This window comes from Peribacillus aracenensis (genome assembly GCF_025175645.1).
Lineage (GTDB): Bacteria > Bacillota > Bacilli > Bacillales > DSM-1321 > Peribacillus > Peribacillus aracenensis.
The window spans coordinates 57,672-115,342 of sequence record NZ_JANZMJ010000014.1 but is presented as its reverse complement, the minus strand read 5'-3'; the positions used below and the strand labels follow the sequence as shown (position 1 = coordinate 115,342).

General features: G+C 42.2%; 51 protein-coding genes, 1 pseudogene and 1 riboswitch (1 of these 53 only partly in view). Of the genes and pseudogenes, 20 read left to right on the top strand and 32 right to left on the bottom strand.

The features are described from left to right. The 3 genes in view from N0M92_RS15415 to N0M92_RS15405 are tightly spaced (at most 11 nt apart) and all read left to right on the top strand, a layout consistent with a single transcriptional unit that may run on beyond the window. Positions 1–708, top strand: the 3' portion of a protein-coding gene (locus tag N0M92_RS15415) for a molybdopterin molybdotransferase MoeA (protein WP_260286576.1). It extends 558 nt beyond the left edge of the window; the window shows 708 of its 1,266 coding nt (coding positions 559–1,266); the start codon falls outside the window, past its left edge; its stop codon occupies positions 706–708. After that, positions 696–1,211 (top strand): molybdopterin-guanine dinucleotide biosynthesis protein B, encoded by a 516-nt coding sequence (mobB, locus tag N0M92_RS15410; protein WP_260286575.1) that lies wholly within the window; start codon positions 696–698, stop codon positions 1,209–1,211. Before N0M92_RS15415 ends, mobB begins: the two co-directional genes overlap by 13 nt. A gap of 11 nt (positions 1,212–1,222) precedes the next feature. Next, complete coding sequence (locus N0M92_RS15405) at positions 1,223–1,465, top strand: DUF2164 domain-containing protein (RefSeq protein ID WP_260286574.1); 243 nt, start codon at positions 1,223–1,225, stop codon at positions 1,463–1,465. A gap of 39 nt (positions 1,466–1,504) precedes the next feature. Here the strand turns inward: N0M92_RS15405 and map are convergent, their stop codons facing one another. The 6 genes from map to N0M92_RS15375 all read right to left on the bottom strand — a co-directional run bounded on the left by map (position 1,505) and on the right by N0M92_RS15375 (position 6,379). Next, entirely contained in the window at positions 1,505–2,251 is a 747-nt protein-coding gene (gene map, locus N0M92_RS15400; protein WP_260286573.1) for a type I methionyl aminopeptidase, read from the bottom strand. Positions 2,252–2,357: 106 nt separating this feature from the next. After that, complete coding sequence (locus N0M92_RS15395) at positions 2,358–2,873, bottom strand: type 1 glutamine amidotransferase domain-containing protein (protein WP_192207762.1); 516 nt, start codon at positions 2,871–2,873, stop codon at positions 2,358–2,360. Positions 2,874–3,072: 199 nt separating this feature from the next. Next, positions 3,073–3,348: a late competence development ComFB family protein gene (locus tag N0M92_RS15390; RefSeq protein WP_228467608.1), complete on the bottom strand. Its 276-nt coding sequence runs from the start codon at positions 3,346–3,348 to the stop codon at positions 3,073–3,075. 45 nt (positions 3,349–3,393) lie between these two features. Further along, positions 3,394–4,149, bottom strand: coding sequence for a flagellar motor protein MotB (gene motB, locus N0M92_RS15385; protein ID WP_260286571.1), 756 nt, complete (start codon positions 4,147–4,149; stop codon positions 3,394–3,396). Next, positions 4,142–4,933 (bottom strand): flagellar motor stator protein MotA, encoded by a 792-nt coding sequence (motA, locus tag N0M92_RS15380; protein WP_260286570.1) that lies wholly within the window; start codon positions 4,931–4,933, stop codon positions 4,142–4,144. Before motA ends, motB begins: the two co-directional genes overlap by 8 nt. Before the next feature lie 348 nt (positions 4,934–5,281). Next, positions 5,282–6,379, bottom strand: coding sequence for an AbrB family transcriptional regulator (locus N0M92_RS15375; protein WP_260286569.1), 1,098 nt, complete (start codon positions 6,377–6,379; stop codon positions 5,282–5,284). Positions 6,380–6,772: 393 nt separating this feature from the next. Between N0M92_RS15375 and mreBH the strand changes: the two genes are divergently transcribed. The 5 genes from mreBH (at position 6,773) to N0M92_RS15350 (ending at position 11,711) form a co-directional block, all read left to right on the top strand. Beyond that, complete coding sequence (gene mreBH, locus N0M92_RS15370; RefSeq protein WP_260286568.1) at positions 6,773–7,780, top strand: rod-share determining protein MreBH; 1,008 nt, start codon at positions 6,773–6,775, stop codon at positions 7,778–7,780. Between the two features lie 263 nt (positions 7,781–8,043). Then, positions 8,044–8,607 carry a tyrosine-type recombinase/integrase gene (locus N0M92_RS15365; protein ID WP_063234693.1) on the top strand — a complete coding sequence of 188 codons (564 nt, stop codon included), beginning with the start codon at positions 8,044–8,046 and terminating at the stop codon, positions 8,605–8,607. A gap of 52 nt (positions 8,608–8,659) precedes the next feature. Then, a complete protein-coding gene (locus N0M92_RS15360; protein WP_260286567.1) occupies positions 8,660–9,157 on the top strand; it encodes a cation:proton antiporter regulatory subunit in 498 nt (165 codons plus the stop codon). A gap of 6 nt (positions 9,158–9,163) precedes the next feature. Further along, a complete protein-coding gene (locus tag N0M92_RS15355; protein WP_260286566.1) occupies positions 9,164–10,390 on the top strand; it encodes a cation:proton antiporter in 1,227 nt (408 codons plus the stop codon). A 454-nt stretch (positions 10,391–10,844) separates the two neighbouring features. After that, the gene (locus N0M92_RS15350; RefSeq protein ID WP_260286565.1) at positions 10,845–11,711 is read left to right on the top strand and encodes a YihY/virulence factor BrkB family protein; all 867 of its coding nucleotides are present in this window, start codon (positions 10,845–10,847) and stop codon (positions 11,709–11,711) included. A 61-nt stretch (positions 11,712–11,772) separates the two neighbouring features. Here the strand turns inward: N0M92_RS15350 and N0M92_RS15345 are convergent, their stop codons facing one another. The 4 genes and pseudogenes from N0M92_RS15345 to ribE form a co-directional block, all read right to left on the bottom strand. After that, positions 11,773–12,939 (bottom strand): DHH family phosphoesterase, encoded by a 1,167-nt coding sequence (locus N0M92_RS15345; RefSeq protein WP_260286564.1) that lies wholly within the window; start codon positions 12,937–12,939, stop codon positions 11,773–11,775. A gap of 275 nt (positions 12,940–13,214) precedes the next feature. Then, a complete protein-coding gene (gene ribH / locus N0M92_RS15340) occupies positions 13,215–13,685 on the bottom strand; it encodes a 6,7-dimethyl-8-ribityllumazine synthase (protein ID WP_048685088.1) in 471 nt (156 codons plus the stop codon). 79 nt (positions 13,686–13,764) lie between these two features. Continuing rightward, positions 13,765–14,403 (bottom strand): annotated as a pseudogene (gene ribB / locus N0M92_RS15335) (3,4-dihydroxy-2-butanone-4-phosphate synthase); the annotation flags it as partial. Positions 14,404–14,421: 18 nt separating this feature from the next. Continuing rightward, on the bottom strand, positions 14,422–15,060 hold the full coding sequence (gene ribE, locus N0M92_RS15330) for a riboflavin synthase (protein WP_260286563.1): 639 nt from the start codon (positions 15,058–15,060) through the stop codon (positions 14,422–14,424). Positions 15,061–15,206: 146 nt separating this feature from the next. Further along, positions 15,207–15,337: riboswitch (FMN riboswitch) on the bottom strand. 203 nt (positions 15,338–15,540) lie between these two features. Here ribE and N0M92_RS15325 point away from each other — a divergent pair. Next, positions 15,541–16,272 carry a TspO/MBR family protein gene (locus tag N0M92_RS15325; RefSeq protein WP_260286562.1) on the top strand — a complete coding sequence of 244 codons (732 nt, stop codon included), beginning with the start codon at positions 15,541–15,543 and terminating at the stop codon, positions 16,270–16,272. A gap of 13 nt (positions 16,273–16,285) precedes the next feature. Here the strand turns inward: N0M92_RS15325 and megL are convergent, their stop codons facing one another. The 4 genes from megL to putP form a co-directional block, all read right to left on the bottom strand. Beyond that, a complete protein-coding gene (gene megL, locus N0M92_RS15320; RefSeq protein WP_260286561.1) occupies positions 16,286–17,461 on the bottom strand; it encodes a methionine gamma-lyase in 1,176 nt (391 codons plus the stop codon). Positions 17,462–17,809: 348 nt separating this feature from the next. Continuing rightward, on the bottom strand, positions 17,810–18,946 hold the full coding sequence (locus tag N0M92_RS15315) for a DEAD/DEAH box helicase (protein ID WP_260286560.1): 1,137 nt from the start codon (positions 18,944–18,946) through the stop codon (positions 17,810–17,812). 47 nt (positions 18,947–18,993) lie between these two features. Further along, positions 18,994–20,181, bottom strand: coding sequence for an ATP-binding protein (locus tag N0M92_RS15310; protein ID WP_260286559.1), 1,188 nt, complete (start codon positions 20,179–20,181; stop codon positions 18,994–18,996). Positions 20,182–20,432: 251 nt separating this feature from the next. Further along, a complete protein-coding gene (gene putP / locus N0M92_RS15305) occupies positions 20,433–21,902 on the bottom strand; it encodes a sodium/proline symporter PutP (protein ID WP_260286558.1) in 1,470 nt (489 codons plus the stop codon). A 158-nt stretch (positions 21,903–22,060) separates the two neighbouring features. Here putP and N0M92_RS15300 point away from each other — a divergent pair, with 158 nt between their 5' ends. Further along, positions 22,061–24,109 (top strand): molybdopterin oxidoreductase family protein, encoded by a 2,049-nt coding sequence (locus N0M92_RS15300; protein ID WP_260286557.1) that lies wholly within the window; start codon positions 22,061–22,063, stop codon positions 24,107–24,109. Positions 24,110–24,336: 227 nt separating this feature from the next. Here N0M92_RS15300 and N0M92_RS15295 read toward each other — a convergent pair whose 3' ends face one another. The 3 genes from N0M92_RS15295 to N0M92_RS15285 form a co-directional block, all read right to left on the bottom strand. Continuing rightward, positions 24,337–25,857 (bottom strand): aldehyde dehydrogenase family protein, encoded by a 1,521-nt coding sequence (locus N0M92_RS15295; protein ID WP_192207745.1) that lies wholly within the window; start codon positions 25,855–25,857, stop codon positions 24,337–24,339. Between the two features lie 247 nt (positions 25,858–26,104). Next, positions 26,105–27,538: an aldehyde dehydrogenase family protein gene (locus N0M92_RS15290; RefSeq protein WP_311202564.1), complete on the bottom strand. Its 1,434-nt coding sequence runs from the start codon at positions 27,536–27,538 to the stop codon at positions 26,105–26,107. A gap of 18 nt (positions 27,539–27,556) precedes the next feature. Next, positions 27,557–28,882 carry an aminotransferase family protein gene (locus tag N0M92_RS15285; RefSeq protein ID WP_192207744.1) on the bottom strand — a complete coding sequence of 442 codons (1,326 nt, stop codon included), beginning with the start codon at positions 28,880–28,882 and terminating at the stop codon, positions 27,557–27,559. A 364-nt stretch (positions 28,883–29,246) separates the two neighbouring features. On the opposite strand from N0M92_RS15285, the gene rpoN reads away from it, so the two are divergent. Continuing rightward, entirely contained in the window at positions 29,247–30,608 is a 1,362-nt protein-coding gene (gene rpoN / locus N0M92_RS15280; RefSeq protein ID WP_260286554.1) for an RNA polymerase factor sigma-54, read from the top strand. 180 nt (positions 30,609–30,788) lie between these two features. Here the strand turns inward: rpoN and bluB are convergent, their stop codons facing one another. Together bluB and N0M92_RS15270 are read right to left on the bottom strand one after the other, a co-directional pair. Further along, complete coding sequence (gene bluB / locus N0M92_RS15275; protein ID WP_260286553.1) at positions 30,789–31,430, bottom strand: 5,6-dimethylbenzimidazole synthase; 642 nt, start codon at positions 31,428–31,430, stop codon at positions 30,789–30,791. Positions 31,431–31,524: 94 nt separating this feature from the next. Further along, positions 31,525–32,130, bottom strand: a complete 606-nt coding sequence (locus tag N0M92_RS15270; protein ID WP_260286552.1) for a uridine kinase family protein — start codon at positions 32,128–32,130, stop codon at positions 31,525–31,527. Between the two features lie 67 nt (positions 32,131–32,197). Here N0M92_RS15270 and N0M92_RS15265 point away from each other — a divergent pair, with 67 nt between their 5' ends. Continuing rightward, positions 32,198–32,350: a hypothetical protein gene (locus N0M92_RS15265; RefSeq protein WP_260286549.1), complete on the top strand. Its 153-nt coding sequence runs from the start codon at positions 32,198–32,200 to the stop codon at positions 32,348–32,350. 47 nt (positions 32,351–32,397) lie between these two features. On the opposite strand, the gene dacB is transcribed toward N0M92_RS15265, so the two are convergent. Beyond that, the gene (dacB, locus tag N0M92_RS15260) at positions 32,398–33,819 is read right to left on the bottom strand and encodes a D-alanyl-D-alanine carboxypeptidase/D-alanyl-D-alanine endopeptidase (protein ID WP_449581541.1); all 1,422 of its coding nucleotides are present in this window, start codon (positions 33,817–33,819) and stop codon (positions 32,398–32,400) included. A 313-nt stretch (positions 33,820–34,132) separates the two neighbouring features. Here dacB and N0M92_RS15255 point away from each other — a divergent pair, with 313 nt between their 5' ends. The 3 genes from N0M92_RS15255 (at position 34,133) to N0M92_RS15245 (ending at position 38,290) form a co-directional block, all read left to right on the top strand. Continuing rightward, a complete protein-coding gene (locus tag N0M92_RS15255; RefSeq protein WP_260286547.1) occupies positions 34,133–34,627 on the top strand; it encodes a PH domain-containing protein in 495 nt (164 codons plus the stop codon). Continuing rightward, a complete protein-coding gene (locus N0M92_RS15250; RefSeq protein ID WP_260286546.1) occupies positions 34,627–36,090 on the top strand; it encodes a PH domain-containing protein in 1,464 nt (487 codons plus the stop codon). Before N0M92_RS15255 ends, N0M92_RS15250 begins: the two co-directional genes overlap by 1 nt. 205 nt (positions 36,091–36,295) lie before the next feature. After that, a complete protein-coding gene (locus N0M92_RS15245; RefSeq protein WP_260286545.1) occupies positions 36,296–38,290 on the top strand; it encodes a methyl-accepting chemotaxis protein in 1,995 nt (664 codons plus the stop codon). A 50-nt stretch (positions 38,291–38,340) separates the two neighbouring features. On the opposite strand, the gene N0M92_RS15240 is transcribed toward N0M92_RS15245, so the two are convergent. Then, positions 38,341–38,847 (bottom strand): general stress protein, encoded by a 507-nt coding sequence (locus N0M92_RS15240; RefSeq protein WP_260286544.1) that lies wholly within the window; start codon positions 38,845–38,847, stop codon positions 38,341–38,343. A gap of 161 nt (positions 38,848–39,008) precedes the next feature. On the opposite strand from N0M92_RS15240, the gene N0M92_RS15235 reads away from it, so the two are divergent. The 5 genes from N0M92_RS15235 to N0M92_RS15215 all read left to right on the top strand — a co-directional run bounded on the left by N0M92_RS15235 (position 39,009) and on the right by N0M92_RS15215 (position 45,180). Further along, positions 39,009–40,073 (top strand): M20 family metallopeptidase, encoded by a 1,065-nt coding sequence (locus N0M92_RS15235; RefSeq protein ID WP_260286543.1) that lies wholly within the window; start codon positions 39,009–39,011, stop codon positions 40,071–40,073. 400 nt (positions 40,074–40,473) lie between these two features. Next, a complete protein-coding gene (locus N0M92_RS15230) occupies positions 40,474–41,028 on the top strand; it encodes a LysM peptidoglycan-binding and 3D domain-containing protein (RefSeq protein ID WP_260286542.1) in 555 nt (184 codons plus the stop codon). 147 nt (positions 41,029–41,175) lie between these two features. Next, positions 41,176–42,096 carry a ketopantoate reductase family protein gene (locus tag N0M92_RS15225; RefSeq protein WP_311202560.1) on the top strand — a complete coding sequence of 307 codons (921 nt, stop codon included), beginning with the start codon at positions 41,176–41,178 and terminating at the stop codon, positions 42,094–42,096. 187 nt (positions 42,097–42,283) lie between these two features. After that, positions 42,284–43,552 carry a dicarboxylate/amino acid:cation symporter gene (locus N0M92_RS15220; RefSeq protein WP_260286540.1) on the top strand — a complete coding sequence of 423 codons (1,269 nt, stop codon included), beginning with the start codon at positions 42,284–42,286 and terminating at the stop codon, positions 43,550–43,552. Positions 43,553–43,761: 209 nt separating this feature from the next. Beyond that, positions 43,762–45,180: an NAD-dependent succinate-semialdehyde dehydrogenase gene (locus tag N0M92_RS15215; RefSeq protein ID WP_260286539.1), complete on the top strand. Its 1,419-nt coding sequence runs from the start codon at positions 43,762–43,764 to the stop codon at positions 45,178–45,180. A gap of 68 nt (positions 45,181–45,248) precedes the next feature. Here N0M92_RS15215 and N0M92_RS15210 read toward each other — a convergent pair whose 3' ends face one another. From N0M92_RS15210 to N0M92_RS15160, 11 genes are all read right to left on the bottom strand, one after another. Next, entirely contained in the window at positions 45,249–46,355 is a 1,107-nt protein-coding gene (locus N0M92_RS15210; RefSeq protein WP_260286538.1) for an AI-2E family transporter, read from the bottom strand. Positions 46,356–46,673: 318 nt separating this feature from the next. Next, positions 46,674–48,200, bottom strand: a complete 1,527-nt coding sequence (locus N0M92_RS15205) for an acetyl-CoA hydrolase/transferase family protein (protein ID WP_260286537.1) — start codon at positions 48,198–48,200, stop codon at positions 46,674–46,676. A gap of 131 nt (positions 48,201–48,331) precedes the next feature. Beyond that, entirely contained in the window at positions 48,332–48,982 is a 651-nt protein-coding gene (locus tag N0M92_RS15200) for a LytTR family DNA-binding domain-containing protein (protein WP_260286535.1), read from the bottom strand. Between the two features lie 340 nt (positions 48,983–49,322). Then, positions 49,323–49,505, bottom strand: coding sequence for a hypothetical protein (locus tag N0M92_RS15195; protein WP_260286534.1), 183 nt, complete (start codon positions 49,503–49,505; stop codon positions 49,323–49,325). Positions 49,506–49,565: 60 nt separating this feature from the next. Next, positions 49,566–49,928, bottom strand: coding sequence for a P-II family nitrogen regulator (locus N0M92_RS15190; protein WP_063235326.1), 363 nt, complete (start codon positions 49,926–49,928; stop codon positions 49,566–49,568). A 13-nt stretch (positions 49,929–49,941) separates the two neighbouring features. Then, on the bottom strand, positions 49,942–51,156 hold the full coding sequence (locus tag N0M92_RS15185; RefSeq protein ID WP_260286533.1) for an ammonium transporter: 1,215 nt from the start codon (positions 51,154–51,156) through the stop codon (positions 49,942–49,944). A 308-nt stretch (positions 51,157–51,464) separates the two neighbouring features. Beyond that, the gene (locus N0M92_RS15180; protein WP_076370801.1) at positions 51,465–51,668 is read right to left on the bottom strand and encodes a YbdD/YjiX family protein; all 204 of its coding nucleotides are present in this window, start codon (positions 51,666–51,668) and stop codon (positions 51,465–51,467) included. A 13-nt stretch (positions 51,669–51,681) separates the two neighbouring features. After that, positions 51,682–53,736, bottom strand: a complete 2,055-nt coding sequence (locus N0M92_RS15175; RefSeq protein WP_260286532.1) for a carbon starvation CstA family protein — start codon at positions 53,734–53,736, stop codon at positions 51,682–51,684. A gap of 185 nt (positions 53,737–53,921) precedes the next feature. Next, entirely contained in the window at positions 53,922–54,092 is a 171-nt protein-coding gene (locus N0M92_RS15170) for a hypothetical protein (protein ID WP_260286531.1), read from the bottom strand. Continuing rightward, the gene (locus N0M92_RS15165) at positions 54,085–55,875 is read right to left on the bottom strand and encodes an ABC transporter ATP-binding protein (RefSeq protein WP_260286530.1); all 1,791 of its coding nucleotides are present in this window, start codon (positions 55,873–55,875) and stop codon (positions 54,085–54,087) included. The genes N0M92_RS15170 and N0M92_RS15165 overlap by 8 nt, the downstream gene beginning before the upstream one ends. Next, positions 55,850–57,598 carry an ABC transporter ATP-binding protein gene (locus N0M92_RS15160; RefSeq protein WP_260286529.1) on the bottom strand — a complete coding sequence of 583 codons (1,749 nt, stop codon included), beginning with the start codon at positions 57,596–57,598 and terminating at the stop codon, positions 55,850–55,852. Before N0M92_RS15160 ends, N0M92_RS15165 begins: the two co-directional genes overlap by 26 nt. Between the last annotated feature and the right edge of the window lie 73 nt (positions 57,599–57,671).

Genomic DNA, 57,671 nt, shown 5'->3' with positions numbered 1-57,671 from the left:
GTCGTTGGATTATTCGCTACGGGGTCTGAACTTCTTGATGTTAATGAACCGTTGCAGCCCGGCAAAATTCGCAACAGCAATTCACATGCGATCTCCGCCCAAATTCGGAGGGCAGGAGGAGAAGTCCGTTTCTATGGAAAGCTTAAGGACGAATTCGAATTAAGCTACGAAGCCATTTCCAATGCCTTGGAGGAAGTGGATCTGCTCATTACTACAGGAGGAGTTTCTGTCGGTGATTTTGATCTTCTCCCGGATATTTATCAAAAAATTGGCGCTGATGTCTTATTCAACAAAGTGGCTATGCGCCCCGGGAGCGTGACGACCGTAGCCGTATATAATAACAAATATTTATTCGGTTTATCCGGCAATCCATCCGCCAGTTATGTCGGCTTTGAACTATTTGCAAGACCGATCATCCGCACCATGCTGTTTTCGGAGCATCCGCATTTACGAAAAGAGACGGCACAATTGGCAGAAGACTTCTTAAAACCCAATCCATTCTCACGTCTGCTTCGGACCCGATTATTTTACGAATCCGGCCAGCTGAAGGTAATTCCTAGCGGTGTGGATAAATCCAATATTACAACAAGCTTGGCAGGTGCCAATTCACTGACAGTCTTACCTGGGGGGACACGTGGTTTCCAAACTGGGGATTTTGTGGACATCCTGCTTCTCGATGACCAAGAAGGATGCCAATGGCCTTGGTAAATCCATTTATTTTCCAGGTTGTTGGTTACCAAAATAGAGGAAAAACGACCTTTATAACGAATATAATCAAACAGCTTCGCGAAGCAAAATTAGAGACAGCCGTTTTAAAACATCATGGACATGGCGGAAAACCAGATGTCACAGCCACGAAGGATTCTAATAAACACTTTCATGCAGGCGCGGCCGCATCACTTGTTGAAGGAGATGGTACAATCGAGCTGCTCGGCAATTTCAAGGGTAAAGCCCCCATCACTGAGCTCGTTCAATTACTGTGCCTTTTTCTCCCTGATGTGATTTTAATTGAAGGTTATAAGCAAGAGGACTTTCCTAAGGTCATTTTAATCAAAGAAGAAAGTGACCTCCTGTTATTGGAACGGCTTACTAATGTCAAAGCAGCTGTGGCTTGGCCCGAATGTCTGGAACGAACAAGGAATCATGCTTCAGTACCCGTCTTCCCTTTGGATTCGGATCAATTCATTACATGGTTTTTAGAACAAATATGAAGGAGGGCACAATGTTCATACAATTTCCCATAGAAAAACGCCGCAAGATGCTCGAAAGCATCCAAGAATATGTGTATCAGGAACATGGCAAGGAAATCGGTGAAATCGCTGCTGAAAATCATTTGCAGTTCATTTTCGAAAATATTGCTCCCTTTATTTATAATGAAGGTATTAAAGATGCTCAAAAAGTCATTGAGGACAGATTAGGAAATATTGAAGAAGATTTGTATTCATTGGAACGTCCAATCGATTAAAATGAAAAAACAGCATCATGATCGATGCTGTTTTTTTGTTCATTGTTCGGTCAAAATAAGCGGACCGTTTTTCGTAATGGCAATCGTATGCTCATATTGTGCCGAGTATTTCCCATCTGCAGTGGATGCCGTCCATCCATTCGGATCTCGGCTTGCTTTATATGTACCTACGTTTACCATTGGCTCGATGGTGAATACCATGCCTTCCTTAAGACGCGGACCTTTATTCGGCAGTCCATAATGCGGAACCTGCGGCTCTTCATGAATGACATTTCCTATCCCGTGTCCGATGAAATCACGAACGACAGAGAAGCCTTCCGCTTCGACATAAGATTGTATGGCATGACCTATATCTCCAATCCGATTGCCTTCCACACATACTTCAATCGCCTTATATAAAGATTCCTTCGTCACATTCACTAAATGTTCGGTTTCCTTTGAAACCTTACCGACCGTATACGTCCAGGCAGAGTCAGCAAGGGCCCCGTTATAATTGACAACCATATCAATCGTTACGATATCTCCGTTTTTCAAAGGGGTCTTACGAGGGAAACCATGACAAATTTCTTCATTTATGCTGGCACATGTCGCATACTCATACCCTTTGTAACCCTTTTGTTCCGGCTTCGCACCATGTTTTTTTAAGAATCCTTCAACAAATTCTTCTATTTCCCATGTTGTCACCCCAGGAACAATCATCTTTGCAATCTCCCTATGACAAGCTGCCAAAATTTTTCCCGATTCATGCATCGCTTGAATTTCACGTGCAGATTTTAATACGATCAATCGTGACACTTCCTTTTTAATTGGTCTCTCCTTTTATTTTACTGCAAAGATTGAAGTATATGAATCCTTTAAAATGAAAAATCCCGGCAGCTGCCGGGATTTTTCATTATTTCAATAGATTGAGCGATTCCCGGTTAAATGCCGGAAGGTCTTCAGGTGTCCTGCTGGTTACAAGCTGGTTGCCGCAAACCACAACCTCTTTGTCCAAATATGTGGCACCTGCATACTCCATATCGACTTTAATGGATGTATATCCTGTTGCGTGGCGTCCTTCAAGTGTTTTGGCCGTAATCAGCAACTGTGGTCCATGACAGATTGCAAATACTGGTTTTTTATCATCCATGAACGATTTGGCGAAAGTTACGAAGCGTTCGTCAGCACGCAGTTGATCAGGGGAAAAACCGCCGGGGATGAATAGTGCATCGAAATTTTCCGGTTTCACCGAGTCGATGCTTTCATCAATCTCCACTTCTACCTCCCCTTGTTTCCCTTTAACCGTTTTCCCTTTTACCATTTCAATCGTCGTTACCGTATGGCCTGCTTCCTCGAATGCTTTTGCCGGTTCACTATACTCCGAGTCCTCAAACATATTCGTTACAACACATGCGATATTTTTACCCATAATCATTCATCTCCTCAATTTTTATCGAATGAACCTACTTTGTACTTTATTTATGTTCCCTCTGCCACCATAAATAAAACACATAATTAATGGTTGTCCCTTTTGTTTATGAGTAATATTCCGAGGTATTTCCGCCATCCCTTCGGCGGTCGCTGTCCACCTTTTTTAATATCAGAAAAAAGAAATGGCAGCCTTTTGATCAATGTTTAGGATACTGGCCAACTACATGTATCGCATTGATGATTCTTTTATTGATCCATTTCCTGTTTTCTTCTGTATTCAAATTTCCAAATATCCTTTTCCGCCCTTCTTCCGTGGTTACATAATAATTAGGCAGGTTATTCAATGATAATGTGATGATGTCATTCTTACATTTCCTGCACGAACAAAATGTTTGGTATTCCATACCAGACATTAATACATGCACCCATGTCACAACGATTTCTTCCATCACATTCTTATATTCTCTTTCCATATATTCTCCTTCAAAAAGAAAAACCCGTCCATTCCTGACAGGTTTTCACTCATTTATCGCTGTCCGTGGAACAATTAGAATTTCAACCCTCCGGTTTTTCGCCCTACCTTTTTTCGTTTCATTAGAAGCAACCGGCTTGAATTCCCCATGTCCTTTAGCACTGAACATTTCGGGATCCAACTTTTTATTTTCCAGGAGAAGTTTCATAAAATTCACGGATCGCATCACGCTCAAATCCCAGTTGGATTCATAATGGTAATTTTTAATCGGAATATTATCGGTATGCCCGCTTACGATAATGTTTCTGGGTAAGTCCATGACCAATAAATCCGAGATTTCCTTAGCGATTTTTCGGTTTTCACGTCTCACCTCAGCCACCCCCGATTCGAACAGCACGTTTTCCCTAATTGAAATCAACATTCCTTCATCAGTAAGGTTCGTTCCCAATTTATCCGTTAAATCATTCTTTTTTATGTAGGCATTCACACGCTCCTGAACCTCCATAAGTTCTTCTTGTTCGTTTTTCCCAAGCTTCTCAAGTTCTTCTGCACCTGTTCTCTGTTCTGGTGACGTCGGCTCATTGCTGGGGGAATCACTTGGGAAATCCATAAAACCCGTTCCGCTTGTAAAAACCTGATTAAATACATTGGACAATTGCTGGAACCTTATTGCATCAACCGAACTTGAAGCGAACAAGACGATAAAAAGCGCGAGAAGCAACGTTAAGATATCGGCGTAGGGAACCAGCCATGATTCATCGATATGCTCCTCATGCCTTTGTTTCTTTTTGCGCCTAGCCATCTTCTCTCACATCGCCTTCCAACCACTTCTTACGATCTCCAGCAGGCAAATAGGATGTTAATTTCTGTTCAATCGTTCTTGGCGCTTCCCCTTCGATGATCGATAAAATACCTTCGATCATCATTTCTTTGATTCGGACTTCCTGCTGCGATTTCCGTTTGAGCTTATTGGCAAATGGATGCCATAACACATACCCCGTGTAAATCCCCATCAAGGTTGCGACGAAAGCGGCTGATATGGCATGTCCCAATGCCTCCGTGTCAGCCATATTCCCCAAGGCAGCAATCAGCCCGATTACCGCACCCAATACGCCAAGAGTCGGTGCGTATGTACCGGCTTGACTGAAAATCGCTGCCGCGCTTAAATGACGTTCTTCCATCGCGTCTATTTCCTCCGCTAAAATATCACGAATATAATCGGCACTCTGACCTTCGACTGCAAGATTCAAGCCATTTTTCAAAAAGGCATTATCCACTTGATCCGAAATGCTTTCCAATGCCAATAAGCCTTCTTTCCTGGCAATGACTGCCCATTCCGAAAAGGTTTTTATTAATTCTTCAGGCTTTGTTATTTTTTGTTCAAAGAATAAAATCTTGAATATTTTTGGTAGTCTTTTTAATTCCGACAAAGGGAAAGCCGTTACGACAGCAGCTACCGTCCCTACAATAATGATCAAAATAGCTGCTGGGTTAATCAACGCCGTTACACTAACGCCTTTCAACACCATTCCGACCAAGATGGCCACAATACCGAGAACTACGCCCAAAACTGATGTTATATCCATAATACTCACCCATTCATTTAAAGTCTCATCTCCTTCTTATATCGGATGAAGTTCAAAAAAAGTGAGGACTATTTTATTATTCGGATTCAATTTTCAATATATCATCACAAAAGCTACCAGCTTTGGCGCCTACATGAGCTTATTCAACAGCACATTTCAATGGTTCGGGTACAATATTCTTACGAGAATGGAATTTCAAGCATGTTCCGTTCGTACTTTTCTCATAACGTCCGGAATATGCGCTTTTACTCGTGAGTTTCAGCGGTTTACTCGTGAATTCCGCATAACGCCTGGCATTTATTCTTTTCACACTTCAGTATTTCCGAAAAGAAAAAGGGACAAAGCCTGTTAACTTTGTCCCTGTTCTTGTTTTCCCTTGCTTCTTCCAACCAGCCATTTTATGATGGGTGACAGGAAAAATAAAATGAATAAAATCCTGAATAAATGAAAGCTTGTTACAACGGATAAATCTACATGCACAGACATGGCTGTGACTGCCATTTCGGCGACGCCGCCTGGCGCCATGCTCAAAAATAATTCGTTCGCCTGTAATGATAGGATCGGGGCAAACTGAATGGAAAGATAATAGCAAAATCCAATCAATAGGACATTACTGACGAATACGGCTCCGAACATCTTTCTGAAAAGTCGAGGATTATCAACCTTCAGTGTGTAGCCTAAATGTGCGCCGATCAACAATTGTGACAAATTCAACCAAAAGTCAGGAATCTGCGGGGCACCTGGGCCTGCTAAATTGAAAAGTGCTGCGGCCATGAGAGGTCCCAGCAAAAAAGGCAGCGGAAAATTCGCCTTCTTTGTGATGAAGATAAATAATAGCAAGGTTAACAACATCATGATGGCTAATTTCCCATCATATTCAAATAAGAAAAACGGCCGCTCCGATACGGCCATTACCGCACCTGATTCAACTGACATTACATGAGTCACAATCCAAGGAACAATGGATATCACCAGGATGACCCGCAGTGTTTGCATGAAACCCACTACCGTTTCATCACTATCCTTCATTTCCTCACTTAAGACCACCATCTGCGAAAGACCTCCAGGAAAACTTCCAAGCATGGATGTGCCCAAGGATAAGTTCATCCGTTTTCCGACAAACCAGCCAGTCAACACTGTAAATGAAATGATTGCGATTGTCGTAAAAAACATAACAGGCAGATATTCAATCATCTCATTCAACGATTGTTTCGTGAATGAACTGCCCAATTGTAAACCTAGAATGACCAATCCAGTACTTCTAAAGGTTTTAGACCAAAACAAGTACTTCCTTAACTTCACTTTCGCGATCATCACGACGAATAATGGTCCAAGCATCCATGGCAGGTATATTCCAAGGCTATCAAACGCATAACCACCCAGGAAGGCTAGAAAGGCTGTAAAGATGACTCTAAAACTCTTACTCTCGATTAAATTTGCACTCACAAAATTACCTTCTTTATCTAAGCGGATTTTTCATCTATATCTTAACATAAAATAAGCTGATTCAAAGCAGCCACCCATGCTTGTTTTCGACTGAAGCGAGTGCACTATGTGAAATATATTAAAAACGGTACAAATGAGGGGTCACTATTACAATAGCAGAATGTTGGCGCCATCAGCCTTTCCGATATCAGTGGATTGGTTACAATTGGACATTTGCCGTTATCCGCTCGCTTGCCATCGCCAGTGCATTTTTATATTTAGATCATTTTTTCGCTCTCTGAAAAGAAACGGAATGGCAATTCCACCATTTACTAGATTTCCCACCCCCACAAACTCGCAATAAAAGGTAGAATGAGTATATAGGGGGTCAAACTCTTATGGAGGGGTGACTAAATGTTATCAAATACAGAAATAGGCATTGACTTAGGGACTGCAAATACGCTAGTTTACAGTAAGAATAAAGGAATCGTATTTAATGAGCCATCTGTGGTGGCCATTGATATAGAGACTAATAAAGTATTGGCAGTCGGTGTGGATGCAAAAAACATGATCGGGAAAACACCCGGAAATATCGTGGCAATCCGTCCGCTTAAGGATGGTGTCATTGCGGATTTTAATGTAACCGCGCAAATGCTTCGGGAAATCATGAAAAAAGCAAGTAAGGCCCTAGGTTTATCGATTCGCAAACCTAGTGTAGTGGTCTGTACACCATCAGGTTCCACATCAGTTGAGAGAAGGGCCATTCAGGATGCAGTCAAAAGCTGCGGAGCGAAACAGGTCCACCTGATCGAGGAACCAGTAGCAGCTGCAATAGGTGCGGGCCTGCCTGTCGAAGAGCCTATTGCCAATGTCATCGTTGATATCGGCGGCGGAACTACTGAGGTCGCGATTATCTCTTATGGCGGCGTCGTTTCTTGCAATTCAATCAGAATTGGCGGAGATCAATTGGATGAAGATATCAGCCAATATGTTAGAAAAAAACATAATGTACTGATTGGGGAAAGAACAGCCGAGGAAATAAAAAAAGAAATCGGCTACGCACTCGTTAAACATTCCGCGATCAGCATGGAAGTCAGGGGCCGCGATCTTGTAACGGGTCTTCCAAAGCCGATTACAATATCATCCACTGACGTCCAGGAAGCCATTCAGGAATCGCTTCTTCATATACTAGAAGCAATCAGGGCCACTTTGGAAGATTGTCCTCCTGAATTGAGCGGGGATATCGTCGATCAAGGTGTCATCTTATCCGGCGGGGGTGCACTTCTCAACGGGATACAAGAATGGCTGACGAATGAAATTGTCGTCCCAGTCCGACTTGCAGATAACCCTCTTGAATCAGTTGCCATCGGAACCGGGCTTTCACTTGAGGTCATTCACAAACTACAAAAAGCCGTGTACTAAAAAGATGAGGAAACCCCAACTTGGGGTTTCTTTTTTTTATCTTTCCAGGCTGATATCCTCGGTGATGCAAACAGTAATCTCCACATAAAATACTTCCCTGAAATAATTTACCTCGTTTGAGCAGAGAATAAGGAAAAGGTTTTTTTACGTTCGATAGCATGCATTACTGTTTGGATAGAAATCACCTCAAGACTAAATGTATGCAATGTTACATAACCTGTGTTATAATGTAATTATGTTACATTAGCAAGAGGAGAAGATTTATGGAATATGTAGAAGCCTTTAAGGATATCAATCAAATCAGCAAAATAAAAACATACCTACGCGCTCACTCCAGCCGGGATTATTTATTGTTTGTACTCGGCATCAATACAGGTATGAAGATAAATGAAATGCTTGAAATCACCGTGGCCAGTGTTCTGGATGAAACGGGCAAAATCAAGGAGTTCTATGAACAACGGACGGAAAATGACGAAGTCAATCAAATTTATTTGAACCTTAAAGTCCGTACCGCGTTACAAGAATACCTTAAAGGCTCTAAGGTTATCGAAGGTCAATTTTTATTTCTTTCCCCTAAGACAAAAAAGCCGATAACACGTCAACAGGCGCACCGAATCATCCATGATGCTGTGGAAGGTGCAGGACTGACAGGAAAATTCGGAGCAAGTTCGATGCGTAAAACTTTTGGGTACCATGCCTATAAACAAGGAGTTTCACTGGCCTTGATACAGAAGCATTACCATCATTCCAGTCCATCGGAGACATTAAAGTACATCGGCATATCCAAGGAGAAGAAATTCAAGACGAATATTGACGTTAACTTATAAACATCCTGCTATCTTCTATTAACTCTAACCAACATTTTAAGGAGGAATTCCAGTGAGAATTAGAGAAAGTGAACTTCCTGGTATTGGCCAAAAATTCGAAATCATAACGAGAAATGATGAAAAGTTAGTAATCGTCATTCACGATGACGGCCGTCGGGAATTATACCATTTTGATAATGAACATGAGGACGTCATATCTAGCATCACCCTTAACGATCAGGAATCCCGGCAAATGGCTTCCATCATAGGCGGCATGGTTTATAAACCACAAGCACTTGAAACAATTGAAATGTCTTTGGGTGACTTGGTGATTGAATGGTTCAAAGTCGAACCAGGTTCAAAGGCCATCAATCAAACGATCGGTTCGATTGATATAAGGAGTAATTATAACGTGACCGTCATCGCCCATTCTAAAAATGGAAAAAAACAATTGAGTAATCCTGGTCCTGACTCCATCATTGAAACAGGCGACACTCTTGTGATATCTGGTGAAAGAAAAGATATCCGTAACCTGATAAGAGAATTATTGACTGACGAAAGGAGTGACTAAGCTCATATGGACCATTTAGTCTTTGAAGTGGGTACTGCCCTACTTCTAGTGGCATTAGCCGCTCTCGTAGCAGGTAAATTCAAAATATCAAATGTTCCACTATTAATTATCATCGGGATGCTCGTTGGCCCCCATGCCCCTCACGTCGGATTAATTGACCTGCGTTTCATTGAAAGTGATGAAATCATAGCCTTCCTCGGTCGTGTTGGTATTTTATTCCTTCTGTTTTACCTAGGGCTTGAATTTTCCGTGAAAAAGCTCATGAAGTCCGGGAAAAATATCGTGACAGGCGGAACCTATTACATTTTAATTAACGTGGGAATGGCCTTGCTGTACGGTTTCCTGCTCGGACTCCCATTAAAAGAGGTGCTGATACTAACAGGGATTATCAGCTTTTCATCAAGTGCCATTGTGGCAAAGGTACTTGTGGACCTTAAAAGGACCGGTAATAATGAAACGGAGCTAATCCTTGGTATTATCATGTTTGAAGATATCTTCCTCGCTGTTTATTTATCAGTCGTATCCGGATTGGTATTAAGCTCTTCTGGTTCCGTTTGGGGAACATTACTTTCTACATTTATCGCAATTGGGTATATGCTGATATTCTTCGTTATTGCCCGGAAGGCTTCTGGGGTATTGAATAAATTGTTCAATATAACCTCAGATGAGATATTTATCATTGTCGTGTTCGCGTTACTATTCTTCATTGCAGGTTTCTCGGAGACGATTCATGTTGCAGAAGCCATTGGTGCATTATTGCTCGGCCTAGTCTTTTCGGAAACGGAACATAGCGACAGGATTGAAAAACTTGTCATTCCCTTTAGAGACTTCTTCGGGGCCATATTCTTCTTCAGCTTTGGCTTGAGCATCGATCCGACGACCCTTGGGGGAGCAGTCTGGATGGTTCTTGGAGCAGTCATCATCACCATAATCGGTAACTTTGCAGCTGGTATGATTGCCGGACGCAAATCCGGTTTATCTCACAGAGCTTCCGCAAACATCGGTTTAACAATCGTTTCACGCGGCGAATTCTCCATCATTTTAGCCAACTTAGGCATTGCAGGCGGTTTAATGCCTATACTCACCCCGTTTGCTGCATTATATGTGTTGACCTTAGCGATTCTTGGACCTATCCTGACCAAGGAATCCAAACACATTTATAATATCCTAAATAAAGTCTTCAAATGGACCCCTCCGAAGGTTCAAAAGGAACAGGGAAAAGAAGTGCAATAGAGAAAAAAGGCCAGACATTGATGTCTGGCCTTTTTTCTGTTTACCTTCCATAACTTGCTATCATAATTATTATACTTGTTATAAAAAAGGCATAAAATCACCTAGTAGTAGTGTTTGGCCATATTATTCATAGGCTTGAAGTATCAACAGCACCTATTTACAGTTAATTGTAAAATCCCCCAAAAAAGAGTGTCATAAAAATAGGCTAAGGTTGATCATCATTGGATTGCCATTTCTTCAGCTCCAACATTCCGATTTGACTTTACTGGTGCATTTAAAATAGATTTTCCTCTCCCCAAATTTGTTTTTGGTTATTATGAGGTTATGTCATTATCACAAGCTTCCACAAGCGCGCCGATTAGAACTTTCAATTTCTTTTGTTTTGAGGATTAACTTACATGACCAGAGGGAAAAGAAGAGATAACCTAAGTAACTATTCAGGAGTGATGCCCCGATGAATAAGTCGATAAAATTTTCAAAGAAACTGATTAAAGAAATAAAGGAAGATCGAGTAACCGGTCTGGCGGCAGAACAAGCTTATTACTATTTACTGGCACTATTCCCTTTGCTCATTTTACTTCTGTCCATATTACCTTATCTGAACATCGATATTCAGACAGCCCTTGACACGATAAAAACCTTCATGCCTGCGGAAACGATGGATATCATCGAGAAAAATATCATCAACATATTATCTGAACGGAACGGCGGCTTACTGACTTTTGGTTTCCTTGGGACCATTTGGTCAGCTTCCAACGGAATGAATGCGTTCATCCATTCCATGAATATCGCCTATGATGTAGAAGAAACAAGGAATTTCATCAAAGCCCGCATCATTTCCATTGTATTGACATTAGGCCTGGTTGTAGCATTCATCGTCATGTTGGGTCTTCCCGTCTTCGGAAAAGTCATCATCGATTTATTACAGCAGGTCATTCCCATCCCTGAAGAAACGCAAATATTATTCAGCTTATTACGGTGGGTCATCGCGGTTGTGGTCATCTCACTTGTCCTGGCCTTTTTATATCGCTTTGCACCAAATAAAAGTTTTCCCATTAAACATGTCATCCCAGGGGCAGTGACCGCAACTGTACTTTGGCTGGGAATATCACTTGGATTTTCATTCTATGTCAGTAACTTTGCCAACTACTCTTCCACTTACGGCAGTTTGGGAGGCGTGATCATCTTGATGCTATGGCTGTATTTGAGTGGTCTGATTTTTGTGATTGGCGGAGAAATCAATGCAATTCTACATCGCCAAAATTCCATTCCGAAAAAACAGTCCCGCACGATCGTTCATCCTGTCCCGCTTAAAAGGTAAAGCATGAATGACAATGGAAGATTGAAAAGCGGCTGTCCCATTCGGATAGCCGCTTTCTTATTCAACCTTTATTGACGAACTCTTCATACCTTTCATCATGGGCCAGCCATGCAGCGTGTTTCCGCTTCATGTATTTTTCCGCTTCCGCAAAAGTATCGAATGTTTTTTTCTGTTGTTTTCCGTTTATTTCAACAATCCATTCCTCTTCTTCATCTTCATAGATGAATATGTCCTGTTTGTCTCTCGTTGAATATAGGCAACCCTCTGGGGACTCCTTTACATTCAATTGATTCTTATGTGCGTCTCGTTTAAGGGGCTCGGCATGGAAGGTCTTTTCGACATATTGGCTATATGCCTTTTCGGACATGGTGCAACCGGCGGCTTTTTGGTGACCGCCCCCATCGTACTTGCCGGCAACCTCAGAAACATCTATATCATCGTGGATTGTCCGGAAGCTGATTCTCTTACTTCCTACCATCAGAATGGCTATATAATCCAGATGCGAGAACTCTTTCGACAGTTCATTACCCAATTCCGAGTGGTATGACTCTGCATGGACCACACCAGCTGTATGGGGACCGACCGTAGCCTGATAGACTTCTCTTTTTTTCCTGTTTATGTACCGATCTACTCGACTCTCTTCAACATTAAGAAGGGTTTGCTCCACTTCGTCAAAAGTAAAGCTTTCAGCCGTGGACAGCTTATTTGCGATTTTCATTTCGAATTCCTCTATCGGAATCATGAAAAACAGGTCATTCAATCGTTTTGCCGTTGTATTTTTATTGACTTCCCATTCCCAAGTATCGTATTGACGAACCAATTCAACGAATTCAGCGACAATGCTTGAAGGTTCCAGCAATTTATTCTCAACTGCGTACTGATAGAATAGAGATGTCGCTGCCGTCTGTTTACCATCTTCTTGTTCGACAGTTACAGATGCCCAATCATGTTCGTTCAAATGCAGTGCCGACTTATGATGATCAATCAGCAGTGCCTTGCCTCCATCTTCCACAAACTGAGTAATCATTTTTTCGTTATCTTCATCAACCGATAGATCAGTAACAATCAATGTATCTTCAATCTTAGCCTGCTCAAGAAATGCTCCTACATTCTGGTTAAGGCGCCCAATTGAATTATAACTAACCACTACTTCTTCTCCGAATGCCAGCTTAGCTACAATGCCGCAGCCGACTCCATCTAAATCATTATGTGTAAAGAGATGGTACACACAAACCCCTCCTAATAACTAATAAAATTACTTTTCCCTAAAGTCATGAATTTCAATTGCAATCTTTACAATTGTAGCATAATCATATCCGCATATTTTATCATGCTTCCATTACGTGATGCTTTTGTTCGTTTTTTTTTTTGAAATTTCCTAATGGTTCTTTATTTTCCATGATTTATACCTAAAAATGCATTACTCTGAAATCGAGGTATTTCCAACTGGACAATTAAAAAAAGCCACAGGAATGTTTTTCCCTGCGGCTTCCTTATGTGAAATCATTGTTCTATTAATTTTCCAAGGTTGGCCATTTCAATGGCACTAACCGCAGCTTCATATCCTTTGTTACCTGATTTTGTTCCTGCACGTTCAATGGCTTGTTCAATATTCTCAGTTGTCAGCAAACCGAAGATAACCGGTACACCTGTTTCCAATGAAACGGAAGCCATGCCTTTAGCTGCTTCGTTGCAGACATAATCATAATGTGAAGTGGCACCCCTGATTACCGTTCCAAGACCGATTACAGCATCATATTTACCTGTATTCACAAGTTTCTTAGCTATTAACGGAAGTTCAAAAGCACCCGGGACCCACGCGATGTCAACATCATTCTCATCAACGCCATGACGCTTAAGGCCATCCAATGCCCCTCCTAAAAGCTTGCTAGTGATAAACTCATTAAATCTTCCTACCACGATTCCGACTTTCAATCCTGATCCGATTAATTGTGCTTCAATAGTTTTCCCCATGTCCAATTCCTCCTAATTTTAAAAAACAATATCATTTTTTTCACGTTAAGATTTAATTTCTAATAATCATTCAAGCTTTAGGAATGTTCAGTTCAAGTTCCTGTTTCCCAATTGAATCATTTTGTTCAAGATACCGAATCAAATCGGCTATCGTAATGAATTTCAGGTTAAATTTATCAGCGATGACTTCTAAATCGGATACGCGGGCCATTGATCCATCTTCATTCATGATTTCACAAATGACACCAGCTGGAGCGGCACCGCATAACTTCGCCAAGTCCACCGATGCCTCCGTATGTCCTGCCCTTCTTAATACGCCGCCTTCTTTAGCGACTATCGGAAAAGTGTGACCAGGCCTTTGGAAATCTTCAGCGACAGAATCTTCATTTAGAAGTTCAAGGATGGTCAAGGACCGTTCAAAAGCACTGATTCCTGTAGAGGTGCTTTTATGATCGACACTTACCGTAAAAGCAGTGCCATGATGATCGGTATTTTCACCTACCATAGGATGCAGCTTCAATTTCGCTGCCAATTCTTCAGTGATGGTGGTACAAATCAAACCACGCCCATGGGTCGCCATGAAATTAATCGCTTCCGGTGTCGCCCTTTCGGCCAACACTACAAAATCCCCTTCATTTTCACGGTCTTCATCATCGGATACGATTACTACCTTGCCAGCCTTCAAATCTTCTATTGCCTCTTCTATTGTATGGAACATCATTACACCGCCCTTTTATTAGAATCCATGCTCTGCCAAAAACTCTAAATTCAGTCCTGGTTTCGGATTGCCATTTTTCATTTGATGTATTATATATTTCCCTATCATGTCGTTTTCGATGTTAACGATATCGCCAGCCGCTTTTTGTCCCAATATGGTGTCCTGATGAGTCAATGGAATCAGTGATACAGTCAAAAGGTTCCTTTCGATCCCAAATATCGTCAAGCTTGTTCCATCAATGGCCACGGAACCTTTTGGAATACAGAAGGTACTAAGCCCTTCTTCCAATTGAATTACATAATATACGGCATTTTCTTTCCGTTCTTTTTTTATGATCGTTCCGGTTCCGTCGATATGACCTGAAACAAAATGACCACCAAACCTCCCCTGCGCACTCATTGCTCGTTCGAGATTAACAGGTGATCCCAATTTCAATGTCCGGATCGTGGAAGCTTTGACCGTTTCCGGCATCACGTCGACCGTAAACAAACTTTTCGTGAAGGATGTTACCGTTAAGCAGACCCCGTTGACTGAAATACTATCCCCCAGTTGCACATCTTCAAGGACTTTTTCAGAACGAATCGATAACTCCATACTGCTTTTTCCTTTTTTTAAGGAATGCACGGTACCGATATCCTCAATGATTCCCGTAAACATGTTTTTCCCCCTTTTATAAAATATAAAAAACCCCTTAGGATGACCTAAGGAGTTAGCAGGAGAAATGAGTGAAAAAAATTGTATACCTAAAAAGCCTAATATTTTCATTTTCAAAAAATTAGGCATACGTATACACTTGGGTTCCACACGTCCTTCTCCCATCCAGACTGTACTGTCGGCTTTGGAATCTCACCAAATCCTGCCTTTATCAGGCTCGCGGGCTTAGAATTTCTTCATCACCGCCGGTTGGGATTTTCACCCGACCCCGAAGGACTAAAATAATATGAATCTTTGAACATTTTATCACCATAAAGTGAAGATGTAAAATTTCTAACCTTAAATGGTTCCATTGTTACAGGAACTTCCTCTTTTTATGGAAAAATGTCTCCAAGTACCCCCGATGTGCTCCGAAAAGGTTAGCCAGGCTGAATATGTGGAATAAGGTTAGAAGGATCTCAATTCACACAAGGAGGAAGGCCGATGATTATTACCATCATTAACTTGATTTTCTATCTATTCGTCGTCACGATGAATTTTTTAGCCAATTTCTTGCCATTGAACGGCCAAACATCAGGAGAGATTTCCGATAAACTTGATGTCCTTTTCACTCCTGCCGGTTATGTATTTTCCATATGGGGCTTGATCTATTTCCTGCTCGCCATCTGGGTATTCAGGCAGTTTTTAAGTAAACATCAAAACAGCCCTGCATATAAGGCATCCTATCCTTGGTTTGCTTTAAGCTGTATCTTGAATGGCGCTTGGCTTTTGGCTTGGCACTATGAACGCTTTTTGTTATCCGTATTCATTATCATTGCTTTATTGGCTACTTTAATGGTCATTTATACAAGAATGAAAAAAGTCGAGCATGTTGCTTTTGACCTATTTCCGTTTTCCGTATATACAGGCTGGGTAAGTGTTGCAACCATAGCTGACATTTCTTATTACCTCACCTATATCAAATGGGACGGTTTTGGGGCTTCCCGTATAACCTGGACGATCGTCCTGCTGATTGCAGCAACAGCCTTGGCCTTTTTCTTTGCAGGTAAAAACCGGGATTGGTGCTATCCTCTCGTATTCGTTTGGGCATTCATAGGCATCGGGATACGAAATAGCGGCGCCTATCCGATAATCACAGACATTTCTTATATCCTGGCTGCCATCACTTTTATCGTATCCATCACCATCTTCATTCAAAATAGGAGGAACAAATAAGATATACGTTAGCCTAAAATGCTTGCTGAAGATCTTGCCAGATATCCTCCCAAGCCTCAAGGCCAACTGAGAGACGGACCAGCTGGTCACTGATGCCCATTTGTTCCCGTGAATCTTCAGGAACGGCAGAGTGCGTCATGGTAGCGGGATGCTGGATCAATGTTTCGGCATCACCTAGACTTACGGCAATTTTGATAAGTTTCAATTTATTGAGGAATTCCTGTGCATCCTGTTTTGTGCCATGCAGTTCGAAAGAGATAAGGCCGCCGCCATGTTTCATTTGTTTTTGCATTATATAATAATCCGGTGAAGCTACATCACCTGGATAATATACCTTTTTCACCTTTGAATGTTTCTTAAGTTCTTGAAAGATTGCCATTGCATTGGCCGAATGACGGTCCATCCTGACAGGCAAGGTCTTCAGCCCCCGTAATAGTAACCAGGCATCGAATGGTGAAATGATTCCACCGATATCCTTCTGTGTAGTCCCGGCTACTTGATTCATGAATTCCTTCTTACCGACGACAAGGCCTGCAACGACATCACCATGCCCGCAAAGATATTTCGTAGCGCTATGAAGGACGATATCGCAGCCATATTCAAGCGGTCTCTGTAGGTAGGGAGTCGCAAACGTATTATCGACAACGACCGTCACATTATATTCCTTCGCAACTCTCACCACCATCTGTAAGTCAATCATTTTCATCGTCGGATTGATAGGGGTTTCCACATATATGCAGGTCGTTTCCGGCCGGATCATTTTCCTTACCTGTTCTTCTGAATCCATTTCACAAAAATCATGTGTGATGCGGTATTTATTTTTCATTAGCTGCAGGAGGCCAAATGTACAACCATATAGCCCCTGTGAGCACAGGATGTGGTCATCTGTTTTTGTTAACGCAAAAAGCACTGCTGAAACGGCAGCCATGCCTGAACCGAAAGCAAGGCCAGCTTCCCCTCCTTCCAAAGCGGCAATCTTTTCTTCAAGTACTTGTACCGTTGGATTTCCAAGGCGAGAATAAATATATCCATCTTCCTTACCGGCAAAACGTCTTTCCCCTTGCTCGGCATTTTCGAAAGTGAATGTTGAGGTTTGGAATAAGGGTGTTGCCAAGCTTCCTAAATGCTTCTTCGAGTCATATCCTTCATGGATGACTGCCGTTTCAAACTGTTTATACTTTCCTGTCATACCGTCTCCTCCTAACCTATGTCTATTGCTATCATATGTCAAAAAACCATATAAAGGAAGCGTTTTCATTCATGTTTATCCCCCATTAATGAACTCCTGAATTTAGAATCATTTCCCAACCCAATTTTTATAGTATCAAATGCTTTGAGGTGAAAATATTCTGATCTTTATTGGATCATTTCTTTTTGAACGGCCCATTTGCCGAGGCACCCATCGTTCAATTTGATTCAGCAATAACAGGCACTTTTCTACAGGGAATCCTGCACAATGAGCAACTTTTAAATTTTTATATCTTAACGGGCATTTGCGAAAAAAAAGACAGCCGCCATGGCTGTCCCTTTTTTTGTATCATTCATCGACTACGATGTTTCCACCATAGAAGGTTACTCTCGTTAATGGAATCTCCAGTTCACGGGCCATTTTTTTCAACTCTCGCTCTTCTCTTTCCGTTACGATTGAAATGACAGTGCCATCTGCACCTGCACGACCAGTTCTCCCAGATCTATGGATATATTGTTCGATATTGTCGGCCATATCAATATGAACGACCGCAGTAAGACCTTTAATATCAAGCCCCCTTGCCGCTACATCCGTTGCTATCAGCATTGGGGATTTTCCCGAACGAAGCTTCCGCAACGCTTTCTCCCTGTCGACTTTATTGGATTCACCATGAAGCACGCCCATTTCAATACCTTTATAGCTCAGCTTTTCATGTAGGACGCTCAGCTCTGCTATATCATTAAGGAATGCAAGGGCCTTCACATCTTTAATTCTTGTGATTTTCTCGAGAATCTTGGACTTTTCCCGTCTCTCAACAACAAAGTAAAGATGGTCCACCTTGGATTCCATTTTTTCATGCTTATCGACCTTGATCAATTCGGGTTCATTCATGAATCCCCTGGCCGCTTTTTCCGTTTCCTCCGGCAAGGTCGCTGAAAATACCATGATCTGTCGATCTTTTAGCGTTGTTTTGATAATATTATTGATCGTTCCCATATGCTCTGGAGTGATCAATTGGTCACCTTCATCAAGTACTATCGTCTTAACTTCATGCATCTTCAATTTCTTTTGGGCAATCAATTCGTAAATACGCCCCGGTGTTCCAGCAATCACCTGGGGACGCTTCTTCAGTTTGTCCAACTGTCTTTTCACATTAGCACCGCCGATGAATGCTGCACCCGTAATGCCGCTTCCCTCTGACCAAATGCGGATCTCTTCATTGATTTGCATGACCAGTTCTCGTGATGATGCCAAAATCAAAGCTTGGGGCGATTTCTTTTCAGGGTCTACCTTTTCTAGCAATGGCAGTAAATATGCTAATGTTTTTCCCGTACCAGTCGGTGATTCGGCCAAGATGTCTTTTCCTTCGACAATCACCGGAATCGCTTTCGTTTGAATCGGGGTAAGTTGCCCGAATCCGGACTTTTTCCAGACCTCTTGTATATATGCTTTTCTATCGTTCACTAATTCAGGTAATTCGCTCATATCTTTCTCCTTTAAAATATAACTTTTCCTATCTTTCATAGTACCATTTATTCTTGTCCAGTAGCTAATGGAATACGAATTGTAACCGTCGTCCCTATGTTTACCTCACTTTCAAAATGCATTTCCCCGTGAAGCCGATGAACGATTTTCCGGCAAATTGCTAGCCCGATCCCCGTACCCTTTTCTTTCGTCGAATAAAAAGGCTCACCAATCCGTTCAAGACGCTCGGGCACCATTCCCATGCCATTATCACTCACACTGACCATTGCTTGTCCATCGACGGTTTGCAGCGATATATCAATTTTCCCATTATCCTCAATCGCTTCAATGCTGTTCTTGACGATATTGATTATCAACTGTTTAATTTCAATTGGATCAGCCATAATATAAATCGGTTCGGCGGTTTTAACCCTGAACCCCAATTCGATATTATTCAAATTCGTTTCCGCTTTCATCAACGTGAATACCTGTTGTAAACTGTCGGCAAGATCGATCCTGCGGAATGCTACATCCTGTTTCTTCCCAAGAATCAAAAGTTCACTTGAGATAATATTAATACGGTCAATTTCCTTCAACATGATATCAGAATGCAGCGGGTTCACCTCCTGCGTCATATCCATTAACTGTACGAATCCTTTTAACGATGTCAGGGGATTCCGTATCTCATGTGCGACCGCTGCAGCCAGATGCCCGATTACAGATAGCTTTTCAGACATGATCATCAATTCCTCTTCGCGCCGTAATTCAGTAATATCCCGAACGATTGCATATACTCCAAGCATTTCCGCGTTAACGATGATCGGTAAAAAGGTTACACGGATTATCCGCTCTTCATCACTGCCATCCTGGATGGTCGTTTCGAATTTTACAGCCTCCCCTTGAAGGGACCGTTTAAAGAATACAGATACTTTATCACTTTCATTCCAGTTGAGGAGATGATTCGCATTCTTGCCTTTCAAGTTGTCACTGTTATGACCTAATAGTTTTTCAGCTTCAGGGTTTATCGAAACGACATTTCCTTCGAGATCCAGCTCAAGGACACAATCCGGGTTATGCTTGAACAGCGACCGATACTGTTCATCCTTCAGAACGAATTCTTGTTGGGACCTCAACACTTTTCCCGTCCAATACCTGATAATGAAGTATAGGAAAAGCCCGGTTATGAAAATGAACATCCACCCTTTTGAATGTTGAAACATTGCATATCTCTGAACATCTGCCTTTGACTGTGTCATAGAGATGTAATCCGTAACGAAAATCCATAAGACCCCAATGATTATATATATAAAAGCCACTTTACATGCAATTTTATGAGATTGGTTCATATTTTTTCCTTTGTATTGTTTTTTGGTTTATTATTCCCAAATCACTCAAAAAAAGCCCTCATGTTTTCAACATAAGGACTCTATCGGTATTGTACCATATATATTACATTCATTGTTTTATATAGCTAAAAAAACAGCACCATTTTAACGACCTTCAATGATCAAGAGAGGTTCTTAATGGCTTGATTGAATTCTTCTTCTATATCTTTTGTAGGCTTGGCCGATAATAAGCTGAAAACGACTACCGCTATTGAACCAGCGATGAAACCAGGAATGATTTCGTATACTTCAGCGAACTTATCGATCATATCCCAGATGATCACGGTTGCCGTACCGACAATCATTCCCGCCAGGGCTCCCCATTTCGTCATCCGTTTCCAGTACAGGCTTAACAGAATGACAGGACCGAAGGCCGCTCCAAAGCCAGCCCATGCATACCCCACCAATTTAAGGATCGTGCCGCTTGGATTAAAAGCCAATAATAGGGCAATGGCGGAAATCGCCAACACGCCAAACCGGCCTACCAGCACTAATTCCTTATCAGATGCATTCGGACGAATGAACTGCTTATAGAAATCATCGGTCAGAGCACTTGCCGATACTAACAGCTGTGATGCAATCGTACTCATGACCGCTGCTAAAATAGCAGCCAACAAGAAGCCTGTAATTAAAGAAGGAAACAGTTCTTTAGATAAAATGATGAAGACGGACTCAGCATTTTTTTCCCCTAAAGGGCTATTTGCCAGGTTAAAATAAGCTATCCCCACCAATCCGGTGAACATCGCTCCGACGATAGCAAAAATCATCCAGCCCATACCGATCCGGCGTGCATTTTTCAATTCTTTAACAGATGAAACCGCCATGAATCGAACGATAATATGAGGCTGCCCGAAATAACCAAGCCCCCATGCCAGAAGAGATATGATTCCAATGGTTGATGTTCCTTCAAAGACATGCAATAAATTCGGGTTGATCGATTTTATTTCATTGAAGGTAGGGTCCCAGCCACCAATATTTACAATCGCGACAACTGGTACTAGAATTAAGGCAATGAACATGATTGTACCTTGTACGAAGTCGGTCCAGCTAACAGCCAGGAATCCGCCAAATAATGTATAAAGAATGACAACGCTCGCCGTCAGCCAGATGCCCCACCGATAATCCAAATTGAAAGCGGAGCGGAAAAGCTCACCGCCCGCTACCATGCCTGAAGATGTGTAAAAGGTGAAGAAAATTAAAATGACCGATGCTGATACCACTTTTAAGACCCTGGAGCCATCTTTAAACCGATTTCCCAAAAAGTCCGGAATCGTAATCGAATTGCCGGCCACTTCCGTGTATGTCCGAAGTCTTGGTGCCACGAATAACCAGTTTAAATAAGATCCCGTACACAGGCCGATGACAATCCAGCCAGCACTTAACCCGCTTATGTACATAGCACCGGGAAGCCCCATCAACAGCCAGCCGCTCATATCGGAAGCCCCTGCACTCAATGCAGTTACAGCCGGGCCCAAGTTCCGGCCGCCAAGCATGTAATCGGTTAAGTTGGCCGTTTTCCGATAAGCAAAATAACCAATTAACAGCATGCCTGCCATGTATATTCCAATTGATATTATAATTCCATAATCCAAAAATGAATCCTCCTATTTATAGGTTATAATTTTCATCTTGTAAGCTTATCAGAAAAAAAAACATATGTTAAGAAGTTCTTGCACCTTTGAACGATTTCACTTTCAATATAATTAAGAAAATTCATTTTATTAGATTAAATTATTAGGAGGAATACGCCATGCAATCCTATATCAATCAGCCAGATGGAGTCTTTCCCTCTGTTTGCTCTCTAGACTGTCCTGATCAATGCGGTTTACTGTTGCACAAGAAAGACGGGAAAATCATTAAAGTTCAAGGAGATCCTGATCATCCAGTCACAAAAGGGAATATCTGCAACAAAGTCCGAAACATGACTGCCCGCCTATATGACCCCAATCGCTTAAAACAGCCATTAAAGCGCATCGGTCCGAAAGGAGAAGGGAATTTTGCTCCAATCAGCTGGGAAGAGGCCATTGACACAATCACTTCCAAATGGAAAGACCTGATTGAAATGCACGGACCGGAAAGCATACTTCCCTACAGCTTTTACGGAAACATGGGCAACCTCAGCGCTGAGGGGATGGATCGCCGTTTTTTCCACAAACTCGGTGCAAGCATGCTCGAGCGTTCCATTTGTAACGCGGCAGGCTCAGTCGGATACAACTATACAATGGGTGGTTCATTCGGCGTCGATCCAGAAGAAACGATTCATGCAAAGCTTTTCATCATGTGGGGCATTAACGCTGTGAGCACAAATATGCACCAAGTAACGCTTGCCCAGCAAGCCCGAAAAAACGGGGCCAAAGTAGTTGTCATTGACGTACATAAAAACCAAACCGGCAAGTGGGCAGATTGGTTCATTCCGATTCTGCCTGGCACCGATAGTGCGCTCGCCCTCGGATTGATGCATATACTATATGCCGAGAATCTAGTCGACCAGCCCTTTCTCGATGAATACACAGTGGGTGCTGCTGAATTGCGGGAACACGTCCGCCAATATGACCCTGCGACCGTCTCCGCGATCACTGGCGTTCCAATTGAAGACTTATATGAATTAGCCAGGATGTATGGCATCACAAGTCCATCATTCGTTCGGATAGGCAATGGCCTGCAGCACCATGACAATGGCGGCATGGCGGTACGTACCATTGCCTGCCTGCCTGCACTTACCGGCCAATGGATTGCCGAAGGCGGCGGAGCCATCAAAGGGAATTCTGGATATCTGGCTTTTAATACAAATGCCTTGAGACGTCCTGATTTATTGCATAATAAAGCTACCCGGACCATTAATATGAACCAAATCGGTCAAGCACTTCTGAAAAAGGAAAACCCGATTCGCTCCATGTTTGTATACGGATCCAACCCAGCACTTGTCGCTCCGAATGCTAATAAGGTGCAGGAAGGCCTAATGCGGGAAGATCTATTTACAGTTGTCCATGATCTATTCTTAACCGAAACTGCCATGTTTGCCGACCTCGTCCTCCCTGCCACATCATCTTATGAAACGGAGGATTTTTATAATTCATACTGGCATAATTACGTGCAAATACAAAAACCTGTAGTCGAAAAATATGGCGAGTCGAAATCTAATGTTGAGCTGTTCAAACTTTTAGCTGCTGGAATGGGATTTGGGGAACAAGCATTTAAAGATTCAGAGGAAGATATGATACGTCAGGCGCTGGATTTTTCCGAAAACCCTCATTTAGAAGGCATCACCTATGACTCCCTTTCAAGGAATCAATTTGTCAAAGCCAAGATGCAGCCGATGTTCCCAGGAAAACTCCCGACACCAAGCGGTAAAATCGAACTTTATTCCGAACGGATGAAGCAGGATGGATACGAGCCTTTGCCAACATATACGCCAATCATAAAAGACAGCGACCTGCCATTTTTATTCATTCCGGCACCTAATCACAATTTCTTGAATTCGACCTTTTCAAATAATGCCAAACATATCTCCTTGGAAAAGGAGCCGAAGCTGCACATGAATGCCGCCGATGCCAAAACAATGGGAATATCCTCTGGAGATATGGTTAAAATCTGGAACGGTCGTGGTGAATGTTTGCTTACCGCTGCTCCCGGTGAAAATGTGTTACCCGGCGTTCTTGTCAGCCAAGGCTTGTGGCAGAATACACCTGAAACAAAACAGCACATCAATTCCCTTACCCCAGATCGCCTCTCAGATATGGGTAATGGCGCCGTTTTCTTTTCAGGACGGGTTGATCTTGAAAAAGTCCACCAAAAGTAAATCAATGTATAGCAATCTTTGAATATATCTGCGATTTTCGGAGTTATATCTCCGATTCTTGAAATATATCTGCGATTCCGGCATTTTATCTGCGTTTTCCGGAGTTATATCTGCACTTTCTGATATTTATCTGCACTTTCCGGAGTTATATCTCCGATTTTTGATATTTATCTGCGATTCCACAAAAAAAGGCTGTTCCACAAGGAACAGCCTTTTCGTCAAGCCATTTATTCTTCATCAAACCAGCCTGTTGGCTGGATATCCAAGTTGTTATTGATTTGCTTCACTTCAGTGTAAGCTTCGTAACCGAAGGTTCCCAGTTCGCGTCCATTTCCGCTTTGCTTGAATCCTCCCCACGGAGCTTCGTTATAAGTCGGATGATATGAATTTATCCACGTGATGCCGGCACGCACTTTTTTAATGACACGGTACGCTTTTGCGATATCATTCGTGAACACCGCTCCCGCTAAACCATATTTCGTATCATTTGCCAGTCGAAGTGCTTCCGCTTCATCCTTGAACTTTTGAACGACAAGCACCGGTCCAAAAATTTCTTCCTGCACAATCCGCATGTCCGGTGTCGTATCAACAAAAATAGTAGGTTCGACAAAGTAACCTTTATCCAAGCCTTCTTCTTTCATTCGATTTCCACCGACGATTATTTTGGCACCTTCTTCTTTTCCGATTTGGATATACGATAATATTTTGTTCATATGGGCTTCTGAAACGATAGGTCCCATCTGGCTGCTTTCATCAGAACCTGAACCTACTTTGATCTTTTTCGCCTTCGCAGTAAGACTTGCAATGAACTGATCGTAAATGGACTCTTCCAATAGCAAACGAGAACCTGCTGAACACACTTGTCCTTGATTACAGAATATCCCGTATAGAGCATAATCAACGGCCGTCTCAAAGTCAGAGTCCGCAAATACGATATTAGGCGATTTCCCGCCGAGCTCCAATGTCACTTTCTTTAGGTTACCCAGTGAAGCCTCCATGATCTTACGTCCTGTTGCCGTTCCTCCTGTAAAGGCCACTTTATCGATTTCCTCATGTTCGGCAATGGCTTGTCCGACAACTGGGCCCGCTCCTAACACAAGGTTTGCGACACCTTTTGGCAATCCGACTTCATCCATGATTTCGAATAGTTTGACCGCTGTCACAGGGGTGATCTCAGATGGTTTGAACACAACGGAATTTCCTGCAGCAAGCGCCGGGGCGAGTTTCCACGCTGACATCATTAGCGGAAAATTCCATGGTACGATCTGCCCGCATACACCGATCGGTTCCCTTACGACCATCGCTTGCTGACCGTCAGGAACTTCAAAGGTTTGACCAGTCGGTTTAGTAGCCAATCCTGCATAATATCTAAAACAGGCTGCTGAGTCTGCTATATCATAACGAGCCTCACGCAATGGTTTCCCATTATCCAATGTTTCCAACGCAGCTAATTCTTCAGCTTTTTCTTCTATTTTGTCGGCTATTTTGAATAAAATGCGAGCTCTTTCCACTGCTGGAGTTCCCCACCAACCACCTTCATAGAAAGCATATTTTGCTGCCTCAACCGCTGCATCCACATCTTCCTGTGTTCCTTCCGCAGCTTTGGCAATAATTTCCCCCGTAGCCGGATTCAATACGTCCCTCTTCTCCCCTGAAGTCGAATTCACCCATTCCCCATTGATGAACATCTTTAAGTCCAGTGCTCCCGTTCCTTCTTTTTTTGTGTTATTTTGCAAAGTTTCCTGCATGTAAATTCCTCCTCGGTTTTAAGTTATCTACCTATATATAAGTAAGAGCAAGATTCATGCCAGCTTGAAATAATAGGTAACACACGTTTTTTTACTCTTTCCTGTCTCATTTAAATTCAATCGTGAATTACCTATTCATTTTTGCATAACATATGAGCACTCCTTCATCTTAACCTCTTTCAAGATTCATAGAAAAATAAGCCTCAGCTCAAAAAAAGAGATGAGCAGCTGCTCACCTCTTTTCTGATTAATTTCGGTTAATAATGATCAGTTTCATTTCCGTCATTTCTTCAATGGCATATTTTAACCCTTCGCGGCCCGTCCCGCTTTTTTTGACTCCGCCATACGGCATGTTGTCGACACGGTAAGTTGGGATATCGTTAATAATAACACCGCCTACTTCCAATTTTTCTGCGGCAGAAAGAGCCAGATTGATATTTTCCGTGTAAATCCCGGCCTGCAATCCGAACTCGGAATCGTTGACCAAGTCAATCGCTTCTTCAACAGAAGAAACTTTATTGATCAAAACAATGGGAGCGAAGACTTCCTGGCAAGATACCTTAAGCATTGCATCCACTTCCAGCAGCACAGTCGGATGCAGGATATTCCCTTCAGATTTACCTCCTGCAGCAACGATCGCACCGTGTTGTTTAGCTTCACCAATCCAATCCAGGCTTCGCTGTACATCACCAGCACTGATTAATGCCGAAATATCCACAGATGGGTCCAAAGAATCTCCCAGTTTCAAGCCATTCGTTGCTTCTATGAATTTTTTGACGAACTCATCATATACCTCTTCATGAACATATGCGCGCTGTAAGGAAATACAGACCTGCCCTTGAAAAGCGAATGCTGCCGATACACAGCGTTGGATGATTTTATCGATATCGATCCCTTTATCAACGATGACAGCCGCATTCGAACCTAGTTCAAGACTCACTTTCTTTAATCCTGCCTTATTTCGGATTCCGATTCCGACGGCCGGACTTCCAGTAAATGAAATGCTCTTCACCCGTGAATCGGTGACTAATTTATCACCAATAACCGAACCGCTTCCGGTAACTAAATTAAACGCACCTGCCGGCAAATCCGTTTCGGCTAATAGTTCAGCAAGAAATAGCGAAGATAGCGGTGTTTGGCTCGCAGGTTTCAGGACAAGTGTATTTCCGGCAGCTATGGCCGGGCCTACTTTATGGGCAACCAGGTTCATCGGAAAATTAAAAGGGGTAATCGCACCCACAACGCCTAGAGGCTCACGGACTGTGTATCCAATCCTTCCTTCTCCGTCAGCTGTAGCATCCATCGTCAATGTTTCCCCATGAATCCTTTTTGCTTCCTCTGCTGCAAATTTATATGTGGCAATCGTCCGGGATACTTCAACCATTGCCGTTTTGATCGGTTTTGCTGCCTCTTTAGCAATAATTTCAGCTGCCTCATCTTTGCGGCTCTCTAAAAGGCTCGCAAGTTTTTCAAGTATTGCAGCGCGTTTATGACTAGGTAAAGCTGCCATTGTTTTTCTAGCTTGATAGGCTGATTCTATTGCCAACTCTACTTCCTCAAGGCTAGCAGAAGGAATCTCCGCCAGAACTTCCCCGCTATAGGGAGACTTTAGTGTCGTGAACTTTTCAGCTTCTTGCCATTTACCATTAATGAATAATTTCTTTTTCAGCGTTTCCGTCATGACCATCACTTTCACCTCTTATAAAATTTCTTTTTCGACAGCAGTAAATGTCTCATCAAGGATTTCAATTATTCTTTCGACTTCCGATTTAGTAATGATTAAAGGCGGTGCGAATACGAGTGTATCTTGGTCAAACGTAACAGACCGGCAAATCAAACCATTCTTCGCCGCTTCAGCAACCAGTCTTGGAGCAAGCTGTGTCTCAAAACCTTCGCCTGTTTGTTTGTCCTTTACGATGGAGATGCCTCCAATTAATCCAAGTGCCCTGACATCACCAATAATCGGGTGTTTGCTTTGAAGCTTCTTAAAGCCGGCAAGCAACTCTTCACCACGCTGTTTCGAGTTTTCTATCAAGTTTTCACGTTCAATTATTTCAATATTTTTCAAAGCAACCGCACATGCCATAGGATGGCCACTGTATGTGTAGCCATGTAAAAGCGTACCTTTTGAAAGGGCAATGAAATCCTGATGCATCTTATCATTCAGGACGACCCCTCCTAACTGTGCATATCCGCTTGTCACACCTTTTGCGAAGCACATCATATCAGGTACAACACCAAAGTGTTCAATCCCAAAATAAGTCCCTGTTCTTCCGAAACCTGTAATGACTTCATCCGTCACCATTAAAATGCCGTATTCATTACAAATCTCCCTTACTTCCTTAAAATAGCCTTCTGGAGGAAGGTTCACGCCACCAGCACCTTGAATCGGTTCAGCAATAAATGCTGCAATCGTTTCCGGCCCTTCCTGTTCTATGACCTTACGCAACTCCTCAATGGAAGAACCGTCCACATGGTAAAAATCCGGTGCGATTGAATTCGTGAAGTCTCGGAACGGCTTCAGGCCAGTCGCACTTGTAGCTCCCATTGCCACTCCATGATAGGATTTCGAGCGGGAAATGATTTTTTGACGATTAGGCTGCCCTTTCAAAAGCCAGTAATGACGAGCAAGTTTAATGGCCGTATCATTCGACTCCGATCCACCTGAAGTGAAGAAAACCGCATTCAGATCCCCAGGAGCAATGGAAGCGATCTTGGCCGCCAACCGGATTGCCGGCTCATTGCTGAAAGTGGCGAAACTTGAGGTGAAAGCTAGCTTCGTCATTTGTTCCTTCGCGACTTCAGCCAACTCTTCTTGTCCATGTCCAATATTCACATTCCAAAGTGAAGCCATGCCATCAATGACAGTCCTGCCCGTGACATCCGTAAGATATATTCCCTTCCCTTCCTTAAAGATGAAACTTGGACCATCTGCCTGCTGCTGCTCGATTGCCGTAGTCGGATGAATAAAATGCTTTTTATCCAAATCGATTAATTCCTGAATACCCGTCGTTTCTTTTATCATGTAAAAAACACCCTTCTCTTGTAGTGGATTTTTTCAAACTAGTTTATTTTTTATTTATATATTTAGATATAGCAAGATGCATGCCAAATTATATGTGCCTTATATGAAAGGTATTCAAGTTAAAACGATTCATATATAAATCATTAGGAGATTGCTTTGATTCATATATAAATCATTTGATTCGTATTCGAATTACCTAACGCCCATTCATTAGCATAAATACTAAATTACAACTCCCCCAGTTGATGTTATAAAACCTGACACAAAATGTTGAATTTTCGGAAGATTTGTATTATTATCATGTTAATATTTTTCCATCCCTCTTGAGCCGCCATTTTAATCTAAACGAAAGAAGTTGATATATATGCAGGTAGGATTTGAACTGTACCAAAAACAAACCTTGAAATTGTCATTAACCCCTGAATTACAGCAATCGATAAAGATCCTTCAATATTCGACCAATGACCTAATAGATTTCCTAAACCGGCAGGCTTACGAAAATCCCGTTCTCGAAATAAGATTTGAAGACCCCCTCGCATCACTTTCTGAATCCAGCATTCGTATACCTAAAATAAATTCTCTGAAACGGTCCTCTAAAAGTAAAAGTTTCAACGGAGACAATGATTACAACCCTATCAACAATTATTCAATCAACACAGAAACACTGGAAAGCCATTTGCTGGAACAATTGAGTTTACTAAGTTCGTTGAAAGCAATTGAAAGGAAGGTTCTCCAATTTTTAATTGGAAACTTAAATGAATATGGGTTTCTTGAATTGGATGCCAATTGGACTGCCTCGCATTTTTCCGTGTCCGTCGAAGAAATAGAAAAAATGATTCAAGTTTTGCAATCCCTTGACCCGATTGGAGTCGGGGCTAAAGATCTGACCGATTGCTTACTCATTCAGCTGCGTGAGCATGAGATTCGCAATGAAATGGCGTATAAGATCGTTAGAAAGCACTTAACGGACATAGCAGAAAAACGCTACAGAAAAATTGCCGCCCTATACAAAGTGACCATTCAGGAAGTGCAAGAAGCGGCGGATTTCATCCGTACGTTAAACCCGCGTCCCGTCAGTCACTTTTCCAATGATTTGACTCATTACATCATTCCGGACGTTTACGTGGAAAAAGAAAAAGAGGGTTTTCTGATAACGGTCAATGATAGCTGCACACCTAAGCTTTCCATCAGTCCTTTCTACAAGGACCACATCGCTCTGAATCCTGTCAATCCAGCTAAAGATTATATAAAAGGGCACATAAATGATGCCCAATTACTTTTAAAAGGGCTCGAACAAAGGCAAATGACTCTATACAAAGTGGCAGCGACAATAGTGGACCAGCAGCAAGAGTTTTTCATGAAGGGAATTACGGGGTTAAAACCTATGACACTGAAAGACATTTCGGAAAAACTTCAGGTTCATGAATCAACAATCAGCAGGGCGACGAGCAATAAATATATCCAGACGCCGCATGGACTCTTTAAACTTAGGAACTTCTTCACTAGAGGGTTAAACCGCGTGAACAGCCCAGCAGCCGAATCAACGACCACCATCAAAGAAAAAATAAAGGTCTTGATTGCCGCTGAAGATAAGATAAAGCCTTTTTCAGATCAGAAACTTTGTCAAATATTCGAAAATGAAGGGATGAAGATCTCCCGCCGCACTATTGCAAAATACCGTGAAGATCTCGGTATACCGGGATCTTCAAAACGGCGCAGATTTTAAAATCAAACCAAATTTTGTGTCCATATTACAGAATGACGCATTTTAAAAGACTCTTACAAAAGATGTATCCATCGTAAGGGTCCTCAATTTCCCACTGCTTCATTTCTATTTTTTGTAAAAAAAGTTATACCTCTCAACAAAAAACCCCTGAGACAGGGGCTAGAATCATAATATATCGTTTTATTTATTACCCCATTTATCTTTGAAAATAAGTTCATCCATCGGCCTTCTTTTTTCCCAATTAGCAAGTTCAAGAATGGGTTTATCCGGATATTGATCCGTATAGCCAATCGACAGGAGTGCAACGGGTTCTACATGCGGCGGAATCTCCAAAATATCACGAATATCATTTTTCTTATAAAAGCTTACCCATCCCATTGCCAATCCTTCCGCACAGGCAGCAAGCCACATATTTTGAATCGCGCAGGCTGTGGATAGGATATCCGTTTCCGGAATGGAATTCCTCCCTAAAACATGGGAGCCGCCCCGTGTCGGGTCGCATGTAACACAAATGGTGTAAGGTGCTTCTTTTAACCCTTCCACTTTCAAACTAAGAAACTTATTTTCTTTATCGCCTTCATAATGAATGGCGAGTGCCCTTCTTTCTTTATCCGCTGCCCATGCCAAACTGTTCTTGGTTTCCTGAGATGAAATCACGATGAAACTCCAAGGTTGCATGAATCCCACAGACGGCGCATGATGTGCAGCATCCAAAATTCTGCGGAGTATATCCTTTGAAATGGGCTTAGGCAAAAAACTCCTGATATCCCTTCGGTTATAAATGGCTTTATATACGGCAGCTTGTTCTTCATTAGTAAACATAGTTCCCCCCCAAGTTTCCGGCATTATCTAAACATACATATAATTTTACAGGTAATCCCTTACAATTAAAAGCGAGTTCCAGAAATCCATGGATTCAGCTCGTTCCGTCCACAACAAGATCCGCTCTTTCTTGAGGCCTATGCGCACCTACATAAAGGTCTTCAAGCACCATCCAATTATCCTCCCACATTTGCCGCGTTTCTTCACCATCCCGCTCAAGCCCCCGTTTCAAACGCTGATCACGGGGACATTCCACCCAAATCGTAAAATCATGGTACCCTGCCAATTCTTTACGGATGGAATATGTTCCTTCTATAATAACAAGGCCTTCAGCAGGAACATCATGCCATTCTGCCAAAGTGTCCGTTTTCCAATCATACCTTTGATACCTTGCTTCCCGTTCATTTATAAGCGGTTTCAGAATTTGATTAAACACCCGCTCCCAATCATAATCCGCACCAATCTGCTTTTGGGATGGAGGCAGTTGGAACCTATCCGATGATGGCAAATAAAAATCGTCCATATGAACGACCGCGCTACCCGGACACTCAGCTTGGATACGGGAAGCAAGTGTACTTTTTCCAGATCCGCCCCGTCCGTCTATGGCCAATATATATGGAGATCGTTTATTGGAAATTTCGTGAATTTCAGCTATAAGACTGCTAATTGTATACTGTCCAGCAAGTGTTGGAAAATTCATGAGCATTCCTCCTATACTACTTATTTCTATTCATCCTCCCTCAAATTCCTTCCTTGAGAGGATTAAAATGAAAAAAACTAGAAGGAGGTGCTGGCAAGGTTATCGAATGACCATTGAATTGAATCCGCCATTCGGATTTACGATCAAAGCCGATATCGAGTCAGCAATAAAATGGCTCATCGGCTGTATGCTGCCAATTCGGATTTGCCGAAGAAAATGAATGGGCAGATGACGATCCGTTTCTAGACTTTGTTTTCCAAATGGATACTAAAGGCCAATCCCCAACCGGATTTCTTTTTCTGCGAGCATCACGGCTATCTTATCCTGGATTGCCGTAATGCCTTTTTCTTCTACAAAATTATTCAAGATGATCGAAAATATGACTTTTTCCCCTCTTTTGGTCGTAACATAACCTGACAAGGAGCTCGTTCCTGAAATCGTCCCTGTTTTAGCTCGAACATTCCCGGCTGCATAAGTCCCTTTCATCCTCTTCCTTAGCGTACCGCCCACCATCCGATTTTCGTCGCCTGCAATCGGCAAAGCGTTCAAGTATGCAGGAAACCACGTCTTTTCCTGTACGGCATACAACAGTTTCGTTATTTCATTCGCTGGAATCATATTGACTTGGGAAATTCCAGATCCATCACGCATCATGATCGTTTGCATATCAAGACCCATACTCTTCAGCTGATTTCGAGCAACCTTCAAACCATCCTTCCAGCTTCCCTCCCCTTCTGCCTCTTTGCCCATTTCTTTCACCAAAACCTCGGCATGGCTGTTATTGCTCAATTTCATGAAAGGAATAAGCAGTTGTGAAAGCGGCATGGACCGATGAGTGGCAATCATGTCCGCTCCTACTGGCGTCTTCCCTTTTTTCCTTTTTCCCAACACTTTAATTCCATGTTTGTTCATTGAGTTTTCAAATAGGCTTAAGGCAAATTCTGTGGGATCTTTCACCGAGATCCACTCTTTGGTCACCCCGGCATGCTCCGGAATGGTTCCGGTCACCGTAATGACTTGTGTGCCATGAGACCGTTCGACTTCAATTTTCTTATTGCCATCTTCCGATTCGGTTTTTGTTTTGTTGATGACCTTCACATAATCCGTTTCCGGCTTCAGCTTCACCGTTGCCCTTTTACCAGCCTTTTTCCCTGGGGATATCTCCACGATGATGGTACCGGTATCGTAGTCTTCATTCGGGGAAGCCGTTAAAGCTGAAACGGCCGCCCCATAATATTCCTGTTCATCGCTCCAAACTAAATCTTGGGAATAACGAACATCGTCATACCAAGAATCATCGCCTATAAGATCCCCATGAACCACCTTAACTTGTTTGTGCTTCAGTGAAGCTGCAAGCTCATCGAAATCCTTTTCCAATAAAGTCGGATCCCCTTTTCCCTTCAGGTACACATCGCCCTGCAGAACATGGCCAACTTGCACTCCTTTTATGTATAGTTCCGTTTGAAAAGCATGATCTTCCCCTAAAGTTTCCAGCGCAGCTGCTGCAGTCAATAGCTTAAGGTTCGAAGCAGGCCGTAATCTTGTTTGCGACCCCCGTTCATAAATCATTTCCCCCGTTTCAGCTGAACGGATGGAAATTCCCGTTAACGCGCCAGCCAATCCCGGCGATTCATCCAATATTTGTCGAATTTCCTGCCCTAGGTTTCCATCATCATTCGCAGCCTGCATCGATTCTCCATTAAAAAAACAGATCAAAAACAGGAAGAATATAAAACTCAACTTCCTTTTGTATGTCAAACCTATCACTCCCACTCTAAAAGCTCACCACTTCTATCTTGTCCAATTTACAGTCATATAAAAAGAAAAGATCCACTAGAAGTCTTTATTTATACATACTCAGGAAACTGGAGGATTATTCTGCCGCCACTCCACGGAACCGATAGGACCCCCGACTTCATGATTTCTTGGCACATAAGGATAATAGGGAACTTTCTTGTCAGCTAATCCGTATAAGTATAAAGACATAGTAAGGAGTGAATATATGTATTCAAAGATACAGCCACCAACCAAGAAAATTTCCAAAGAATCAGTGAAGGTTTGGCGGATGACTGAAGCCATTACCAATCTCATTATCCTCGCTGTCCTTGGCATCCTATTATTTATTGATGATTTTTTCACTTGGAAAGAATGGATTGGATGGATTTTAAACGGACTCATCACATTATCTTTTATTCATGCAATCTGGTCCATCTTCATTGAACCGATCTTGTTGCAAAAGTATTGGCGTTACGACGTGAACGAAGAATTCATTCAAACAAAACGTGGAGCCTGGAGTGAAACGCATGAACTCATTCCGATGACGAAGGTCCAATCCGTCAAATTGAACCAAGGACCGTTTTTGCGAAAATATAACCTTTACTCCCTGAGCATTGGAACAATGGGGGACTCTCATGACATACCTGCCATTCCAGAGAAAGAGGCTTATGAATTACGAGATAAAATTGCCCATTTCGCAAAAATTAAGGAAGTGGATTAATGATGGAAGAACATGCAAAACGATTACACCCTTTCAAAATCCCTTTCGAGTTTTGGAAATTGCTGAAAGGAAATGCGTTTTTCATCATCATGCTTTATGTCCTGAACTTCGGTTCTGAAAAGATGTATATGAAGGTACTTCAAATCGGTTTTCTTGTTTATTTGATTTGGAAAGTCATTTCCATCATCCTAAAATGGTATACGTATACATACCAAATCAAAGAAGGAACCATATATATTACTTCAGGCCTTATCTCGAAGTCGTATCGAACGATCCCTCTTCATAAGGTACAGAATGTTCAGCAACGCACGACGTTATTTCATAAAATTTTCAGTTTAACCTCTATAACATTCGAAACGGGGATGACTGGTGATCAGGGTACCGTTCCTTTTGAGGTGATTTCCCGAAAAGAGGCCGAACGGCTGGAGGTGGAATATGCTTCAAAACAGGAAATTACGGTTATCGAAGCGGAAATTCCCGAAGAGCGTATAGCAGAACCAATCAATGGGAAAACGATCCATTTCACACCAACCAAACAAGATGTGCTGAAAGCTTCCTTTACATCACTCAGCTTCCTGGCTCTTATCCCGATATTGGCTACGTTATATAATACACTCGATGATTTTATCAATTTGGAGAATGCCGAAGGGTTTCTTGCCAAGTTATTGGATACGTGGTGGATCATAACCATCGTTCTTGCAGCCCTCATATGTGTCGCCGTTGCCTTCGGAATCGTTTCCACTTTCGTCAAATATGGAAAATATGAAATTTCATCCGATCACGAGCGTATATATATCAAGAAAGGTGTATTGGATGAATCCGCTTTTTCCATTCAGAAAGAAAAGGTACAAGCTGTAGAAATCACCCAATCCATCATTAAAAGATTGCTAGGCTTGGCAGAAGTGAAACTGGTCAGTGCAGGAAATACGGGCGATGAAGAGCTGGAAACGAATACACTCTATCCTTTTTTATCAATTGAACGGGCATATGGGATGGTAGAAGAGATTTTACCCGCTTACAAAGTGGAACAGTCAATGAAGCCCCTATCGAAACAGGCCTTCAAGATTCGAATGCTGCGGCCCAGCTTTTTCTGGATTCTCACAACATTGGCGATTTATTACTTTAAACCCTCCCTATGGTATATCTCGCTGATTTTACTCGTCCTCATTTATTCATTGAGAATAATGGATTACAAAAATAGCCGTTACTTGTTAAATGATGAGTTCATTCAGTTCAAATCCGGAAGTTTGGAAACGTCACTATTCATTACCAAAAGAAGCAAGGTCATTCAAATTGAGGTGGAACGTACAAAGTTGCAAAAGCTTTTCGGTCTTGCCACAATTGAAACGATCAACCGCTCCAAGCCGGTACACCATACAAAGCTCCAAGATGTATCCGTTGAATATGCAGACGAGTTTTACACATGGTATATGGGCAGGACAAAAAATATCCAAGTCGAATAGCAATGAATGAAAGAGTTGACCATGGCGGTCATCTCTTTTTTTAATCTACTTTATCCCCTTCTCCTACCTAGAATAAATGTAAGCCCACTCAAGTCAAAATTAATATTGGGAATTTTCTAACTTGAAACTTCAAAAAAGTCAAAGCAGACCGAAATATCTTATAGAACCTAAATCAATTTGAGGAATATAAGGAGAATTGTCCAAAATGAAAAGACTGACAGACTGGTATTTTAATTCGCTAAAAAAACAAATTTTGATTCCTTTTTTAGCTTTGATCATGATAAGCGGAATGGCCATCTCTTACATGAGCTATAAAAATAGTATCGAGTTGACGACCCAGGAACTTACCGGAACTACGGAAGAACAAGTCAAGTCAATGAACGATTCTTTCGAAATCTTCTTTCAAAAAACGGAAAATCAATTGGATAGGATCGGTAAGTACCCTATCATGAGTACTTACGATAAGAACCCCGAATCGATAATGGATGAATTTTCCCATACACAGTCGAGCAATTCTGAAATAAATGGTTTATACCTTGGCACAGAGAAAGACGGAAAAACATTGATATTCCCAAAAGCTGAATTGCCGGCTGACTTTGATCCAAGACAAAGGGATTGGTATCAATCGGCTTTGAAACAAAAAAACAAGACCATTTGGACAGAACCTTATACGGATCAGGCGACAAATGCACTTGTCATTACGGCAGCAAAAGCCATATATGATGATCGTGATGAATTAATAGGCGTGCTCGGTGTCGACATCTCGATCGATACATTGATCACGATGGTCAATCAAACGAAATTCGGTGAAACGGGCTATGCGGTTTTGCTGGATAAGAAAGGGTCATTCGTTACACATCCAGACAAGGAAAAAATCCAACAGGATATATCAAAGGAAAATATGTTCAGAAAAATGAAAAATGCATCCGGTTCAATGATCGAGGAATACGAAGGGCAAAGCCGGATCATCGGATACGCCACCAATCCGACAACTGGATGGAGAATAACAGGGGTAATGGATGAAAATGAAGTGAAAGTCCGTGCAAGCCCGATGGTAATCGATAATATCATCACACTGCTGATCGTCTTTACTGTCACTGCACTGTCTGCCATCTTCATCACCCGTTCGCTAACGAATCCCATTAAAAAGCTGCAGGAATCCATACGGAAAATGGCTGAAGGCGATTTCACAACCAACAATTCCATTTCCAGGAAAGACGAGATTGGGCAACTTGCAGAAGACACCAACTTAATGACCAGGAATATGAGCCATATGTTAGGCGTTGTCAACAACCTTTCCGATAAAGTATCGGAATCCTCCATGACGCTAGTGGCTAGTGCAGATGAAAATTCAGCGGCAGCTAACGAGGTGGCCATGACGATGGAACAAATAGCTGCCGGTGCCATAGACCAAATTGAAGTCGGGCAGAATAACGAAATGGCTGTAAAGCTATTGGCTGATAAAATCCATGGTCTTGAAACACAAGCGAGCAAAATGGCCACGGAATCCGAAAATATGTTCAAGGCTTCCGAAAACGGGATCACTCAAGTGCAAGGCCTCAAACAGCAATTCAATGAAACATCCCTGATTTCCAGTAAGATGAGTACGGCAGTCAAATCATTGGATGCACGCTCCAATGATATTAGTGCGATCGTAAAGACCATAAGCGGGATTGCAGGACAAACGAATTTACTCGCCCTGAATGCCGCCATCGAAGCAGCCAGGGCCGGTGAGCACGGAAAGGGATTTGCAGTTGTAGCCGATGAAGTGAAGAAATTGGCCCAACAGACGGAAAACTCACTGAAAGAAATCTCTGAAATCATTCAAGCCATGCAAACCGATACAACCAATACCGTTCATTTGATTGATCAAGTCAATCAAAAAATCCATCTTCAGGATACTTCTGTATCGGATACGGAAAATGCCTTCAGTCACATTGCATCGATTATCGCGAACACATTCAGCAATTTCGACGAAATAAAAAAGATGATGAACGATATGGTAAACGAGGTCACACGAATGGCGAGCAATGCAGAAAGCTTAAATTCGATCAGTCAGGAAACTGCAGCAGGAACTGAAGAAGTATCAGCTTCCGTAGAACAAACGAATGCTTCCATGGAACAATTAAACGCCCTAGCTAGTGAATTGGATGCCTTATCCCAGGAAATGCACAAAGAAATAAAGAAATTCACATTCTAATCAAAAAAAAGGACGAATCCTAAGGGATCCGTCCTTTTTTACCTTACGATTCATAGAGTTTTTCTACTGTTCGTAAGCGTTTCATCGGTTTCAGTTATTCCTGAGTAAGAAGAACTGGATTTTCTCGCATTCGAATCGACTAACACAAGCAGCTTGCCACTCTTTACATCCGCTTCATATCGATTAGCTTCGTCTTCAGGTATGCCCATTCCGATTAATGTACCGGCCAATCCTCCGGTACCAGCACCTACTGCCGCTCCGGCTAATGTTGCAGCAAGCGGTCCAGCTGCCAGTACCGGTCCGATTCCCGGAATCGCCAATGCACCCACACCAGCCAATAATCCGGCAGTACCGCCCAAAATACCTCCGGTCGCCGCACCAGCTGCGAGCCCCTCCTCAACCTTTGTACCCGTTTCTTCATTCACTGTATTTAATTCTTCTTTATCTTTAGCTACCACCGAAATATCTTCACGATCATACCCTTGGGCCTGTAATGACTCAACAGCCTTTATGGCTTCTTCTCCAGTTTCATATACACCAATTATACGTTTATCCATATCTATCATCCTCCTTAAAGAATGTAAATTGTCGCTCCCCCTTTACATACCCCTGGTGATGAAAAGGCTAAACGTTATTTAACAGGAAAATATTTTGAGTTAACCCTTACTTAGAAAGGGTATATATAATAATAATATGCAAATTTTTAGGGGGGATCATTTTGCTCATCGAGTTACTTAAAGATTTAGTATCTATTGACAGTTCAACGAAAGAAGGAGCTAACCAAGCAGTTGATTACTGTGCGGACTGGCTTAAAAAACAAGGTATTACTGTGAATGTGATCGTAAATAACGGTTATAAAATGCTTGTTAGCGAGATTGGCAGCGGAGATAAAACCGTAATTTGGAATGGCCATGTCGATGTTGTCAGCGGAACTCCGGATCAATTTTTCCCTGAGGTTCATGAAGGAAACTTATATGGGCGCGGGACAGCCGATATGAAAGCGGGAGTTGCAGGGATGATGTGTGCATTTACCGAACTGAAAGATAAGGACCTAGGTTTGAAAATCCAGCTACAAATCGTATCGGATGAAGAGATTGGCGGATTGAACTGTTCCGGATATTTAGCGAAACATGGTTATAGAGGTGACTTTGTAATCTGTGCTGAACCTACGCAATTGGGAATCGGACTCCAGGCAAAGGGTGCCCTTCGTCTCGATATTGAAGTATCCGGCAAATCTGCACACGGAAGCCGTCCATGGGAAGGCGTGAATGCAATTGAAAAGGCCTATGATCTCTATCAAAAAATAAAGGAACTTCCTTTCACCAGGGATCACACCCCCCTTTACTCTTCCCCTTCACTTAACCTAGCAAAAATTAAAGGCGGGGATGTTTATAATAAGGTACCGGATGCCTGTTTGCTAAGCCTTGATATACGCTACCTTCCTACACAAACAATGGAAGATATCATTGCTCAGATTGAAAGTGTGACAGGAAATAATGTCCACCTTAATATGTACAGTAAACCTGTAAAAACCGAAGAGTCAGACCCATTCATCGCTATGCTCCGCCCGATTATCGAAAGCAACACTAAGCAGGATGCTGTCATTTTTGGGCAGCATGGATCCGCAGATACCGTGTTTTTTGCGGCTTATGATATCCCAGCCATTGAATTCGGTCCGAAAGGTGAGAACTGGCATGGAGATAGGGAATGCGTCAACCTTGAATCAGTGGCAGTCTATCAAAAAATGCTAGTCGATTTCGCTTCTGAATTTGTTTTAAATTAATCCAAAGCATGAAAAAAGCCGGCATCACATAGATGCCGGCTTTTTTCATGCTTCGAATCGAATATCCTTTCCTACTAAAATAAACCCCACTCAATTGTTCAATATTTCATTGTTTTTTTACAAAATATACAGGACTTTAAAACTAGGGAACAGATGTCCATTTTCCACCTCATCAAACAGGATATTCCATAAAACCAACATTATTTACCAAAGATACGCTTATACTGACATAATAAATAATATTTACATTCAATAGATAAGTCCTTTTGTCCTAGTTTATATTACATTTATTTATCAAAGGAAACCTTTTTGTAACACAATTACTATTCCAGCGAAACATTGTTGTCATAAAGACCTGTTATTCTAAGTCTACGATTTAAAACAAAGGAGACTATTCATTTTGAAAAAAATACTACTTCCACTATTCACTGCTTTCTTTTTGGTATTTAGTTTTTCCGGAGTTTCATCGGCTGCTACTACTACATACAAAGTTAAAAGCGGCGACACACTATGGGGTATCGCCAATAAACATAATATAACAGTCAATCAACTCAAAAGTTGGAACAACCTGAAAAAAGATAACATCCATCCAAAACAAGTTTTAAAGGTCAAGAAAACATCGACATCTGCTAAACCTAAAGCTAAAACATCATCATCCAAGAAATATAAAACGATCACCGTGAATGCAACAGCTTACACTGCGAACTGCAAAGGTTGCAGCGGTATTACAGCATCAGGTCTTAACTTAAAGAAAAACCCTAACGCAAAAGCCATCTCAGTTGACCCTAAGGTCATTCCACTAGGAACAAAAGTTCATGTAGAAGGATACGGGGATGCCATTGCAGCAGATAAAGGCGGCGCAATCAAAGGGAATAAAATTGACGTCTTCTACTCTTCTCACTCAAAAGCTATCAATTGGGGCAGAAAAACCGTTAAAGTAAAAATCTATAAATAATATAAGCGCCAGCCTGAAACCTAATTCAGGCTGGTTTTTGTTTTCCCCATTCTTACAAACACCTAAACAACCAGTTTCCCTTCAAACGGGAATATTTACTGAAATTTCAGTAAATGTTATGATTAGTACATCTTAATCAAAAGAGAGGTGTGCACATTGAATATTGTCATTATAGGGGCCGGAGCACTCGGCTCCTACTTTGGAGGCAGGCTGCAGCAGGCTGGGCAGCATGTTCAATACCTTGTCCGAAAAAACCGCGCCAAACAATTGAAAGAAAACGGCATCAGCATAACCAGCCCTCATGGAAACTACCAATTTAACGACCTTCATATCACAGAGAACGTAAATGATATTGTAAAGGTCGACCTTGTGATTCTCGCCGTAAAAGGCCAGCATCTGCAAGGCACCCTTACAGATTTAAAGGTCCTTGTTGAAAAGGGCGCAAAGGTCCTCCCGCTTTTGAACGGATTGGAACATGTATCCATTTTACAGGACGAACTGGGCGATGAAGCTGTCTTGGGAGGAAGTGCCTTCATCATCGCCACTCTTGATGAAAAAGGTCATGTCATTCACTCCAACGATAATCACGACTTGATCTATGGCCCGCTTCATCCGTCACAAGAAAAGATTTGTGATGAATTCGAGCAGGCAGCCGGATCAGCTATCATGAAGACTGGCAGAACGGAAAACATATTGATCAGGATGTGGATCAAATACATGTTCATCACCGCTTTCTCCGGTGTGACAACCGCCTCCAACCTCCCTATCGGCACGATACGGAGATTCCCTGAAACCAATGGATTGCTGGAAAAGGTCCTTGTTGAAATGAAGGAGCTCGCGAATGCCTATGGCGTCGGAATTACTATGGAGAATATTGCACAGGCGTTGGAAAACATGGCAGGCTTACCTGATGAATCCACCTCTTCCATGCACCAGGACCGCCGGAAGGGCTTAACCCTAGAAGTGGAACATTTACAGGGCGGTGCACTGCGCCTTGCCGACAAGGCCGGATTGAAACTTCCTGTGATCGGAACCCTTTATGCACTCATAAAACCATTCGAAAATTGATTTTTTCCAATACCGGCACCCCACCGGTATTTTTTATTGCAGTTTATCCATCTATCATGACCCCTAATCCCATGACCAAAAAGAACAAAAAGAAAACAATATCACCAAAAGAATATTCTGATTCTTCCTTCTGTTACACTATAACCAAGTTAAGAAAGCGCTATCATATAACAAAGGAGAATGCACCTTGAAAATATTAAAAAATCTAACAGTTCAGGTCATCATCGGTATCATTCTTGGTATAACAGTCGGTTTCTTCTTCCCTGCTTTCGGTGAACAGCTGAAGATATTAGCTGATTTATTTATTAAAATGATTAAAATGGTCATTGCACCAATCATCTTCTTAACCGTCGTAATCGGAATTGGCGGTATGGGTGATATGAAAAAGGTTGGCCGCATCGGCGGAAAGGCACTGCTCTATTTTGAAATCGTTACCACTTTCGCACTTGCCATCGGAATCATCGTAGTCAATCTGCTGGGACCTGGTAAAGGCTTTAACATCGATTCAGTCGAGGGCGGAGATGTATCTCAATATACAACAGCCGCTTCCGAAACGGAACATGGCACCCTTGCTTTCATTTCTAATATCATTCCTGATAATGCCGTTGCCGCACTTGCTGGCGGAGACTTACTCCCTATTCTATTCTTTGCCGTATTATTCGGATTATCAATGGCGGCAATGGGACCGAGAGTGCAGCCAGTCGTTTCTTTCTTTCAGCATATTGCCGATATTTTCTTCGGCATCGTCAGCATGATCATGAAAGTATCTCCATTGGCGGCTTTTGGAGCAATGGCTTATACAATCGGTAAGTTTGGCCTTGGTTCTCTAAGCTCTTTAGGACAATTAATGGGTAGTGTATATATCACAATGGCACTATTCATCGTTCTTATCCTTGGCTCGATCGCAAAAATCTACGGCTTTAATATTTTCAAGTTCATAGCCTATTTAAAAGAAGAAATCCTCTTAGTTTTAGGAACATCTTCGTCGGAATCCGCTCTACCAAGCGTGATGAAAAAACTCGAAAAATACGGTTGTTCAAAATCGGTAGTCGGTTTAGTTGTCCCAACGGGTTATTCTTTCAACCTTGATGGCACATCCATCTACTTATCCATGGCAGCGATTTTCATCGCCCAAGCCTATGGTGTCGATTTAAGCATCTGGCAGGAATTGACCCTTCTAGGAATCTTGATGTTAACATCCAAAGGAGCTGCCGGTGTAACGGGATCCGGTTTCATTACACTTGCTGCAACATTAGCTGCCTTCCCAATGATTCCAGTTGAAGGAATGGCATTACTGCTGGGAGTCGACCGCTTCATGTCTGAAGCACGCGCCATCACCAATCTAATCGGTAACAGTGTTGCTACAGTGGTCATTTCTAAATCGGAAGGTGAATTCAATTCTAATCAAGCCATCTCAGGTGACCTGGGTGAAGTGGCCGTCTCATCGGAAAAATAAGCGAATCTTGAATGAAGAGGTGTGCAACTTGCACCTCTTTTTTTATGTCTTGCTCCCTTACTATCAATGAATAGCCGATTTTCTATAAATAGCCAATCAAATAAATTTCAGAATCACTGAAAAGTGTTTATACTTTTATGTAAAGGTTAAAGTATATAGTTAAAAGTTTTAGTAGTTTGATGGATTTAACCAAATTAGGAGGTTTTATCATGAAGGATTACGGATTATTTATTAACGGTGAGTGGTCGGATTTTGGATTGGATAAAATTGAAGTGAGAAACCCGGCAACGGATGAAGTTGTTGCCACTGTTCCTAAAGGCGGTGCAACTGAAGCGGCGAAGGCTGCAGATGCCGCATATGAAGCCTTTACGGACTGGGCTGCACTTTCGGTCTACGAACGTGCTGAACTTATTTGGAAATGGCATCGATTGATTGATGATAATAAAGAAGAACTAGCCAAAATCATGACTGAAGAGCAAGGCAAGCCCCTTAAAGAGGCTCTTGGTGAAATGACATATGCAAATGGCTTTTTATCTTGGTTTGCCGAAGAAGGAAAACGGGTGTATGGCGAAACGATTCCTGCTTCCGTATCCAATAAGCGGCTTTTCGTGACAAAACAGCCTGTCGGAGTTGTAGCTGTCATTACGCCTTGGAACTTTCCTGCAGCCATGATTACAAGAAAAGTTGCACCGGCGCTTGCAGTCGGCTGCACAGTCGTCATTAAACCGGCAAACCTGACTCCCATAACAGCTCTAAAAATGGCTGAATTGGCTGAAGAAGCTGGCATTCCAAAAGGAGTCATCAATGTTGTGACAGGAAAATCATCTGAAATCGGCGAAACTTGGCTTCAAGATACAAGGGTTCGTAAATTGACGTTCACCGGTTCTACAGAAGTCGGTAAAACCCTTATGAGAGGCTCAGCTGAAACGGTAAAGAAAATCTCGCTTGAACTTGGAGGTCACGCACCCGCAATCGTACTTGAGGATGCCGACCTTAATAAAGCGGTTGATGGCATCATCAGTTCGAAATTCCGTAATGCAGGACAAACATGCGTATGTTCAAATCGCATTTATGTCCACGAAGCCATTCAAGAAGCCTTCATCAAAAAGCTCGTTGCCAAGGTCAAAGAACTAAAGGTAGGAAATGGACTGGAGGATGGCGTCGATATCGGTCCGCTTATCGATCAAAATGCAGTTGACAAGGTTCAAAAACAAATTGATGAAGCAATCAGCAGCGGTGCTAAGCTCGAAGCTGGCGGTAAATCAATAAGCGGCCTTTTTCTTGAACCAACCGTACTATCCAACATTGATGACAGCATGCTCTGCATGAATGAAGAAACATTTGGTCCTTTAGCTCCTATCGCCTCCTTTAAGACCGATGAAGAGGCGATCAAAAGGGCAAATGACTCCATCTTCGGTTTGGCAGCTTACGTCTTCACTGAAAATATCTCCAAGGGCATCAAATTCACCGAGGCACTTGAATTCGGTATTGTTGGCTTGAACGATGGACTTCCTTCCGTTCCGCAAGCTCCATTTGGCGGATTCAAACAAAGCGGGCTCGGCCGCGAAGGTGGACATCAAGGCATCGAAGAATTCCTGGAAGTAAAATATATTTCCTTAGGTTTGTAACGCATTTTAGCACTTTTGCTCCTTCACTAAGAAAACGGGCCCGACTTAATTGAGTCGGGCCCGTTTTTTCATTCCAATATATTCTCTTCAAGCTTTTCCTCTTTTCGGATCCTGATGAATTTTACGATATTCAATACAATCGTTTTAACAACGGAATAAGTCGGAACGGCCAAAATCATACCGATGATACCGGCAATGTTTCCGGCGACGAGCAAAAGGATGATGATGGTTAGCGGATGAGTGTTCAATTTCTTCCCGATGACTAACGGCGAAATGACATTACCATCCAGTTGCTGAATGACCGTTACAACAAGTATAACCAATAACGCTTCGGTCGGTGAATGAATCAACGCCACAATGACCGCAGGAGCCACTCCGATAAACGGGCCTACATATGGAATGATATTGGTTACCGCACCAATCAGCGCAAATAAGAACGCGTAAGGCAAACCAATGATTAAATATCCAATGAACGTTCCAATTCCGACAAACATGCAAACCAGCATCTGTCCTTGAATATAAGTAGCAAGCGTCTCTCCCGTTTCCTTAAGTACCGTTAAAGCTGGTTTTCTATAGCGAACGGGTACGAATTTCATAATGGCAGCCGGAAGCTTATCTCCATCCTTCAACATATAAAACAGAATGAAAGGAACCGTCACGACCACTAACGTAATATTCGTCACTACACTGAAAACCGAAGACAAACTATTAGTTATATTACTCGGTAAATTCGTCAAATATTTTTGAAGCGAATCTCCTACTTCTTGCAAAGGAACATAATCTTGTTCCACCGTCCACAAAAACCATTTTGACTCAGCTGAGTCTTCAATGAACTTTCTTACTTGATTGAAATAATCCGGGAGGTTATTGACTAAATCCGTAACTTGTTTGGACAGTGACGGGCCGACCAGACCGACCAGCAAACTAATCAATCCCAGGAAAAATACATATAGCAATAATATCGATAATCCCCTAGGCACCCTTCTTTTAACCAGGAAATCAACAGTGGGGTTGAACAAAAAGTAGAGAAAACCTGAAATCAAGATTGGAAAGAACAATGTAGATGTAAAGATGACTATCGGTTCAAAAAGAAAAGAAATCTTAGTACCAACATAAAAAAGTAAAGACAATAGTAATAACTCTAACGTCCAAAAATGTAATTTTGTCTTGAACAAATTATCTCCTCCACTATAACCATTCTATTTAACTCCCTATTTCTAAGGAAACAACATCATAAATACGAAAAATCCTATGTATGATAATCTCTCATTGTTAGCAGTTTACCATATTTCCATAACTTGAATGAATAATTATATACAAAAATAAAAGAAAAAGCCTAAAGATACAGTTCCCTATCATTTTGATGGTTAAGCTTCATTTTAAAATACTCTATTTCCAGTGGTGCCGAAAGGTTCATGTGTTTATTATCACCAATAAGGGATACAGACCCAAATAAAAAAAACCCCGCTGTATTGGCGGGGTGGTTTTATGTTTTATTTTTGATCTTGTAGTACTGCTTCAAGCATCGTACCATTTTTGGCTAGGTTTGTATGCCATGAAAATGCTTTTTCAAGAATGTGCGGAGTTTGATGCCCGCCAGTTTGCGCAACAGCTTCAGTGAAGTACGCACGAAGCTGTGGACGGTAGTCAGGATGCGCACAGTTTTCTATGATTAACTCTACGCGCTCTTTTGGTGCCAAACCACGTAAATCAGCAATCCCTTGCTCTGTCACTAATACATCCACATCATGTTCAGTATGATCCACATGTGAAACAAAAGGAACGATACTAGAAATTTTGCCGCCTTTCGCATATGATTTCGTTACGAAAATGCCTAGGCGTGAGTTACGGGCAAAATCTCCTGATCCGCCGATTCCATTCATCATTCTTGTCCCAGAAACATGTGTCGAGTTCACGTTACCATAGATATCACACTCTAACGCTGTATTGATTGAAATCAAGCCAAGGCGACGGATGATTTCAGGATGGTTAGATATTTCTTGTGGACGAAGAACTAGTTTATCACGGTATTTTTCAAGCTCACCGTAAACTTGTTTACCTTTTTCTTCAGCTAATGTAATCGAACAGCCTGAAGCGAATTTAACTTTTCCAGCATCGATTAAATCAAATACCGCATCTTGCAGCACTTCTGAATATACTTCCAAATCTTTAAATTCAGAATCAAGGAAGCCAGCGAATACTGCATTTGCAACTGAACCTACTCCCGACTGAAGCGGAGCAAGGCTTTCAGTTAAACGGCCAGCCTTGATTTCTTCACGAAGGAAGTTAATAAGGTGGTTGGCGATTGTTGCAGTTTCTTCATCCGGCGGCACGATTGTAGAAGGTGCATCAAGATCTGTGGAAACGACGATTCCCATTACTTTTTCAGGATCAACGGCAATACCGATCGATCCAAGGCGATCACTTGCTTTAGTCATAGGAATCGGTTCGCGTTCTCCTTGATTTGCTGGTGTATATATATCATGCATCCCTTCCAATCCTTCTGGATGGGATACGTTCAATTCAATGATTACATGTTTAGCTTCTTGAACGAATATGGCTGAATTTCCTACAGAAGTTGTCGGGATGATTAATCCATCTTCCGTAATCGCCAATGCTTCGATGATTGCAAAATCTATAGGCCCGACAATGCCTTGACGAACTTGTTCAGCTGTATGAGATAAATGCTGATCTACATAAGTGACTTCATCAGCATTGATTTTATTGCGAATACCTTTATCCGCTTGGAACGGCAAACGTTTGTTTATGATACCTGCTTCTGCCATATGTTGGTCGACTTCAGGCCCTAATGAGGCACCTGTAAATACGTCAACTTTGAATTTTTCTGTTTTAGCTCTTTCAACTAGAGCCATCGGAATAACTTTAGCATCTCCAGCACGAGTAAAACCACTCATACCGAGTTTCATCCCATCTTTAATCCATGAAGCTGCCTCTTCCGCTGTAACTACTTTCCCCTTAAACTGTTCGTTGCGAATTTTTTTGAAAACGCTTTCGTTCATACAAAAGACCCCCATTTTTCGCTTTTCTTACACTTAATTTTATCAATCCTGTGTAATCATCACATTCGATTCTGAATGAAAAGCCTTAAATAGAGCATAAACCAGCATTTTTTTCACATAAAGGAGAATCATTAAAATCCCAAAGCCCTTCTAAATTGACTTGCATATGTTTGACTGACCTGGATTTTGGAATTGTCTTTCATTATCAGTAAAAATGTAGAATGAAAATCAGGAAGGATCTCTTGTATATAGTTGATATTGACGATGTACGAACGATGCACACGAATGAATAAATCACTAGGTAAAATGAATTCCAATTCACTTAAGTTCATTTTATGAAATCCACTCACACGTTCGGACTGAATCTTAGTTTTCCTATTTTGAGCTTCCAAATACATAATTTCATCATATGGAAGCGGTATCCAGCGGTCATCTGTTTTAATGGTCAAGAATGATGTCGGTAAAATTAATGGCTTTGACGGCAAAATGGCCGTTACCGCCCCTAAAGGATTGTCCTCGTCCATGATAGGAACACTCAGCCCATAGTAAGGTACGCCAAATACATTACTTTCCACTTGCACCCCTATTTTTTTACGAACACTCAACGCTTTATATGTCGCCGTTTTTTCACTGATTAAATCACCCGGTTTTATTCTTAAGTCAACTTGTTTGCTCGGTTGATAATAAATGTATTTTTCAGAATCAGCCACAGAAATTGAAGCATCCTTCGGTACAAACTCCCTGATGATATTCAAAACGGATTCGACCGTAAATTGATCCATTTCCTTTCACCTCTTAAAAGAACATATTAATAATTTCCCTATTTATTAAACAGGGCATTCATGAAATAATTCATCGTTTTCTGGAAAACTTACATTTTTTTGAATATGGTATTCGTAAAATAAAGAAAAATGGAAGTAACTAAGCGAATAACGTCAAAAAAAGCAAAAAAATCGTATTTAAATTTATATCCTTATTCATTATAGTTGGAAAGCTCCCCGATTTCCATGGGGGATTCTAGAAAAAAGTTTCCTTTTACCTAACATTCAAACTCCAAAGCTGAGGTTGGGCAACAAACGCAAAAAGAAGCCGCTCTCCCCATATTGGATAACGGCTGAAAGGTTATTTTTTTAAACGGGGATTTTGAAACGATGATTTTATTCGAAGGGATAATATCTCTTCTAAGTTTTTCAATGGCAATTCCAATAAAAAGGATCGGTCATCAGGTTGATATACACCCTCTGAAATGAGCGTATTAACGATCTTCTGTTTTTTCGCATTAACAATACGGACCAGTCTCCCCATTTTCAGCTCCCTTTCCTTAATCGACTGTATCCGGCATATTCGGCCGAATTAATCACGGCATCAGATGTCATTCTTTAACGCATCATGACCTTCTTTTCCGGTCCGGATATTCACCACATTCGCCAATTCATAAATGAAGATTTTACCGTCACCAGGCTTACCGGTACTCAAGAACTTCCTTGCTACATCCACAACATCCTGAACTGGCACCTCACACACGACGATTTCGATTTTCATTCTGTCATGCAATGACATTTCACGATTTCTGCCTCTATATGTTTCCACATAACTCTTCTGAAGACCCGTTCCTTTTACTTCCGAAACTGTCATTCCGCTCACCCCAATCTTTGCAAGTTCCGCTTTGAATTGTTCAAACTTGATAGGGCGTGTAATGATTTCTATTTTCGTTAAAACCTCGGACATATGAGCCCCCCCTTTAAATTGATTCGTGATAAGCCTTTTCTCCATGAAGTGTAAGATCAAGCCCCATTGACTCATCTTCTTCACTGACACGCAACGGCACGAAAAGGTTAATGACTTTCGCAACGATATAAGTGACCACGGCAACGAAAATATATGTCGCGACGATCGCTACAAGCTGCTTCCACAACAAGTTGAAGTCGCCATAGAATAAACCATTTGCCCCGCTTTCGTTTACGGAAGCGGTCGCGAACAAACCTGTCGCGATGCCCCCCCATGTCCCACCAATCCCATGTAATCCGAAAGCATCAAGTGCATCGTCGTAACCCAGTTTATTCTTTAGGAAGAATACGCCCCAGAAACACACGGCACCGCCGACGACACCGATGATGATGGAAGAGGCAGTGGTTACGAATCCACAAGCAGGTGTAATGGCTACCAAGCCTGAAATAGCTCCGGATACCGCACCCAGCAATGTTGCCTTTTTATTAGCCATATACTCAACGATCAGCCAGCCAATGATACCAGCTGCCGCTGCAACTGCTGTATTAACGAATACATTCATCGCCACTTCATTGATTGTCAATGTGCTTCCGACGTTGAAGCCGTACCACCCAAACCAAATTAATGAACCTCCGAGGAATGTTAAAGGAAGATTATGTGGTGCATTGTCACCCGACTCTTTTCTTTTACCCAACATGATCGCCAAAACCAGACCCGCAACCCCTGAAGAAATATGGACGACGTTTCCACCTGCAAAGTCAAGTGCACCCAATTCCGCTAACCAGCCGCCTCCCCATACCCAGTGTGCAACAGGAGCGTATACGAATAAAGACCAAAGGATCGTAAAAATCAGGAATGCTGAAAACTTCATCCGCTCGGCAATGCCACCTGCAATGATCGAGACTGTTAACACGGCAAAAGTCATTTGGAATAACATGAACAAACTATGAGGAATTGTTTCGCTGTATGGTCCAGGTGCAAAGCCTACATCCTTTAAACCAACCCAGTCTAGACTGCCTAGAAATGCATTACCAGGTGAAAATGATAATGAATACCCAATCAGCACCCAAAGAATCGAAATGACAGCCAGTGGCATGTAACTATGCATTGCCGTATTCAGGACATTTTTACTCTTTACCATCCCTCCATAAAATAGGGCAATCCCTGGTGTCATTAGCCAAACCATCATCGTCGCCAAAAACATGAATACCGAATCCGCCATTTGCATACTGTTTTTTCCCCCTTGTTTTTTGTTTATGTTATGTTTGTTAACATCATTATGTTATATTTTTTATCATATACTCAATTTTATAAAAAATCAACTCAATTTTTATTTTACGTGAAAATATGTGAGATTAAATAACATCACTATGAATAAAGGATCAGAAAAAAATGTTTTTTTCATTTTGATAATACTTTTCACCAATTTTTCATGAATCCATTCCCATTACATTTCCCCCTCTACTTATGTCCCTTTCTAAAAAAAGCCATTAAAAAAAGGGCCCTCCTATTGAGGGCCCTTTAAAAGATATTCAGTTAGCAGCAACGAGACACTTTCCCACCCTTTGCATTATACCGCTCATCCTGGGCTTCACAGAAAAATTCTTTCCTGGTTTTCACAGGATCCTCAGGATGATGCATTTTCATATGCGCCACATAAGTATCATAACTTGGCACGCCGACCAGCAAACTGACGAATTGCTTTCTGTAGCTGAGAATTTTAATCAATCTTTTCAACATTGCCTTCCCTCCCTTATGATGTCCTTGATACATAAGGTGTTTCATGTAAATCTATTTTCTGGTTCTTCAAGACTTTTATCCATAACCTAATTGCGGAAATCAAGACCGTGATCACCACGATCATGAAGATGGCACATAGGGCAGCATCCACATAATCGTTGACGATAACCCGTTTCATCTCGGTAAGGTTAGCTGCCGGAGCAAGAATTTCCCCATTATCATAGGCCGCTTTAAACTTATCCTTATGTGCCAAAAAGCCAATAGCCGGGTTTTCGTGGAACAGCTTTTGCCACCCAGCCGTCATGGTCACTATCAACAAGAATGTAGTAGGTACAAGAGTGACCCATGTGTACGCTTTTTTGCCCATTTTGAAAAGGACCGTCGTCCCAAGCAGCAACGCAATGGCGGAAAGCATTTGATTCGCAATTCCAAACAATGGCCAAAGGGTGTTGATTCCGCCAAGAGGATCAATGACCCCTTGATAAAGGAAGTACCCCCAGCCGATTACACAAATGGCAGTTGCAATAATATTGGGCAGCCATTTATTCGTTTCGGCAAAAGGTTTGTAAAAGGTCCCGATTATATCCTGTATCATAAAACGCCCTACCCTGGTTCCAGCATCAATGGTGGTCAATATGAACAATGCCTCGAACAGGATCGCGAAATGATACCAGAACGCCATCAGGGACGCTCCGCCAATCACTTGCGAAAAGATATGGGCCATGCCGATAGCAAAGGTTGGAGCTCCTCCAGTGCGGGATATAATGGTCTCTTCCCCAACATCGTCTGCAAGGCCGGTAATCATCTCAGGCGTCAAAATGAAACCCCAATCGGATATCGTAGCGGCCACTTGAGCTGGCTCCGTTCCCACAACGGCACCCGGGCTATTAATGGCAAAATAGATACCAGGAGTCAGTACACAAGCTGCTATCATCGCCATGATGGCTACAAAGGATTCAGTCAACATCGCCCCGTATCCGATTGGACGTGAATGGGATTCGCGTTCGATCATTTTAGGAGTTGTTCCTGAAGAAACGAGTGCATGGAAACCTGATACCGCCCCACAAGCGATCGTAATGAATAGGAACGGGAATAAGTTTCCGGAAAATACAGGTCCTGTTCCATCGATGAATTGAGTGACGGCAGGCATTTCAAGGCTCGGCATGACAATAAAGATTCCAAGTGCAAGTCCGATGATCGTACCGATTTTCAAGAATGTACTCAAGTAATCACGCGGTGCCAATAACATCCATACAGGCAAAACGGAGGCAACGAAGCCGTATACAATCAACATGATGGCAATCGTTTCCCCATTGAAAGTGAACATTGGCGCCAATGTTGCGCTCTCTGATACAAAGCGACCGAAATATAACGCGAGCATCAATAGTATGATTCCGATAATCGATCCTTCGCCAACCCGTCCAGGCCTTATATAGCGCATGTAAATGCCCATTAGCACAGCGATCGGTATGGTCGAGGCAATCGTGAACATCCCCCACGGGCTTCCCACGAGCGCCTTTACGACAACCAGGGCAAGTACCGCTAATAAAATGATCATGATACCCAGAATACCGATCATCGCTATCAAGCCTGTGATCGGTCCAATTTCCTCCTTGATCATCTCTCCCAATGATTTGCCGTTACGGCGCATCGAACCGAAGAGAATGATGAAATCCTGTACGGCACCAGCCAATACAACCCCGACTACAAGCCATAGTGTCCCAGGCAGATATCCCATCTGCGCTGCAAGGATGGGACCAACGAGAGGGCCAGCTCCGGCAATCGCTGCAAAATGGTGGCCAAACAACACCCATTTGTTTGTAGGAACATAATCTTTCCCATCATTATTCGCTTCCGATGGAGTCTGGCGATTGTCATCTAGCTCAAACACTTTCCGTGCAATGAATTTACTATAAAAGCGGTATGCAATTGAATAAACACAGAGTGCTGCAGTGACAATCCACATGGCATTGATGCTTTCCCCCCGGTTTAGCGCGACGAAACCAAAACTCACCGCACCCAACACAGATATGATTCCCCAAAGAATGACTGACTTAAGCGCTTTCATTTTTTTCCATCTCCTCTCTATTTTGAACTGGTGTGCAACTATAAAAAACTTCATTTATAAGGGGCTAGGGCTTTATTCCTCCTCTTACCCATTAAATTTAAAGAATTTTATATATATTCTGAATTATATGTTACCTTGAGGTTTTTTAGCAATAGCAAATTAGTCAATTTGTAAAGTATTTTCCATTATTTTGTCGATAATTCTCTCTGTTCCCACCATGATGGAATGGGTGTTTTCACTCTTAATAAAACCGCATTTGGTGAAAACTCCGCATTTTTCCCCATGTTTAAGGTCCTGATAACGGGACCAACACAAAAAATGTGCGCCCTGACGGCACACATTCTTTCTTCATCCAATCTGGTTTCCCCTTAATGAACTGCGAAACAGTTCGGAATAAAAACCCCTCTGCCGCAACAATTCTTCATGGGATCCCTTTTCAATGATCCTTCCTTCATCAAGTACAAGGATTTGGTCACTTTGCTGAATTGTATTCAATCTGTGGGCAATGACAAAACTTGTCCTTCCCTCCATCAAACGGTGTAAAGCCTCCTGGATTTTAAGCTCTGTAATCGTATCTATGCTACTTGTCGCTTCATCCAGAATCAAAAGAACGGGATCGGCTAGTATAGCCCTGGCAATCGATAATAGCTGGCGCTGTCCCTGGCTTATTCCATTGCCATCCTGATTCAGGATGGTATCATACCGATCCGGCAGTTTCATGATAAAGGAATGGGCATTGGCAAGCTTGGCTGCATCCACCACTTCTTCATCTTCGGCATCCAGCCGGCCGTAGCGGATATTTTCACGAATCGTACCTTGAAACAAAAATGAATCCTGTAAAACGAATCCCATATGCTTACGGAGGCTGGACCTCGTCACCTGTTGGATATCCTGGCCATCAATCAATATCCGGCCGCATTTAGGCTCGTAAAAACGGGCTAGAAGATTAATGATCGTAGTCTTACCTGCCCCAGTGGGACCTACAAGCGCGATGGTCTCCCCTTTTTCCGCACGGAAATCAACATCATATATCGTTTGCTCCTCATCATTATACGAAAAGGAAACACCCTTAAATTCCACCTCACCACGGACATCACAAAGTTCAGAGGCCTGTTTCTCATCCACTTCCTCTTCTTTTTCATCAAGTATGGTGAAAACCCGCTCCGCACCAGCAACAGCCGAGAGTAGTGTATTGAATTGGTTAGCGAGGTCATTGAGCGGACGGGTGAATTGCCTTGAATACTCGGTGAAAATGACAATGACCCCGATGGAAACCGTCCCTATGCCACTCAGCGCCAAAAACCCCCCGACAGCGGCTATTACCGTGAAGCTTAAGTTGTTCAGCAAATTCATCAATTTCGGAATCAACCCAGAGTATGATTGTGATAGGAAACCAGCTTTCTTTAAGTTTTCACTCCGGATGACAAAATCCCGGATCACTTTATCTTCCTGTGAAAAAGCCTTTACGATCCGTTGTCCGGAAATCGTTTCTTCTATAAACCCATTCAGTTCTCCAAGATTCTTCTGCTGTTCTTTAAACAGCTTTCCCGTCCGGTTCGTTATCCACCTCAGACCGAAGAACATAAGAGGAACGATTAATAATGTTAGAACAGTTAATAAAGGGCTCAAATACAGCATAACTCCGATTGTCCCGACCAGTGTCAGTACACTGGAAAAAATCTGGATGACAGAACTATTCAAAGTTGAACTGACATTTTCTATATCATTCGTGACCCTACTCATCAATTCCCCATGCTGACGCCGGTCAAAAAAGGGAATGGACAACTGGTGAAGCTTTTTGAACAATTGATTGCGCATCGCATAAACCGTATCCTGCGCGATTCCGATCATCCAATAATTCTGAAGCCACATGGATAGCGAATAGAATATATAGACCCCGAGAAGTCCGAAAAGAAGGCTGATCAGCCCCCCGCCATCTCTTGTGACAATATAATCATCAATGGCCATCCCAACAAGAAAAGGGCCAAGCAATCCCAAAACCGAGCTTATCAGCACCATGAAAAGGACACAAAATAGCAGGCTTTTATTCGTTGCTAAGTAGGGAATGATCCTTTTTATCGTATTCCAGGAGTTGACCGGTTTAGCCCTTGCCTTATCGGGAGATGTTCTTCGACTCAAGAGAAACCCCCTCCTCCCCAAACTGTGAGTGAACGATTTTTCGATAAAGATCGCTTGTTTTCATCAAATCCTGATGTTTCCCCAGCGCAAGCACTTGACCGCTTTCCAGCAACAATATTTTGTCCGCCTCCATGGCTGTACTGATTTTTTGTGTAATGATGAGCGTTGTGCATGTATATTCCTTTAAAGCGGCAAGCAATTTACTTTCCGTTTTCAAATCCAGCGCACTCGTACTATCATCCAGAAGGAGAATCTTTGGTCTGCGCACCAATGCCCTCGCTATCGATAATCGCTGTTTTTGCCCTCCAGACAGATTCACACCTTTTTGTCCTAACTGGGTTTCATATTGATTCGGAAGTTTCTTTACGGTCTCATGTACCTGAGCATGCATGGCCGCTGTCACGATTTCCTCCATCGAGGCATCTTCTTTCCCCCAAGCGACATTATTTTTTATGGTTCCTGAAAAAAGCAGGGCCTCTTGCGGAACATAGCCGATTCTTTTCCGCAGCGAATTCAAGGGAATATCTTTCACATCCTGGTCATCAATTCGAATGGAGCCGCTTTCAACTTCGTATAATCTTGGGATCAGCTGAAACAGTGATGTTTTCCCAGATCCCGTCGCTCCTATGATGGCAAGCGATTCTCCCGGATCGATGGAGAAGCTCAAGTTTTTCAATATCGGGGTTTCGGTTCCAGGATAGCGGAAAGATACATCCAGAAACTCGATGCCTCCCCCATTGACGGCCACACTCTTGCTTTCCGCCTTGCCTTCATCAATGTCCATCGGGGTTTCGAATATTTCCGTCACACGTTCCGCTGAAGCCTTCGCACGGGAAATGACCATGATCAGCCATGAAAAAACGGAAAGGGATGCAGCAATCCTCGTGGCATAGTTAACGATCGCCACTACCTCCCCTACCTGTATATCTCCCGTTGTTATAAATTCGCTTCCAAGCCAGAGAATGATCAGAATCGCCACATTCATGACAAGCATCAACACAGGCATCGTCGTTTCAATTAAACGAAGGGAAGTCACAGTCTTTCTTTTCAACTCTTCATTCGCATCGTCAAATCGGCCGATCTCATGCTCCTTACGAAGAAAAGCTTTGATCAAGCGCATGCCTGTCAGGTTTTCCCTCATGACGCCATTGACGTTATCGAGTTTATTCTGCACGAGCTTAAACAGCTTGGCCGCTCTTTTCATCACCCATCTAAGGAAGAAGACAAGAACCGGAATTGAAATGACCAAAACAAGGGATAGTTTCAAATCGACCGTAATTGCCATTATCACCCCGCCGATTACGATCAATGGCGCCCTTGCCATGATGCGCAAGCCCATAAAAACCGTATTTTGAAGTTGGGTCACATCATTCGTCATCCTTGTTATCAACGAGGAAGTCGGGATATTATTCAAATTCGCAAAAGAAAACGCCTGTATCTTACCAAAAAGGCTTTTCCTTACATCATGTCCAAAGCTTTGACTTACATGTGATGCCGTAAAGGAATTAACGATCCCGCCAAGGAATGAAAAAACGGAAAGTCCAACCATGACACTTCCCCATTTAATCACCACCGATAAATCTTTCTGCAAAATGCCATCATCAATTATTTTTGCTATAAATAGAGGCTGTAACAGCTCTACCCCGAGCTCGACAATCATTAAGGATAAAGCAAGAATGATCAAAAGCCAGTATGGCTTAAGAAATGAGGACAAATTTTTCATCTATGACACCCTTCGATTCTTCATATGTAGATAGCATCTTTTCATCCTCTCATTATACATTTTTATACAGATT

Bases quoted from the DNA above. Each gene is read 5' to 3' on its own strand.
- N0M92_RS15350 (WP_260286565.1), top strand. From the start codon at position 10,845: ATGAATAAGTCGATAAAATTTTCAAAGAAACTGATTAAAGAAATAAAG.
- dacB (WP_449581541.1), bottom strand. From the start codon at position 33,819: ATGCAGGCTGCGAATGATGATGGAAACCTAGGGCAGGAAATTCGACAA.
- N0M92_RS15240 (WP_260286544.1), bottom strand. From the start codon at position 38,847: ATGGATAAACGTATAATTGGTGTATATGAAACTGGAGAAGAAGCCATA.
- N0M92_RS15365 (WP_063234693.1), top strand. From the start codon at position 8,044: ATGGAATATGTAGAAGCCTTTAAGGATATCAATCAAATCAGCAAAATA.
- N0M92_RS15265 (WP_260286549.1), top strand. From the start codon at position 32,198: ATGAAAAAAACTAGAAGGAGGTGCTGGCAAGGTTATCGAATGACCATT.
- motB (WP_260286571.1), bottom strand. From the start codon at position 4,149: ATGGCTAGGCGCAAAAAGAAACAAAGGCATGAGGAGCATATCGATGAA.
- bluB (WP_260286553.1), bottom strand. From the start codon at position 31,430: ATGTTTACTAATGAAGAACAAGCTGCCGTATATAAAGCCATTTATAAC.
- N0M92_RS15395 (WP_192207762.1), bottom strand. From the start codon at position 2,873: ATGGGTAAAAATATCGCATGTGTTGTAACGAATATGTTTGAGGACTCG.
- rpoN (WP_260286554.1), top strand. From the start codon at position 29,247: ATGCAGGTAGGATTTGAACTGTACCAAAAACAAACCTTGAAATTGTCA.
- N0M92_RS15255 (WP_260286547.1), top strand. From the start codon at position 34,133: ATGTATTCAAAGATACAGCCACCAACCAAGAAAATTTCCAAAGAATCA.
- N0M92_RS15180 (WP_076370801.1), bottom strand. From the start codon at position 51,668: ATGTTGAAAAGATTGATTAAAATTCTCAGCTACAGAAAGCAATTCGTC.
- N0M92_RS15185 (WP_260286533.1), bottom strand. From the start codon at position 51,156: ATGCAAATGGCGGATTCGGTATTCATGTTTTTGGCGACGATGATGGTT.
- N0M92_RS15405 (WP_260286574.1), top strand. From the start codon at position 1,223: ATGTTCATACAATTTCCCATAGAAAAACGCCGCAAGATGCTCGAAAGC.
- N0M92_RS15175 (WP_260286532.1), bottom strand. From the start codon at position 53,736: ATGAAAGCGCTTAAGTCAGTCATTCTTTGGGGAATCATATCTGTGTTG.
- N0M92_RS15245 (WP_260286545.1), top strand. From the start codon at position 36,296: ATGAAAAGACTGACAGACTGGTATTTTAATTCGCTAAAAAAACAAATT.
- mreBH (WP_260286568.1), top strand. From the start codon at position 6,773: ATGTTATCAAATACAGAAATAGGCATTGACTTAGGGACTGCAAATACG.
- N0M92_RS15325 (WP_260286562.1), top strand. From the start codon at position 15,541: ATGATTATTACCATCATTAACTTGATTTTCTATCTATTCGTCGTCACG.
- N0M92_RS15315 (WP_260286560.1), bottom strand. From the start codon at position 18,946: ATGAGCGAATTACCTGAATTAGTGAACGATAGAAAAGCATATATACAA.
- N0M92_RS15310 (WP_260286559.1), bottom strand. From the start codon at position 20,181: ATGACACAGTCAAAGGCAGATGTTCAGAGATATGCAATGTTTCAACAT.
- N0M92_RS15200 (WP_260286535.1), bottom strand. From the start codon at position 48,982: ATGGATCAATTTACGGTCGAATCCGTTTTGAATATCATCAGGGAGTTT.
- N0M92_RS15160 (WP_260286529.1), bottom strand. From the start codon at position 57,598: ATGAAAAATTTGTCCTCATTTCTTAAGCCATACTGGCTTTTGATCATT.
- N0M92_RS15295 (WP_192207745.1), bottom strand. From the start codon at position 25,857: ATGCAGGAAACTTTGCAAAATAACACAAAAAAAGAAGGAACGGGAGCA.
- N0M92_RS15250 (WP_260286546.1), top strand. From the start codon at position 34,627: ATGATGGAAGAACATGCAAAACGATTACACCCTTTCAAAATCCCTTTC.
- ribE (WP_260286563.1), bottom strand. From the start codon at position 15,060: ATGTTTACGGGAATCATTGAGGATATCGGTACCGTGCATTCCTTAAAA.
- N0M92_RS15190 (WP_063235326.1), bottom strand. From the start codon at position 49,928: ATGTCCGAGGTTTTAACGAAAATAGAAATCATTACACGCCCTATCAAG.
- N0M92_RS15270 (WP_260286552.1), bottom strand. From the start codon at position 32,130: ATGAATTTTCCAACACTTGCTGGACAGTATACAATTAGCAGTCTTATA.
- N0M92_RS15390 (WP_228467608.1), bottom strand. From the start codon at position 3,348: ATGGAAAGAGAATATAAGAATGTGATGGAAGAAATCGTTGTGACATGG.
- N0M92_RS15205 (WP_260286537.1), bottom strand. From the start codon at position 48,200: ATGAACGAAAGCGTTTTCAAAAAAATTCGCAACGAACAGTTTAAGGGG.
- N0M92_RS15285 (WP_192207744.1), bottom strand. From the start codon at position 28,882: ATGATAAAAGAAACGACGGGTATTCAGGAATTAATCGATTTGGATAAA.
- N0M92_RS15195 (WP_260286534.1), bottom strand. From the start codon at position 49,505: ATGGGGAGACTGGTCCGTATTGTTAATGCGAAAAAACAGAAGATCGTT.
- N0M92_RS15290 (WP_311202564.1), bottom strand. From the start codon at position 27,538: ATGACGGAAACGCTGAAAAAGAAATTATTCATTAATGGTAAATGGCAA.
- N0M92_RS15300 (WP_260286557.1), top strand. From the start codon at position 22,061: ATGCAATCCTATATCAATCAGCCAGATGGAGTCTTTCCCTCTGTTTGC.
- mobB (WP_260286575.1), top strand. From the start codon at position 696: ATGGCCTTGGTAAATCCATTTATTTTCCAGGTTGTTGGTTACCAAAAT.
- ribH (WP_048685088.1), bottom strand. From the start codon at position 13,685: ATGGGGAAAACTATTGAAGCACAATTAATCGGATCAGGATTGAAAGTC.
- megL (WP_260286561.1), bottom strand. From the start codon at position 17,461: ATGACAGGAAAGTATAAACAGTTTGAAACGGCAGTCATCCATGAAGGA.
- N0M92_RS15355 (WP_260286566.1), top strand. From the start codon at position 9,164: ATGGACCATTTAGTCTTTGAAGTGGGTACTGCCCTACTTCTAGTGGCA.
- motA (WP_260286570.1), bottom strand. From the start codon at position 4,933: ATGGATATAACATCAGTTTTGGGCGTAGTTCTCGGTATTGTGGCCATC.
- N0M92_RS15215 (WP_260286539.1), top strand. From the start codon at position 43,762: ATGAAGGATTACGGATTATTTATTAACGGTGAGTGGTCGGATTTTGGA.